This is a genomic window from Acinetobacter sp. WU_MDCI_Abxb74 (assembly GCF_025513915.1).
GTDB lineage: Bacteria > Pseudomonadota > Gammaproteobacteria > Pseudomonadales > Moraxellaceae > Acinetobacter > Acinetobacter calcoaceticus_C.
The window spans coordinates 519,043-575,598 of record NZ_JAHPRP010000001.1 but is presented as its reverse complement, the minus strand read 5'-3'; the positions used below and the strand labels follow the sequence as shown (position 1 = coordinate 575,598).

Genomic DNA, 56,556 nt, shown 5'->3' with positions numbered 1-56,556 from the left:
TAAAATTAATGGCGGATCTAAAGACAGTGAGGAAAAAGAGTTTGCTGTCATCCCTATTTTCCGACCATCTTTACCACGGGTTGTAATCACTGTAACCCCAGTTGCGAACTGCCCAAGTAAATTACGGATTTCTCTTGGGTTTTCAGCATTGATGGTTTGTAAGTCGTGAGTTTCAATTGTGTCCATTTTTAAATCTCCCTTTGATGTTTTGCCCTTAAGCCACTTTTGCGGTGGTTTTTGAAGCCAAGAATGCTTGAGCCTGATCTGCATCAAACCACCACGAGGCAAAAGAACGTGGGTCATCAAAGTTATTGGCCATAATTGAAGCAATGCTCTGGTTTTGGCTTGCAGCTGCTAATAGCTCAACGACATGCGGTTGTGGCGGCACGAGCAAGCTATTGGTCCAAGCCACTACTTTTTCTGCATAAGCCCAATAACGTTCAAAAGTTTGAACCATCCATTGTTCGCTAAAGCCTTGATTATCATTGGCTAAAATGGCATCGAAATAAATCTTGCTACATTTGGCAGCATTGTTTGAGCCTTGACCAGTAATTGGGTCATTGACTACTAAGGCATCTGCCATACCAAAAATTTGCTTGCCAGAGGGTAATGTCAAAATTGGTTTGCGTACGGTCGGTGGAAAACGTCCTGCCAAATATCCGCCAGCATCAGTTAACTCAACATTTGTGCAGCGTTCATATTCCCATGGCACAAATTTCTTGAGTAAGTCCAAACTGCATTGCAGGTGCTGTCCATGTGTTTTGACATCTTGCCAGCAGTCCATTGGTCCATTTGGAATACCTTCAAATACCATAATGTCGCAAGGCCCATTCACGGTAAGCGCGGGAAATGAAAAGTACTCACCGACTTCGGGAATAATATTAAAAGTCACACGTGAATAAGGTGAAATTGGCTTCATACCTTTGACATAAGTCAAAGCTAATGCGCGTTGAGGCTTATCAAAAACACTACGTGCATCATCACGCTCAAACTGTTTAACAACTTCACCTTTACCAGCCGCAAGTAGTACTAATTCATACTCGTTTGCGAGTTGTTCTAACTCTTCAATACCCACATCTTGAATGACCAATTGACCGCCACGGCGTTCAAATTCTTCCATCCAATATGGCATTTTGACGCGTTGATCGACCGATTGAGCGTAGCGCTCAAGACGAGCACTCCATTCAAATGCTTTATCACCATTTTCAGGGTTCACTAAAGCGAGCCCAATGCCTTCCACCGCTGGACATTGTTCTTCCCAAAAATTTAAATCTAAGTCACGTTCAGTTTGTAAAGCGGTATGAAACATACACTGGCTTGACATGACTTTACCTTGACGAATTTCATCGGCAGTTCGGTTGGTGATCATTGTCACGTCGTAGCCTGTATCTAATAAGCCCAAACCAAGCTGTAAACCAGACTGTCCTGCTCCAACAATTGCAATACGGCGCATAATCTTCTCCATAATTTTCTAAATGTGTTAAAACGCTGTGCTATTCAGCTAAACGTGGAATAGCGGGCTGTGATCCTTCAGGGCCCATTACTGAATATCCGCCATCGACCGCATAATCTGCTCCAGTGACGAAACTCGCAGCGGGTGACAATAAAAACAAAACAACATTGGCGACTTCTTCGGGATGACCCAATCGGCCTAGCAAGTGATAATCGGCTGCCACGCTATCGGCCTTTTCACGGTTATTACCACTGACTTCTGCAATGACACGAGACCATGTCCAACCCGGTGAAACGGAGTTGACGCGAATACCATCGGCAGCAAAATCCATTGCCATGCTTTGTGTGAGTTGACGTATCGCGGCTTTAGACACTGGATATAACCAGCGCCCTGTTTGTGCCACTTTGGCCGAGATTGAAGTAAAATTAACGACTGAACCTTGCTGCTTTTTTAGGTCATTGTATAAAGCACGGCTCAGCTCAACTGTAGAGACCAAATTAATATCGAGTGCTTGTAACCAATCCTGACGTGAAGATTTAAAACCATCATCTAAGTAGGTACATGCCAGATTTACCAAGTAACTCACTTCACCTAAATGTTGGTGAATATCTGCCACAGCTTGTTGAATAGCCGCATCGCTGGTTAAATCGGTTTGAATAAACATCACATCATGGTTAAAGCTTTCCGCAATCGCTTTGCCTTTGGCATCAATATCTAAAATAGCGACATGAGCACCTGCACTAACTAAGGCTTGTACAACTGCTTTACCAATGAGTGTTGCTCCACCGCTCACCACAGCGACTTTTCCTTTTAAATTTATATTCATTGCAGATACTCCTTAATTGACTGGCTTGCCTTCACTACTTGCCCAAGACAGCATCAAGGTATTTGAAGGAAGATCTTCATCAAGAAGTTTTCGTGCAGTCTCAACGCCTGCAACGGGCAAGCCTGTTGGGTCTAATAAACCAATTTGAACGAGCACCGATGCTTGGTCCCAGTAAATATGCTCATGGCACAGCTTTGAGCCTCTGAATTGAATTACACCCAACATTGGAATTTCGACATATTTACCAGTCGGTTTTACACCCGGTAATAACCAGTCAATTTCAGCATCGTGGGTAAAGCTCATAATGAACTCGTCTACCACTTGCGTTGAGCCAACAGTACGAGAGATTGAAGTGATCTTCATATCTTTCGGGTTTTGATGAACAAAGTGATATTGATAAAAACGAGCAAGCTGGCTTTGGCCTACACCACCAGTTAAGGTTGGAATATGGTTGACATAAGGTTCTGCAACCATAGTCGCCATGGTTGCCGGTACGTCACGCGTATCAAATTCATGTCGAATATGTTCTTCCCACAAGGCAACTAAGTCATATTTCGGTCCAATCGTGTCATGTAGAGCTGTTACTGTGCGCTCGTGAGCAAAACGTGCTGAAGGTTTGTGATAATGATTGCTTTTTGGGCGTGCAAAAGCATGGTCGACACCTTCGTAAACAAAGGCTTGTACATTTGAATATTGGTTAGCTGCATCGACAATCGCTTGTCTCGCATCTGGCGGTGTAAATTGGTCCAGTTCTGCAATATGTAAGACCAAACGTCCTTTTACGTTGGCTAACTCATCTAACGCTTTTTCAATGCCTACACCATAATAACCTACAGCACATGCCACTTCCGGAAGTCGACAGCCTGCAAGATATGCAAGCTTTCCACCCAAACAGTACCCCACCACACCGAGGCCTGTAGAGGTATCACATTCTGGTAGAGTCTTTAAAAAAGTTAAGCTGTCCTGAATATCTTCAACACCGAGGTTTTCGTCATATTGCTGATAAAGTTCAAAAGCTTTTTGAAAATCTTCTGGTGTATAACTCAGTTCAATATTAGATGCTACACGCCAAAATAGATCAGGAACTAAAACGGTATAGCCTTCTTCTGCAAGAAAATCTGCCTTTTCCCGCATTGCTGCATTCACCCCAAAGATTTCCTGACAAAGCACCACTCCAGGCCCTTTTCCTGTTTCTGGTGTCGCTAGATACGCACTGAACTGTTTTCCATATACAGTTTTAATTTGAACGGTTTGACCAGCCATAGTGTCAACTCCTGACATTGTTATGGCTTTATCTTCTATCCGAATATTTTTTTAGACTGTCCAAAAGCTGCAAACATTATCCAATCTGTGCGCAATTATGAAAAAAGATAGCAATGGATAAAACATATAAAAGAATAAAGTTAATGAATTTCAATATTTTAATATAAAAACAAAAATGATGCTTTTTATCTAATTTGGAAAAAATGGATGAAGATTAGGACTTATTGGATAGTGACTACTGGCTAAAAATAGTTCAATCAAAGTCATGTAATAACTTTGATTACATAAGAAAAGCCCAGCCATTTTCTAAATTAAGGCGTTTTATTTATGCATCGACCATGGCCAATTTATGGACAACAGAAAACGTTAATGCTCATCAATATTTTATGTTGCAGTGCATTTTCTACTCAGGCTTATTCAGCGGATGAAGAATGGAAATTTACATTAAAAAATGCATATATAGATAGAAACTATGACAATCCAGATGTAAAAGACACGGGTAGCTGGTCGCAATCAGTTTCTCTATTTTATAACTCCAATATGCATGACACGCCGTTAGAAATTGGCGGAACCCCGATTCAAATTGGGGCAAATGCTTCAGCACAATATGCGGTTCGCTTAAGCCAAGATAAACATGTTGCAGATACCATATTACCTTTTGATAAAGCAACTCAGTCCCAAGCGCCCGATTATTTAAAATATGGTGCAACATTAAAATTAGGCTATAACAAGACTCTACTAAGCATTGGTGAATTATGGCTGGATTTACCCGTAACCACTGTAGATGCAAGTCGTCAGCTACTGACCTCTTATTGGGGAACCAACCTTAAGTCTCAATTAAACGATAAGCTTTTTGCTGAAATTGGCCGTATTGAAAAAGTATCGCCACGAAATGAAGAAGACTTTCACCGATTTTCTTTTACTTCAAAAGGTGTGACTGGCTACTCCGACGGCCTTAACTACATAGATCTGCGCTATCAAATCACGCCTACGTTGAAGGGCGAATATTACTTTGGAAATATGGAGAATTTATATAATAAACATTATGTCGGTGTTGAACACCTATGGAAAAACTCCAATTTTTCAGTTAATTCAAAATTCAAATATTTCAATACCAAAAATAATGGAAATCTTTTCGACATCGATGCGCAGAATGTAGGTTTATTAGAAACGCTTAAAGTAAAAAATCACAGCTTTGGCTTGGGTTATCAACAAATTATTGGTGAGTCTGCCTACCCGCTACCTGATGGTTTCTTGCCTGAAACTTATTTTATTAACTGGAATACAACTGGTTTCTTCAAAAAGGATGAAAAGTCTTATCACTTCATCTATGGCTATGACTTTAAAGATCAGGTGCCCGGTTTAAATACGACTTTCAAATATGTATATGGCGATCACTTTAAATCAGCAGATGGCTTAAAAAACAAAGAAAATGAAGCAAACGTTATTGTCAATTATGCCCTTCAACAGCCTTTTCTCAAAGGTTTAGCCCTTCAGTACATCTTTATTAATTACGACATTAAGCATGGAAATGATTTCTCTGAAAACCGTTTCTTTGTCAATTACAGCAGAAAATTTTAATGAGTTAAGGAATACATATGAAAACAATAGATGCAAATACGATTATCAACCGCGAAAAACTATCCCCCTTACAATGGACGGTTTTTATATTGGGCTTTTTTGTCTTCTTCTGTGATGGCTTAGACACAGGGATTATTGGTTTTATTGCTCCCGCTTTACTGGATGACTGGGGAATTACCAAGCCTCAACTTGCTCCTGTTTTAAGTGCAGCTTTAGTCGGTATGTCAATCGGGGCAATCATTTCGGGGCCTTTGTCTGATAAGTTTGGGCGTAAAGGCGTCATTGTTTTTACGAGCCTATTATTTTCAATATTTACGATTTTGTGTGGTTTTGCCGACTCGACTCAAGATTTAATGATTTATCGCTTTATTACAGGTATAGGTTTAGGCGCAGCTATGCCAAACATCAGTACCATTGTCTCTGAATATATGCCTGTAAAACGTAAAGCATTCCTTACCGGTCTTGCTGGCTGTGGTTTTATGCTGGGTATTTCTTGTGGCGGTGTGTTATCAGCTTATCTGTTAGAAAGTTATGGTTGGGCTAAGGTCATTATTATTGGTGGAAGTATTCCCCTAATTTTAGTGGTTGCCTTATTACTTAAATTACCTGAATCAACTCAATACTTAATTACGCGCCAACAACAAGATAAAGCACAGCGTATTTTAGAAAATATTCAGGGCCATTCATTTCAAGAACCTGTAAAACTTGTTTTAACTCAAACAGAAAATGCCTCAGATGAAAATCCGGTTAAAATCGTTTTGGGGAAATACCTGTGGGGTTCAAGCATGCTTTGGCTGTGCTGCTTTACCAGTCTATTGGTGTTTTATCTTTTAACAAGTTGGATGCCAACGATTTTAAAAACAGCAGGTTTTAGCACACAACAGTTTAGTTTAATTGCAGCGATTTTCCCTTTTGGTGGCGTGATTGGCGCAACTATTATGGGCTGGTACATGGATAAACTAAACCCAACCACAGTCATTAAATACTCTTATTTAATTGCTTTCGGCTTATTTATTGTTGCTGGTCTGGTAAGCTCAAATATTTTCTTGTTAGGGCTTACTATCTTCTTAATTGGTGCATTACTCGCGGGTGCTCAATCTTCTTTACTACCGCTTGCAGCTATGTTCTACCCAGCAGTGTGCCGTGCGGTTGGCGTTTCGTGGATGCATGGTATTGGTCGTATCGGCGCAATTATAGGTGCTTTTTTTGGATCACTCATTTTCACGTTTAACTTAAGTTTAAGTGGTATTTTCTTCATTCTCGCATTGCCAACGTTCATCTCATTTATTGCCCTTAGTCTTAAAGTCATTCATGAAAAATCAAAAAGTAAACAAGTGTTGAAGCTTGAAGAAAGTATATAAATATTAATCGATAAATAAAAAACTGATTTAGGCAACTAAATCAGTTTTTTATTTGGAAAATTAAATATCAGAAAATTTTGCCTTTAGTTTCACTTGGGTTTTCGCCAAACTCTTCACGATATTCTTGAGAAAAACGACTTAAGTGGTTAAAGCCCCAATCATAAGCAAGCTTTGAAATAGAAATTTTTCTATCTGCTCCTGTGGTGCTCAAAATCTTATAAATTTGTTGGAGACGATATTTTTTCAAATAGGACATTGGACTTGTGCCGTAGCACTGTTGAAATTCGTCATACAACTTTGATTTTGAAACCCCAGCCAGACGTTGCAAATCTTCTGCACGGATTTCTTCATGGGCATGCTCAATAATAAAATTACGAACCTTACGAAGGTAAGCTGGTTCATCCTGATGTGAGAGTAGTTTTAACGCTTCAGAATAATTATTTTCTTGAGATAACAGTAAAGCTTTAATGACAAAATTTTCATAATCTTCAGACAACATCTGCAAACCATAAAAATTGCTATATTGCGATTTTAGCTGTAAAAAATTCTGAATATTTTTCCACCATGCACCAATAAGTTGCTCAGAATCTAGATGCATTTCAGGATTAAAAATGATGGGAGTTTCTATGGGTTTATTCAGTAGATCTGCAAGAACAATTTGCATACTCCGCTCAGGAATAACCACCTGAAATTTTCTGCAATCTTTATCAATCACTAAATCTTGCTGATCGTTATTTGAAACAATCAGACCTCTGTTTTCATCAGATTGATAATGAGCGCCACGAATGTTGAGAACTTGTCGCCCCTGTATCGGCAAACTAATGCTATAAGCTTTTAAATTTGAGATATTAATGGCTACATTTGCACCATAACTGATCGTGCCAATTGCCATTTTTTTATTAGGCAGGCGCATTCCATCATAGTGAAAATCGAGAGTATCTTTGTAAATTGTGTCTAGACGGTGTTCTCCACAAATCGTGGACATCAAATTCTGCGCAAATTCAGCCTTACGCGAATAATGATTGAGTTCCATCTGTTGGCTGAGTGATGTCATATCCTTTTCACCTAGCTAAATAACTTATTGCTAAAAAAGCAACTTATATGCCAATTAATATCCTTTAATTGACGAATTTTCTTGAAAACCATCATATCAAGAAAGAGAGTAAAGATTACTTTCTCATACTCTATTAAATTTTAAAATTGGAAATAAGTTAAATACCTTTAAAGTATAATTTCATACCTTAACAAACTTATTTTATTAGATTTTTATAAGCAACTATAGTTGAGATAAATCATCGTTTTGAACACTAAACTTACATATCTTTTATTTATTAAAAACCGCTTATTAAAGAATAAGCGGCTTTTATAAAACTCTAAATTATTGTGCTGTGTAACCACCATCCATAACCACAGCCTGACCTGTTACCCCGCCCGCTTTGTCACTTGCAAGGAAAATTGCATAATCAGCAATTTCTTCAACCAATAACAAACGCTTTTGAGGAACCATTGCCAAAATTACATCTTCAAGTGCACTGTCTAAACTTACATTACGAGTTTTTGCCAAATCTGCGATTTGACCACGAACCAATGGTGTATCAACATAACCTGGGCAAAGTGCATTTACGGTAATACCATCGCGTGCGCATTCTAATGCCGCAACTTTTGTCAAACCGATTAACCCATGTTTAGCACTGTTATAACCTGCTTTCCCAGCGAAACCAATCAAGCCATTAATTGAAGCCATATTAATAATACGACCCGATTTTTGAGCTTTCATGATTGGGAAAACATGTTTAATGCCAATAAACGAACCAGTGAGCATGACCTGAACTAACTTTTGAAAAACAGCGGTTGGAAATTCTTCAATAGGTGCAACATGTTGAAAACCAGCATTATTAATTAAAATATCAACTGTTCCAAAGGTCTGTTGAGTTAACTCAATTGCTTTTTTATAAGCATCTTCGTCAGTTACATCACATGGTGCAGATAGTGCTTCGAAGCCTTGTTCTGTTAGCAGCTTTGCCATTTCTTGGCACTTTTCAGCATTCATATCAGAAATGACAACTTTTGCACCTTCTTGAGCAAATTTCTTAGCAATCTCTAGACCGATCCCGCTTGCAGAGCCTGTAATAAAGGCTACTTTTCCGTCTAAAAGTTTAGTCATCTATTTACTCCTTAATATTTTTAACTTGTTGGTTTAAACAATACCAGTCACGGTAAAGACCGTAATCACCACAAATACAGCTAATGTTTTAATTACTGTGACTGCAAAAATATCCTTATACGACTGTTTATGGGTTAAACCTGTAACAGCAAGCAATGTAATCACAGCGCCATTGTGAGGAAGCGTATCCATACCACCCGATGCCATTGCAACCACGCGATGCATGACTTCTGGCGGAATACCGGCTACTAAAATCGCAGCGTTATAGTGTTCAGCCATCGCACTTAAAGCGATACTCATACCACCAGAAGCTGAACCGGTAATACCCGCTAAAACCGTTGTGGTCACTGCTCCATTTACAAGTGGATTTGTGAAGGTACTACTCATTGCATGGCTAATCATGGCAAAGCCCGGTAATGAGGCAATAATCGCACCAAAACCATATTCAGAAGCTGTATTCATCACTGCTAGAAGTGAACCGCCAATACTGGCATTAATGCCTTCTTTAAAGTTAGTCACTACACGCTGATAATCAAATAAAATTGCAGAAATAATCCCGACAATAAGCGCTAAACCAACAGCCCAGATGGCACCAGTTTTTGCAACATCTACAGTGTAGTCAGCTAAACCAACGGCAGCAAAATCAAAGCCATTTGGATACCATTCTTTAATCGCTTTAGACAAATATTTGTTCATCACAGCAACGAGAATAAGAGGTACAAATGCTAAAAACTGACGAGCTGCACTACCATTATTTTGCAGAGTCATATCGGCTTCAATTTCTTGAGACGCCGTATTGTTTACTCCAAACCCAGAGAAGCCTTCCCCTGCTTTTACAGCAGCACGACGACGCCACTCTAAATAGCTCAAACCTGCACATAAAACAAAAATGGCACCAATAATCCCTAAAAACGGTGCGGCATAAATATTGGTACCAAAGAATGTAGTTGGAATTACGTTTTGGATTTGCGGCGTACCCGGCAATGCATCCATGGTAAATGTAAATGCACCAAGCGCGATAGTTCCCGGAATTAAACGTTTTGGAATATTAGCTTGTCTAAAAAGTTGGTTAGCAAAAGGATAAATTGCAAATACAGCAACAAATAAGCTGACACCGCTATAGGTTAAAATTGCACCTAATAATACAACCGTTAAAATTGCTTTTTTAGCCCCAATCCATCTCACAATAGTTCGTGCAATAGACTCGGCAATTCCAGACATTTCAACGACTTTACCGAAAATTGCCCCGAGCAAAAATACAAGAAAGTAATCTTTAATAAAGTTCACCATTTTGGGCATAAAAACACCCGAATAAAACGGCAAAACATTGGCTGGGTTAATGAGCAAAACCGCGAGTAAGGCACAAATTGGTGCCATGAGAATGACAGAAAAACCCTTGTAAGCTGTATACATTAACAGCCCAAGTGAAAGTAGAATTACAAATAATTCCCACATATATTCTTTCTCCATAAAGAATAAATATTTTCGAAATTCCATATCTATTTGATTAATTTTAAGTTTATTAGATTTATTCCGATATCCTGCAAAATAAATGCAAAATTCCTGCAAAACAGTTAAATCTAATAATCATTTTACTAACATAAGTGACAACATCTGTTTTGAAGTTTTCTATAAAGATTTCTTTTTTAAGATGTTGTAATTTTCATGTAAATAACCATCTAGACATTACATCTATTGGAGTTATTTTTGTACTGATATTTGAGAGGAATTACAAAAGCATAAAAATATTAATTTTCTAGTTTTTATATGCTCATTACATAAAAAAGCCCTCCGAAGAGAGCTCTTAAAGACGCGGGTTCAACTCCCGCCATATTAGTTTCTATTTAACAAATGATAACGGTCCATTGGTGGTAAATGCCAAGGGTGAGTATCTATACGTTTGTGTAGCTCAGCTCTCTTATCTTTTTCAATGAATGACCAAGCAACAAAGCCACCATCATTGAAATATTCATGGATTGCTGCGGCCATGTGTGGATTGATGCCTTTCACCGCAGGTCCAAACTGTCTCCACTATCCGCTTAACCAAGCTAGATAAATCGCCATGGCTTTAACGTTAGTATCTAATCCTGTATTACCGTTTTTATTGCTCATGACAGCAATTAGATATCAGCAAAAAAGGTGACTCACAATAGTATGAATCACCTTTTTCTTAAAAATTAATCTATATCATTGTTTTAGTGTATTTACTGAAGAAATATGATCATCAATGTAGTCAATTGGCATATAAATAGCATAATCGTCTGGGTTAGTAGAACTATTACCTGCTGTATGTACTCCCACACCATTTACATTGGTTGAAGATCCTGGATATAGGAACCAAGGACCTCCACTATCTCCACCAGCACTAATATTCGCTTGATTACTGTTAGCTACTTGAATCCAACCAGCAACCCCATCGTGAGAGGCGTTACCATTTGTTATTTCACCACAAGTAATTCCAGTGGTCTGTCCAGATTTACAAACGATCATTCCCTTTTTTTGATTTAAGAATGTTGTAATTGCTGTCAGACGGAAAATACCTGTAGCTGGGAACTCAGGAATACCATTTAGATCTTTAAAAGCGATTTGATTATCAAGATTCAGTCCTGTCCCATCCCAAATTTGATAATCATACTTATCACTAATGTTATCTCCACCACCACTAGGATCACTACGATGTTGTTTTTCAATGATAGGACCGCTAAGTAAAACATTATGATCATTGAATTTGACTAACATATCATTTGGACAATGACCCGAAGTGAGGACTCCTTTTTTAGTGACACCGCCAGAGATATAACTTACAGCAAATCCAGCCGTACATCCCGGACTTCCACTTGTAAAAGACAAAGTATTTCCTGCATAAAGCTTATCTCCTGCCTTCACACCACTTGGTGCAGCCTCGATCTTAGGTACATTACCAACTCTAACTGTAACTTCACCGTTTCTGGCTTTAGGTAGAATTTGCTTCACCAAATTAACATCTGACTTCTTTTCGACAGTAATCAAAAACTTTTGTGACTCTAAATCATAAACTGAAGTGTAGATAATATTTAATCGATTAAGTGAAATGTTAATATCATCTAACTCTTTTGAATAAACATTTCTAGATTTTTTTGCTTGTTTTATTTGTACCCATCTTTGCAGTTTTGGATCTAGAGATTTAAGAAAATCTTTTCGATCACTATTATCAGCGAATAAAACTATAATTTTATACACAGGTTGATGTTGAATATACATATCTGCATAGTTAGGATCATTAGCCTGATTTAGCTTTTCAGAAAGTGCGATTACATCATTTTGTAAATCAACTCGCCTATTCGCTTCATCTGAAGAGATATTGTACTTTTTTTGAAGATAATCAACGGTGGCTGCGGCATGAGTCAAAGAAGTAAGGGATATGCCAATTAATATGCTTGCTAACAATTTTCTTTTCAAACTACTTAGTTTTGTCATTTTTTAATGTCTCCTGGTAGTGCCAATTTTGGCTCACAATAACTTGGTATATTTTTAATTGGTTTCATTTTCTCTTTATCTATTGCTAAACCTCCAAATAGCAATGATTCACCTAATTTGTATTGTTCTTTTGACTTACTATTTTTAAGTCCGGCAATATTATTCTGATTATCAAATATGATTTCATAGTTCTTAGGCACAACTAAGGTATGAATAGTTTCTTTATCATCGCTTTTCACTAAAATGGATAAACAGTTGTTGTGCAGGATTAATTTGCCAGGCCATATCGCTTCTAACTGATGTAAATCTTTATCAAACTCTAAATCTTTTGAAAGAAGAAAAAATTGCTTATAAGATTCTTTCGCTTTTGCTTCATGAGTAATGTTACTAACAGAAACCTGATCAGACGTAATAGGTGTTAGGTTGATATTCTTTTCTTCAGCAGAACATCCATGTATGAATGGCATACATAATGGAAAAATAGAAAGCAAAACTCTCTTCACAAATTAAATCCTTGTTAAATAATATAATATTGATTGTAAAAATATTTATTCAGTTTATAGGTAATTAAAAAATTTACCATTTGGTATATTTTTAAACGCCCCTTATCTAAAATACAACTTAATATAATAATAAAAATGTAAATATATATTTTAAACAAATTAATAACTTTACCTATCTCAATGAAAGTTATTGAGAATAAGCTAAATATTAAAGTTTTTTGTATTGCTTTCACACAAATACCAACACTCACATTGTTATTGATCGTATGAGCTGTGCACCCTGAAAGCAGAATGCACGGCAAAACCAGAACATCTTCATAGTGAAACACGGTTAGCGATCCAACGTAAAAGAATTGCTATTGGATAGGATTTCTTTCATAGATTTCAATATAACGTTGGCCTTGCATGATATGCAGCTAATTTCAACGTTTTTGAAGCTAAGTTTTCAATGATACAAAATCATCGATACAGCAAACAATAACTTAGTTAATCTTGGTCCAGTTGGTCCAGTTGGTCCAATGGGCAAAATATTACACATTTGAAGTAGTTAAAAAGTTGTTCTCAATATGAATGGCAAAGCTACCTCCAGTCTCACATGATTGTAAATACAGGTCAAAAGACGGTGTAACACTAGTATCTATAGAAGCTTGTTTCGCAAAAATAGTCTTTAAATGCTCTATATAGTAACTAATGAAATACCCCTCACTTTCAAAGCTATTTAAGCTCCTTAAATTGCGCTGGAAGTCTTGTAATAATGCTAAATCGGAAGGAATATTTAAACAGCATACCTCTATGGTCCATTCTTTAATTTCATTAACTTGGGACCTTAAATGTTCGCGACCACCAAGTTTAAATGTCTCAAAAAATGGCTGTATGGGTATTATATATAATGAGGTTTTACAGCCATTAAATATTGAGAATATAAGCGTATTATTAGAAAGAAGCTCTTTTGAAACCCCTTCAGACAATCTTCTTTCTATTTCCATTTGAATAGCATTCACTTGTTCAAGTTTTTGTTCTTGTTCTGTTAAATTTTCAAAATAATTCATTATACGATTTATAAATAAACTGTCGCCTGTGCCTGTAATAGCACCACGGCACCATAACTTTATTTTCGCCTCATCATCATGAGAAATTCTTAATAATCTGGAATTTAAATCATAAATCATGGCTCTTTTATCAGCTGCGATTAGTATGGAGTCTCCCAAATGAGCCGAAATAATCATTGTCATTGCTGTATTTTTTTGAGTTTTCTGAAGGTATGTTATTCTAGCCTCATAATTTTTAATTAGAGAATAAAAATATGGCGGGTGGTTCACGGTTAGTAATAAACGATAAAGGTATTACTGTAATAACGGGAGGTAAATTTGAGGTTAAAGCTGGTCAGCATATATTTAATTCTGGTGAACAAGTTGTTAGCCATATCCCTACTTTACCTGAAGTAAATAGTGGCTTATTCAATGTTAGCGTTCAACTTATAGATGGTGAAAATATACCTCATCGAAATAAAGCATATTTTGCAGTAACAGAATCTGGCAAATTGATTGAAGGAACAACTAATTCAGAAGGTTATACTTCACCTATTTATACTGAACAACAAGAAAACATTAGTTTTCATTTGGTTGATAAATATACAAACCTTGAAGATGATAATTAATAATGTCAAAAGTCTATGCAAGATTGAGAATCAAAGAAAGTAAAAATATCTTAAATTTTAGTAAGTTTAGTTTTGTAGCTACCTTTGTAATTAGTAAGGGACGAGTTGGAGCAACCAGAAAACTTCCAATGCAACCAAATGGTTTGGGTAGTGAAGCATTTTTTGAGTTAAATGAACATGAAGATGCCGCAAAAACAACGGTTTCTTTTAAGATATTTTTGCCATCGGGTACTGAATATAATCCTCAAGTTAAAATTTATGGTCATACATATACAAAAGAAGCCAATTCAAAACCATTAATAACCGAATATCAACTTAAACTATTTCAAGATAAAACTGAAAAAGAAGATAAGCATAAAGTTCAAAACCGTACTGTACCAACTACTTATCCTGTACCTGAAGGTTTAAGGATGGTTGCTTATTTAAGGAATGAAATTAAAACAGCTGGGGCTAAAAATGGCATAGATCCTCAGATCGTTGCATCAATTGTATTTGAAGAAAAAATGCATGGTGTATGGGCTTATAGAAAAAACCTCTTATCCTTTTATCTTAATCTAGGTGAAGTATATCCTCATAACAGCTATGGCTTTGGAGAGATGCAAGTAGGATTAGCAGCAGAGTTGATGAATATTGATAAAAGGAATCCAGATTGGCTCTATGAAACTTTTGTTGTGATCTGTACAGATGCAACTGTAGCTATGGATTTAGTAGCAAAAAATGTGGTCCGTGGTGGAAACATAATAGGACGGAAATTAACATTGCAAGAGTCAACAGTTTTTTATAATGCTGGTGAAAAGGCTTTAAGAAGTTGGATAAAGGGAGAAATCCCAAAAGAAAGGCTTGAAAAAGCTGTCTATGCTCGATCATGGAAATGGCAAGAAGCTATAAAATTAGCTCTAAACGGTGATGTAATAGCAATTCCAGATGGATGCCAAGGAACTTGCCGAGCAGATCCAGAACTACAAGTTGAAACATGGAAATTTGATCCATCATTAAAATTGAGTTTGTAAATTATGATTAGATATGTAGCCATATTATTTTTATTCTTATCAGGTATAGGCGGATATACGATAGATAAGTTTGGGCAAGATTTATGTATTAATGAATATATTGCTATAGGCACTATTACCTATTTTAAAGAGTTAAATGGGGTTTCAGCTAATGATCCATCAATGTTAGGGATGTGTGGCTTATTATCGATCATCGTTTCAATAATTTTAATTTTTATAAGAAATAAGTATTTTTACACTGTTATTTCTCTAGTTCTATTATTAGCTGAATTAATACTACTAAACATGATGGAAACCGTATCTTATAAGGAGATTATTTATGATTCCATCATCAAGTGTTCTAATTATTCAACACTTGGATGGTTTTTATTCCAAGCTATGTTCTTAATTCTTAGTGGTATTTATATTTTCAAAAGTAAATAAAAAAGAAGTTTAAATAATTAAGGGGCGAAAAGCCCCTTTTTTATTAGTTATCTTAACCTCTGGTTTTGATTAAATTATCAAAAAATTCATTATGTGATGTGATCCACCCTCTAAGTATCCTTCTAAACCGAAATAATATAGCCAATTTCACGCTCTAATTGGGATAGAGGGCAATTATGGTGACCTAAAGGAACCTTTATTTAAGGAAAACTGAGCCCTGAGAAATCTGGTTTTTTTTAAGTGATCTAACGCAAATAAAAGTATTCACATTTGTACTTATCGTATGAGCTGTGCATCCTGAAAACAGAATGCACAGCAAAACCAAAATTTCATAATGAAACGCGGTTAGTGATCCAACCGTAAAAGAATTGTTCTTGACTTGGATTGCGCTCACAAATTTCGATGTAACGTTGGCCTTGCATGATGTTAAGAACTCGAATTAATACCTTCCCTCCTTCTTTCCCACGTTTGGCCAGATAAGTTTTAAGTGCATTCAAAGTTGCAGGACCATAAATTCCATCTACTGATAAATCTAGCCACCCTGCTTTGCCTTGGTTATTGAGCAAGTTCAAAGCACGTTGTAAAAGTGGTTTTGCAAATCCGGTACCACAGTTCACACCAGTATCTAAAAGCTCTTCAGCAACAGCTGAAGAAATAGAATTCACCTGGTCAAACCGTGGAGCTGTCCAGTACTGCTTTTTATAAATGGCTTTGGCCACATCAAGCGGTAAATCTTTCATATTGCCCTTAAAGCCATTGGTTCTGGCCACAGCTTCAGTAATACCGTATTTAGTAGCCCCTCCTCGATCTGCCGGGTTATTCACATAACCACCTTCACGTTTAATTAGCTCATCAAGATATTGTTCAATATTCATTTCGTTTTCCTTTAGATGTAAAAAAACCGCCCAAAGGCGGCATTAACTGTTTTCGATATCTCTTTTGGCTTTCTTAACTTCTTGGATAACTTCAATAATGGTTTTCCCTTCCTGTTTGTCAATAAAGTTAAAGATCCATCGGACTAAAGCCCAACCGGGTAATCCGCAAACAAAGAAGAATCCACCAAGTGCAATCATTCCCCATACATCTGTAACCCACTCATGAAGCCCCCACTTCACGATAATGAATGAGCCACCAGCTAAACTTGATACGACTGTGCAAATGAGCCCTACGGCCCACTCTCTCGGTGAGCGTGGCATACGTGTCATCAAAACAACTGCTGCAACTAATGCAATTGCAAGCGTAATCATAATTGCAGCACCGTAAAATTTTAATAGTGCTGTTAAACCGCTTGTAGAAACTGGTTCCATGCCTTTTACTCCAGAAGTAGGCAAAAAAAAGCACCCGTTTTGGGTGCTAAGTAAATAATTTAAATTAACCTTCAGAAGTACTTTGAGTAATCTGATTTGTATAGTTCCAGACTGTGTTTTCCCATACATCACGTACAGCGACACGAATGTAATATGGGGTTGTTGGTTGTAAGTCTCCAAAAGTAGTTGTTAAATCTGTGCCGGTCCATGTAGGCGCCGTTTGTGTTGGATCAAAATTAGAAGTTGGGCTGAGCCATACTGCATAATCCATCAGATCGGGAACTTCACTCGGTACCCAATTCACTGTAATAGAATCAACCGTAGCAGCTGTATAAACATTTAGAAGTACTGGCGGTACCGGATTGCTAATACTTAATTCAGCATAAGTACTGATCTGGTCACCGTTTTTACTTGCAACACGTATTGTATAAGCACGGCCGATACCATCAGTTTTAGCCTCTTCAATGGAATAGCTATAATCCGTATTTGTTGTATCAACTTGACGAATCATTGCACCGTTCGACCAGACCTGAACACGATAGCCATCTGCACCAGTTGAGCTTTGCCACTGAACTTTGAACGTGGTACCAACAAACGGCGATTGGAGTGACAAGCCTTTCACCCCCGCAGGACGGCCACCAGATAATGTATAGCTGTATGCTGTTACCTCATCTAATGTCTGTTCTTTGCGCTCCAATCCGTTAAAGCTAGTGAACTTTAAGAAGATCTGTTTACCCACTAAGTTTTCATTATATGGATATTCAAAAATAGCCCGATCAAGACGTACAAAAGGCTCACCAGCGTTATGGATTTCAGCATCGTCAAAACGTCCACGTAGAACATCACTTAAGGTATAAAGACCAGATCCGTTTAACGTGGCCACTTGATAATTAAAATACTCATCGCCGACTTTACAAAGCGTTTGATCGGCTTGAGCATCTTCTAATGTGCCGCTGAAGATTCTACTTGCTGTATTTAGCTCAACTTGCAAGGCGGTATCATCTGCATTAATGGCCGTAACCAATTGCCCGTAACGTGCAGATCCATAGATAGTGCCGATCATTTCATAAGTCGTATTATCAAGGCTGGCCCAAACGTTACAGCCGCCCCAATTAATACCCCCTGATACAGCCACCCAGACCTGATTCTTTCCATCGGTAAGATCTAGCGGAGGTTCAAATATAGCCGGAGCATTTACATTACCGGCTTCTTCATTGCCACCCTGATAGCCATTAGAAGCTTGTGAATCGTATTCAATGGCAGATCTTGAACCTACGGCAAGTTCTTCAGCCGTGATGGTTAATTCACCGAACTCATCTTCCTCTATACGGGTAATACGTACAGGGAATTGTTCTAAGCCTAATGCTTCATCGGTAATGGTGACAATATCCATCGGCTCAAGCCGGCAGTACTTCCAACCCAAAGTAAACTCATATTCATTACGCACATAAAGCAATCGTTGTAAGCGAAGCTGTGCAGCATGACGGGCTATTTTGGGCTCACAAAAATAATGGCTTTCTACTGGATCCTCGGTCCTTAAACCAAACATCTCAATATTTGCTTGATCCTTGGCTTCAGTCGTTTCTGTGTTGTACTGGTTATAGCGGTTGATGTATTCAATCTGCACATGATTATAGGCATCAGTATCACGACTACGGCGTACTCGTACCGGCTCATCATCACTAATGAAATCATCATCAGTTAAGTGATAAACAGGTGTGAGATCCGGAGTAAACGTAACGCCGTTACCTGTAATTGCAGAATCACCAAAGGATCTAATTTTTAAACCGTCTGGACTTGGTACCACCGCACAATTTACTGCCTCGACAATCTCATTAATTGTTTCATAGGCTGCTCGCTGCTCTGTAAATGCTGGGCTAATTAAAAGATTTGCTGCACGACAATAAGTACGGAACTCTTCCAAATCTGCCATATTTAGATTTGGTGCTGCGCCGTGCCGAGGATGTGTAATAAAGTCTTCAATTACATCTGCGGGATTTGCATCATCAATAGTTTCTGACAATGTAATAGTGCTAATCACTTCAAAGTTATGATTTGAAAGACTGGCGCTATTTCCCATCTCATAATTGGCGCATGCCACATATCCTAAAAATGGATAATTAATTGCCTGATCCGGATGCTTTGAAACTAACCAACCCCACGGCGGGTTATTATTCCCATCGCATAATTCAAACTTTAACTGATCGATTGGATCCAGCGTAATAGATCCTTCTTGTTTTGGAATGTACTGGTCTTTATCAACCCATATCAAACCAATCTTCTTAATCTGGTTCTCACATAGGCCAAGCATGAGAGAGGCGCTATAACTAAATGTAGTATTGCTGGTTTTAGTGCTCCCACCTTTGCCGCCTGATTTCTCAACCGTAGTATGAGGGGTAGCCAAGAAATCCCCGTACCAAAACATATTTGCAGCTACACGGGTTTTGCCATAAACCAAAGGCTGACAAAGCCCATAAGCTGATTGTTGAATCCGCATAGAGTTAATACGGGTATCAGTAGTACTAATCGTGGTACCGCCAAATAATCCACCCATTATTTCAGCCTCTTCATACGAAAAAAGCCCGCTATACGGCGGGCTAAACTTCCTTTAGTTCCATCTTGGATAATCACTCCCTGATGGATATAACTGTGAATGACCTGCGGCCACTCAATAACAATTGCCCCATGACTGATGCATTTGCCGAAATGATATAAAACAATGTCACCCGCTTGTGGTGGTCCTTCAATCGGATCACATACACCTAGAATGAGTTCTAAATAACGTTGCCCCATCTGGTGCATGTGCCAGTCTGGTGGATATGGCCGTGGATCTAAGTGGTCCATGAGGCCTACTTTTTCGTAAACTTCACAAATAAGAGTTCCACAGTCAACACCCACCCCTTTTACACGGCCTTGATGATGGTAAGGAGTACCCAACCACGTAAGAGCCTCTTGTACTGCTTCTTCGTTTTTCTTCATGATAGTTACACCGTTGACTTCAAGTAAGGTGAAACTACGTCGCTTTCTTGGTAATAACCTGCATTTGAAGAGTGAACACCGTTAGTTTGCTCAGTCACAGTCTTAGGGTTTCTTGCATTAACAGCTACTAGAGATTCAGGGTAATTATTCTCTGTATCTACATTGACACCTGCGCCAAGAACATAAATTCTTGAAGATTCCTTACCACCGTAATATGCGTACAACAACTTATTAAAAAGTCCAATATTGCGCTTTGCACGTTTAGAAGTCTGACCACAAGCATAGTTATAACCAAAAGCGTCCTGACTTGCGTAAGTAGGCGGTGAACACACAGCGACACGAATAGTTGAATTTACTGCAAGGATCGAATTAATAAGCGTGTCCAGTTTCGGGAAACCAGTCGTACAAAAATCAATTACAGCCTGATCCGAAGATAGGCTAAACGTATCATTCACACCAAGAGAAATGAAAACATCATCAGGTGTTTGCAAGTTGTAGGTAGTTAGATAGTTTTGATAATCAACTTTAGAAGCTGATGCATTCCAGAATGGATTTCCTGATTGCGATTGAACATTGCTAAATGCAATAGTGCTATCACCGATCATTGCAGCATCTTTCTTGGTTAAAGTTCCATCCGCACCATTGGTAGGAGCTAAACCAGTAAAGCTACATAAAAGAGTACCTGAGCCATTAGAAAGATTAGTTTCTTGAACAGTAAACTCACCGCCGTTGAGTGTATAAATAGTCGCATTAATAGCTGGCGCTGTAGTAATACCGCTTACAGTGAAAAGATAATAAGTTCGCCCAGCGGTCGTATAGTCATTAATGGTCCAGCCGCCACGACCTTCATGTAAGTTCGGAGCAGTACCACGTGTACCGATAAGAGTGATACCCATTACATCAGTTGAAGCATTATTTAGAATGCCTTGAGTGATAGCACCCGAAGCCATACGCGAATCACCAATCCCTTGAACCTTTTTTGTAATTCCAGAATTAGCGTTTTTGCTGACAATAACAACCTGTGAAGATGCCGCTGCCAAGTGCAATCCCGTGTATTTATCAACAACACCCAAGCTTAATGGATAAGTACCCAAGCCATCATTTGCAACCGGCTTAATGCGCCAACCTCTACGCTTATGCATTCCCTTAGAACAAGTGATATCGAAATCATATAAATTATGATCAACGACCATCGTGTTCTCTAAGAAAATATTACCCTCCAAACCCTCCATAACGTAGATCTTAGGCGGTAAGAAAACTTCAGGAACATATGGCTGAATAGGCGTAGGATTTCCACCACCGCTATTTGCTAATTTAAGTAATAGTTGAAAGCCAGCACTAACAAAGTTGCTTGCTGGTGATGTTACAGCTATTGGCGCCGTACCCCAGTCACCTGTGCCGTCTGAGATGTTGAATCCGCGAGATTCAAGATTACCGCTAGCCGCAGAGAAGTAGCGCGTGCCTATAGATTTTATAGTGTCTGATCTGAACACAATAACAAAAGGAACGTTTGGCGGTAATGAGATAACTTGATCTAGCTGTATTTCTTGTGCTGCTCCCGAGTCAGCAGTGGGGAAAGTCTTACATACACCAGAATAGTCAGGGTTTGTGACGTTTGCTTGTAGTACAGAAGCGCCGCGCGTATCAGTAGCTACTTTAGCTCCGTAATAAACGCGATATTGAATAGGTTCAACAGTCGTACACCACAGATTAGCTTTAATGTAGTTAAAATTAACTCCACCAGCTCCACTGACGTTGTTATATCCCACGTATGGCTGTGACCGAAGCACTAAGCCAGTTAGTTCGTTAGCTGTAAACTGCTTACCGAAATATTTATCTTGAGACAAGTTGTTTAGAGCAGCTGCAACAGATAAGGCTAGTTCTGTCTTACTCGTATACGCTAAGTCAAACTCAGCTTTGTACGTAGCCGAGTCTTTAAAGACAGACCAGCCCGACCATAATGATTCGAATTGTTTATTAACATAAAAGAATTTATCTCTACCATAAGGGGTAAAACGCACTTCTTTATATGCGCTGTTAGCCGTATAGCTGATTTCTAACCTACCGAACTTAAACGGCATGGAAGGCATGTTAAGTAACGAGTCACCGATAGGTATTGTCGGTGTGTAATAACGACCTACAGGCAAGTTTAGTACGTCCTGCCCTGTAGTTAGCGCCGTCATTGAGGAAAATTGAGTTGAGCGCGTTACAAAGCTATCCCACACACTGTCATAGTTGCCAGTGGATTGCAGCACCTTACGAAATATCGGTGGTGTATTATCCAAGAAAGGGTAGAAAGTTTGGGTACAGCCTGAACTTTTAGCTCCAGTAGGGTCAGGGTTGTATAGTACAGTTACACCTTGTACCAGATTATTACCTGAGTACATTGGGCCGTTAAGTACTTGCGTATTGGTTAAGTTAGCGCCCCAATGATAGTAAATACCTTGTTTATAAAAGTTATTAAAATCATCACCAGCTACGATTTTAATGGGCTTAATAAATGGAACCCCATTAAAAGCATCAAGCCCAACCACATTTTCCAAAAATTGTTTTAGTGCAGTCTTAAATCCTTCCTCAGTTACCGAGGCGCCGATAAGCTGATCAATATTAGGTAAAGCCATTTTCTAGCCCCATAAAAAAACCCCGCTCAATGCGGGGTTTTGGTTAAAGATAAATATGTTTAAACAGAAGTTTCAGGAACCGGTACAAATGGTGCTCCACGGAACCGAGCACGGTTGTTAAATCGATTCGTACACGTATCTAGGCGCTTATCACAACCGGGATAAACACGAATGGCTTCACCTATTTCAGGCATGTCTAACAGTGGTAAAGTCAGAAGCAATGCACCTGCTTCATGCAAACGCACAGTACGCTTAATACCAACATTTACACCCTCTAAAAACTCAACCACGCCTTGGGTAAACCATCCTTGAGGCTGACTTAAATTGCAAAGAATCCGGTTAGGCGTACTATTTGACCCAATGACAGTATTAATAGCGAAATCAGAATTTAGTAATCCACATGCGCTATCAAATAAGGTATTTAAACAACCTGGTGTATATAAGTTTCTCGGCATCTGAAGCTTTAAGTTATCAACATCTGAAACCACACTTGCATTAATTTCATATCGATCAAGCTCAGGCTCAACGATACGACCTTCAAATAAAACCAAGGTGCCGGCACTAGTATCAGTTGGCGTATACATATCCATGAATATGCGTTCCAACTTAAACCGTGCTCCATCTAATATGCCATTATGGAAAGCTTGAGCTACAGGAACATCGCCAAATTTAGTGCTTTCATTTGTCTCAATTGTGATAGATAAATTATCTACCTCAATGCCTAAAGATAGGCTAGTACCTTCTCGGCTAATGACAGGACCATCAGCGCGAAACTCTTTACCCTGAACAGTCAAATTAACGTCATAGCTTGTATAGCGATACTCAATTCCCTGAATGGTCGTGATAGTGTACAGATCGGCCATAATGAACTGATCAGCATCTAACAAAGCTATTAGTTGCGGTGATGCTTGTCTCATATCTTAGTTCCCAAGGATCCGATTAACTCGACTTTTCCAGCCTTCCAAAGCTTATGCATAAAGTTAACGTATTGCTGAGTATCATCTTTAAAACGGCATCGGTAGTAATATGTGCCTGTAATATTTAATTCAATCCCAGCCTCTACAGGTTGAGAAAGAACGTATTTACCATCTGCTGTAATTTGTGCTGTAGCAGTATTCCACATACGTTTAGATGTGTTTGCATCCCACATGGATTTAACCGGTGTTTGGTTCCACATGTTAGGATCGACTGCCTGTACTATCTGCTCTTCTGTATTTCCGAGGGGCAAAGGTGTGTCATACATCATCTTGTACAATTGGTATGAGGTAGTTGAGCCATCTCCAGTAAATGTACAATCAAATTGGTTGTCGTCTGGCATCTTATAAAGAAATGAATCAAATGCGCCTCGGCGTTCTAAATAAAAGCCTTTGAGTTGCTGCAATTCTTTTCTCCCTTTACTTTCCCGCAAGAATGCGTAAGACAACGAGATTTCATATTTAGGTGTAGCCTGAAAGCTCGCACGGAGCTCTCGGCCATTAATTGAAGTCATGATCTTGGTATTGAACATGGGGGTAATTGATGTATCCCATTCAAGACCGGGTAACTCTGGAAATAAAACGTTAGACACTTATACCCCCTTATTTACCATTCTTACCGAATCCACGAGCGTAACTATTCAAACCATTAGCAACCGCACGGCCATTTTTCTTTAACAAGCGCTCAATACTTTTTGCATCAATTGCACTGATATTAATGGTCGCTCCAGCTCCACCACCTTCAGCAGCAGCTGCTGCTCCAAAACTTGCACCACTACGCATAGCTTTACCCATTTCACGAATAGTATTCGCATGTTGAGAAGGTAAAACCATTTCGTCTTCATGCAGTTGGGTCACTGGATTCACACCAGATGGAATGTCGTAACCGCCTCGAGCAGATTTGATCTTGCCAGCTAGACCAGCCACTAAACCGAATGCAGCAGCACCGGCACCAACGGCGAGAACTGGACCAATGTAAGGAATAGAAACCATGGCTTTAAATGCGCCCGCCATCGCTTCCCAAGCTGACATCATGATACCTTTGACAGCTTCAGCAGCTTTTAAACCTAAACGAGTTAAACCACCTGCAGCTGTAACACCGGTTCTTGTGGCTTCACCCGCGATTGTTGCTCCCGTTTGAGCCGCTTGGCCTGATGCTTCGGCCGCCGTTTCAGCACCAACGAAACCAAGCTTTCGAGCTAACTTAATCGCTTGGATTCTGAGCCAGCCTTGCAGCTCTTTAGTAGCCGATTGCAAGGCAAATGCACCCATGTCAGCCAACACCGCTTTAGTTGCATTACTCCAAGTCAAGGTACCATTCATAAGTGACTGAATGCCTTGATCCCAAAGGTTTGCAAGCCGAGAAGTAAACCCACCGAACTTAGCCTCAAAGTCTTTCATTTCCGCATCACTGATTAAGCCCATAGACTTAGTGTCAGCAACTTTCTGATCTGTCTCTAAATCAGACATATTGTTTGTGATTTGGTTTTGATTGCCTTGTTTGCCAGTAACGCCTGTTTGCTCGTTCTCAAGTGCCAGACGCTCTAATAGACCTTGCCGCTTAATTTCACGTAATTGATCTTCGAGCTGTTTCTCTAATTGAACTTTGCGAACGTTTGAAATTTTCTTGGCATCATATTCTGCTTGAATCCGCGCAGCCTCAATTTCATATAGGCGCTGTGCTTGCTGTTGATAGTTTTCTATCTGTTCTTCACGAGCTTTTTTATATTCCTCAAACTCTTTTAAACGGATAGCAATGATCTTGTCTGAAGCGTCCTTTTCGGCTTTGACTTTTGCAGCGGCTTTTTCATCGGCAGACATTTTAGATTTTTCAATCTCATCTAATGCCTTTTGAAGATCTAAAGCGACTTTCTTTTCTTCAGATGCATATTTATACCGAATATCAGCAAGTGCTTTCGCTGCCTGCTCAGCCTGACGTTGACGCTCTTTAGCCTCTTGCTCAGCTTTAGATTTTGCCGATGATTTAGATTTTCCTTTATCATCTTTTTCACCGGTGCCAATGCCAAGATTAGTGTTTGGAGGGGCAGAACCTAAGCCAAGTTTCGGTGGTTTCGGTGGCCCAATAGATTTTGTTGGATCCTTAAAAACATAGTTGGTAATCTTTTGATTACCCGCAGTAGTAACATCAAGAATCCGTTTACCTGCTATGACAAGAGAATTGGCCGCCGTGGTTGCCCCTGAATTCCAAGAGTTTTTCAGATCAGCCATTCGACCTTTCATTTGGTTTTTATATCGATCGGTAATACCACCAAGCTGAGACAAGCCACCTTCCCACGCCGCCTTAGCGCCCGAAAAGTTAAAATGTAGAATGTTGTTGACTACACTGCCGAAAGTTTGAAATTTAACTTGCAGTACATCTAAACCATATTGAATAGTGCTGCGGACCATATCAAAGCCAGCCATAAGGCCGTTAAATGCAATAATTAAAGCCTGACAAACTGTAACAACTACGGCGCGAATAATAGCGAATGCTGTTTGAACTCCGACTTGGAAGCCTGTTACTACCACACCCACTGCGCGTAATGCCACAGAAATAGCATCCATAAAGCTAATCTGAGCGTTTGCATCATCCCCAATATTTCCAGTTAAGTCATTCCAGATACCTGCAATAGTATTGAATTGTTCACTTAGAATAGAAAAGAGACTTTCAAAAATTCCAATAATTGATTTAATCGAATCATCAATAGCATCTTTAGACTCAGCAGCAAATGTCAAAAATTGATTAGCCAAATCAGTTAAAGCTGGAGCTGCTTGTGCTGCAATTCGTGTAAGCACACCTTGCAATGTGACCTGTACGATTTCTAAAGAAGCATTAAATTCTTTAGTAGCAGCAATAGCATCTTCACTCATGATTACGCCTAAATCATGAGCTTGGGTTGCATATTTTTTTAATTTTTCACCATTATTATCTAAGAGTGGGGCTAATGCGGTCGCTTCATCCGCAATCGACTCCATATAAAAAGTCATTTCAGCTTGAGAAACATTAGCCTTCTGCAAAGTCTGGTAGTACTTTTCTAGAATCTGCGGACCAGATAAACCTTGAAACTCTTTGGCAGTTACCCCAACTTTAGGCGCGATCTTCTCAAAGAAATCGGCCATCTCACCACCACCAGTTTGCAGGAAATCACCAAACTTATCGTTTACATCTTTCATAATGTCCGATAGCTTGTCCTGCTCAACGTTTACCTTTTTGGCTGCAAATGCCCACTCTTGGAACTCTGTTGTATTTGCATTAGCTAAATGAGATTGAATTTCTAATTCTTTAGATGCCTTACCAACGGCGGACACTAGATCCGGTATTGCTGCCACAGCCTCTGCTGCACTTCTCGCAATTTCTTGACCTATACCAAGAAAGAAACCACCTTTAACTAAAGATAAACCACTGGTAAGAGAGCTTTGAATATCGTTCCCTACTGTTCTAAATCTCTCTGAAAGGCCTGTTGCAAAACCATTTAACTCTGATCTTAAATTCGTAAGATCTAAATTTAAGTTAATATTCCGACCAGTGTCTTCAATTCTTTCAGTAGAATCAGAAACAATCCTTTCGGCGTCCTGCATTCCTTGCCTAAGTTCAGTAGTTCTTGCACCGACATGTACTTCAACACGGTTATTATTTGCCATAACTTCCTCACAGGCATAAAAAAGCCCCATCAAAGGGGCTGTTTAGAAATAAAAAAACCTTGCAACTGCAAGGCTTTAAAAGTTGATTATGACAAATTAATTAACCATATTTTTTTGCAAAATCTTCATCTGAACTACAAAGATAAAGGATACCCTCAATAAAGGCGATAATTGCTGGAATAAAGGTCCAGCAGAAAATGAGATATAAAATACCTTGACCAACTCTACCCAAATAGAATTTATGAGCCCCAAACCCACCTAGAAGCAAAGCAAATACGCCAGCAGCTACCTTACTTTTTCGCCCAGTGATTCTAACATCTTGCTGTCTTACACCACATTTAGGGCAAATTTCTGCACGAACATCAATTTGTTGGCCACAGGCATAACAAAATTTTGTTTGAGTCATAATTTCACCAATTATTTTAAAGTCCGTACAATTTAACAAACTGGTTACTTAATGTCACATTAATATTTATTAGGGCAGCCTTAACCACCCTGTGGGTAACCTTCCAAAACTTCCAGCATATCGTCTTCGTCATCATCTGAGACGGTGATTGCTGGGTCTGTCTCTTCAATTCCTGCAAAAGCTTCCAAGATACGGCAAAGACGCTGTATTCCTATATGTGCGGGAGGGTTACTTTGCTGATATGCACTTAGTGCTCTTAATCTAGGTAAATCCATTTCATTACGTACATAGTCGTAATCTTTACCCATTGTAAGCACTAAATGCGTGTACAGCTCCTCCCAATCTATTCCCCCGAGCCACCCGCGTTGCTGTCATTGTTTCCTTTGAGTCCTGAAACAGACATTACAGCTTCCATAACTTCGGTAAGCTGATCCATATAAATCATGTCAGCAACATCATCACGTGTGATATCAGGATAGTTCCGTTTAAGAGATTTAAAAGCCACATCAATCACGGTACCAACATCATCGGGCTTGAATGCTTGAAGTGCTGGTAGCAACTTTTCAACCGTGCCAAGCGACAATGGAGCAAAAACAAATGGCTGGCCATCAATAATAATTGTTGAGCCGCGCGGGTTTTCAACTTGCTTAAATTGCATTTGGTATTACTCCGATAAATCGATTTTGAAAACACGGTTAAGGTCATCAGCCATAGGCTGGAATTCAAACTCAGGAATATCGTAATCATCCTGCTTTGAACTGAACCCAAGCTTATTACTTGTACAACGGTAGAAATTCATGTGCATGAATTTGCCTTTGTAATCACGCTGAAGATCTAGGGAAAATTCAGGTGTATAACCCATATCTAAATTCGACACGGTAATTGACTTTCCACCGGCGACCGTTGCGGAATATCGGAAGCTAATGAAAACTATCTTCCCGACATCGGCAGTTGCAAATGTATACGCACCTGTTGCGTTATCCACGCTGTATTGCCCTGCCGTTGGTGCTGAAGCTACACGCTTAAGTGGAATAGCCTTCCCATCTGTAACACCTAAATCCTTAACAAAAGTGCCGGCATTAGGAACTACAGGTGTAACCAAGCCGCCTGCTTGGATAGTTTCACCATTAATGGTTTGAGATACTGTCTCTATTCCACCTTCAGCAACAACACCGCCAAAGAAAATAGAATTCAACAACGTTCCATTAATGCGTCCGAACGATGCTTTACCTTTAATTGAACCCTTACCACGTGCAGCATCTACGGCAAACTGTCCACGGCCAAAGAGTTCTTTTAAATCAAAACTAATATCGACACCGACCGACTGTAATACCCCTACCTCTACAGGTGTGGGATTACTAATCGGCTGCCCATAAACATCTTGAATCGGTGTAGCAAAGATTTTGCCGGCACCAAATAAATATTGAGCCATTTATTTTGACCTCTCTAAAATGACAAAACCGCCATCGAGGCGGTCATAAAATGAATATTTTGTTAATTAGTTGTGAGGATCCGGATAGGAATAATGGCAATCGCCTGATCATCCAGCATGTTTTCTACTGCTTCATATACTTCTACTGTGCCCTCGATCCAGCAATGCTCTACCAAACCACCTAAGGTTTGATATTCGCTAAATTCTGGATGGTCTGGCTGAATAGCTTCACGTACACGATCGATGAAAATATTCATCTGTGATGATGGGGGTTTAGCGCTATCGGCCTCATGGATATAGAGATAGACCTCAGCGGCTAATTCAACTTTTGAATCTAAACCATGTACCGGCACTTCTTGTTGATTACCTTGTGTAATAAACATGGCTGGGCGTTGTTCTGCTGTCACATGATTGAAGTGACGTAAACGGCGACTGACCGTAATCAAACCATCTACCCTTGTACTTAACCGATCAAACAATGCTTGATAGATTGCTTCACTATCCACCTGCTATACCTCGCTGAATTGCTGCATCAATATTTTTCGGCACAATCTTGGCCACAATATCCAATGAATCACGCATGAATCGTAATTCTCTAAAACGAACATTCCTTGAATGAGCCTTAATATTGACTTGAACCGGTGATATAGGTCGACCAAAAGCTTGCTTAATGGTTCTTAGATGGGCTTTAACCCCCAAAGAACCATTTAAACCAAACTCATGAGCAAAGGCATAAGGTACCAATGCACCACCCGCTCCCACCGTTCCCTCTATCGAATCTTTATCCTCATCCACTTTAGATGAAACGGATCCACGCAAGCGGCCAGACTGTACATTAAGCCGTTGGCCACTCAACATATCTTCCTGAACAATCCGTTGTAAGCGCAAAGTAAGAGCGTTAATCGTGCGTCTTACTTCAAACCTAATGCGATCATTCATCTCATCAAAGTTGACTCGAGTCTCAACACGATTATCACTCATGGCCTATTACTCTTTAGCAGAGGCCGCCGATTTCTTTGGCTCAACCACTTCAATGTAACGCTCAAAACCTAGAGGCTTTAATATATTAATAATGTCGTCCTCAGATTCTAAAACGCCGTTTTTGATATCAAGGTTTTGACCAGCAACAACGATTTTTGTTGGCTTATAACCTTGGGGTGCCTGATATTTAAAAGGCATGGGGATCTCCTATACGACAAAAGAACCAACACCTAAGCGATTAGGGTTTGTGCCTTCATCATCAATTGGAATTGAATTTTTTAAAGCAAGATAGCGCTGACCATACATACTTAGATCATAGAAAGCTTCTTTCGATGATCTGGAATAACTCACGCTTTGACCCGCAATTGTCATACTCGAGGCGGTACCAAAAGCGGCACCATTGCCGCTTGCGGTACCAACTTTAAGAATATGTGCTGCATATAGACCTACAGCACGTTCCTTTAATGCCCCAAACTCAATTTGAGATACAACCAGATCCGCTTCTTCTAATGCGTCCTGAATTTTTTCATCAGATAAATTGACCAAGGCTGTATCAGTCGAGAACTTTTCACGAAACGTTTGTACGTCCACAGGTCCACCTTATTCCTTAGCCTGAGCTAACTTAGCTTGTAACTGCTCAAGTGTTTCATCTTCACTGAACGTTACTTCAAGCGCTGCAAGTTCAGCTTTCACAGCGGCCAACGCTGCTTCATCTGCTGCCTTAGCGGCGTCACTGGCTGCATCCGTTTGCTTGCCACCTTTACCGCCACGGCCACCCGTTTTACCTGCTGCTTTTGGTTCATCATCGGCGGTTTCCTGAACTTCAAGTTCACCTTTTTCAACGAGTGATTTAAAGGCTTTACCTTTTGAAATACGCGTGAGATCCGCAGCACTAACTTCTACGGTTTGACCCAGACCAACTTGAATCCCATCAAAAGAAAAAGCGGCCTGAGAGCCGCTGTAAGTAATTTTTGGCATGTTTAGTTTTCCTTATTCAACATCGTAGTAGCGGAGAGAATCGACACGTTTTAAATAGACACCTTCATACATATAGTGGCCTGGTGTACGCATCACATAATTGATAGGTTGAGCTGCCAAGAATTCCAGTTCATTACAACGGAAAGTAATGCAGCTTGGATCACGGCGATAAATAATGCTGCGGTCCGTATCACCTTCGCCTTTACCCTCAAGAGTACTTTCAGAAGTAAACGTTAGTGTTTTACCTTGCATTGCAAAGGTGTTCTTTTCCTTAATGTATTCAAGAAAAGTCTTACCTGCAGAATCCGGAACGATACGGCTAGCAAGGATAGTGAACTTATTCTCAGGCATCACGAAAGTATCAGGCTGAACACTGCTATCAAACTTAGATGCATTGGTAGCACCTTTAATCGCCTTGTTAATGTCTGCAAGAACCGCTTCAACTGTAGCTGTTGCATAATCTAATGTTGAAGTAATCACCTCTACACCTGTCTGATTATAGAAACCAAGTAAGCCCGTTTCAGGTTCTCCAAACCATGCAATGTCACTCATATGATTTTCATAAGCCAGACGAGCAGCTGCAACTTTGTCAGTCGTAAGCTGGATACCAGCTTTTAATGCCGCTGCTGCATCAAAAATACTGATTTCATAACCAATAACACCCGGTTGTACGGTGAGTTTTACTTCATCGTAAACAACTTCTGCTAGTGGCACATCGTTGCCTAGACCCGAGAAACGTTTACCACGTCCTACACCTTTCTTGCGCTGTAAGACACTTGCGGATCCCATTACTGCGCCGTCTAATGACTCAATAGGCAAATATTTTGCATAAGCCTGAGCTTCTGCAAGCTGCGGTGTCATTTCATCAATTGATTCAAGCTTTAACAGTAACTTTGCGAAGTTATCTAAATTAAAGGCATCGCCAACGGCGGCTTGTACACCATGGGCTACAGCCGTTAAGCGAATTTTCATTCGTTCTAATTGTTTTGACATTGTTTACGCTCCACGTAATCGAAGAATTGCTAAGCCATCTGGACCCGTAATGGTTTCCCAAGATGCATTAGGTAATTCAGTAGAATCTAATGCTGCAGAAGAAAGAGATCCAAGCGGTGCTTGTGGTGTTGGGTTTGCTGTACGAACATACACCTTTGCATTGATGTCAATTACAGGCGCTGTAGGTTTCACCCAAATAGAACCAATTTGCATGATGGGTGCACAGTCCTTAGCTTGATAGGCTTCTTTACCTAATGCATTTTTCCCTGTTTTACCGACGTGCTGAAAAACTACCACGCCAAACTTTGTATTAGTTGCACCAGTTACCGCGCTAACGGTTTTTCCATCGGCAGCTTGAACCACCACTTCGCCGTCACTTACTACGCCTGTGCCAGCGACTGGTAAAGATAAGATTTCTTCGGGCATATGCAAACGTGCACGCATACCCGGAATTGCTTGAGGTGTTAAAGACATTATCTTTTCTCCAGATACTTAGAAGCTTTGTTTCCAAGCTTCTTTTTTGTTGTTGGTTTTGTTCTCATCTCCTTGAGGCTTACCATCACCAGCATTTACTTGCTGTTGTTGGTTAAGTGCATCACCTACAGGATTTGATGGTTGTGTACCTTTCAAAGCAGATAAGGCGCGGAAAACTGTATCGATCTGATCAGGCTTTGCATCGCCTACAGAAACGCTACCCAACACAGCCCCAACCAAGGCATCACCCGCTTTCGCCGCAATCACGTCACGCTTGATCTGTTCACATGTGCAACCTTCAGTTTTAACCGAGGGTACCAATGCTTTAGCGTCAGCAATCACAGCAGCACGCTCGGTAGCAGCTTGTTCAAGTTTCTCTGGTGTCATCTGGTTCTTTTCCAAATCCCCGACTTTTTGCTCTAGCGTTGTTTTATCGGTATGCAATTGATCAACAACTGCTTGAACTGCATTAAGTTCATCGCCGATAGAAAATTGCTTGTCACCTACTTTAAGCTTTGCGGCTTTTAAGTTATCGATTTGCTCTTGCTGGATCTTTAATGCATCAGCCAAAGGCTTGTTATCGCCAATGTCAAAACGCATACCATTTACAATTACTTCCATTGTTTTCCCCTCTGGTGGAGTTTGCTTTTCGTCACCGATGCGACAATCACCACCACATCGACCATATTTAACGAGTGCTACGTGATTGCCAATAAAATTGATAAATTTGGCTTGGTACACCGTGCCATCTGGCGCCGTGCCCTGCTCTAAAACTAATGTGGCTCCATAACCAAGCGACATTTCCAATCGCTCGTTGTTCTGGATCAAATCAATGCTGTCCTTATCTTTAATGAGCAAATCGCCCAATAGATATTCGCCTTCTTGGCGGACATTCTCACAATAGCCAATGTGATAGTCCTTCCAGTTGGCTGCATTAATTTCATTCTTGGGTGGGTGATAATCCGTAGCATCTGCCCCATCCCAACTTTTGATGGCTTCTGGTTTAAAAAGTTCTTCAGCAGGTGTGTAGACGTTAATAGTCTGATCTGCTGAAAAGCCTTCTAAGTTTGGGAACTCATACGCATAGTACTGACGTACCTGAGGTGCTTTTCCCAAGCGAACATTTACACATTTCAAATAACCTTCTGGGGTAAATAAGCGTGATGATTCACTTGGCGCAAAGTCACCTACCTTAAAGTGGTAAATGGTTTTCATAAATTGCGCTCATAAAAAAACCACCCGAAGGTGGTATAAAATTAATTAGCAAATGATTTAAATATTTAAATCATATTAAAGAAGTCAAAAAGATGAAGTTAAATGCAGAAATCTTTAGTTGAATTTAATTTGATTAAATTAGAAATTTTTTGACATTCGCTACAAAATTTTTTCACATTAAATTCAACTATACATTTAGGATCACTTCCAAATTCATCGGAACCCATAACTAAAATATGCTCACCCTCTTCAATTCGAAAATTAATTTGAGTTATACATCTATGCTTAATTTTATTAAGCAACTTAATTAATTGTATTTGTTTAATCGCTTTTCCTTCATCTATCTTTGCATGTCCAGATTTAGAACGATCAAATATAATCAAATCTTTATAGGAAATATCAAAATCAACTTTTCCAACTTCTGATTTCAGCAATCTTTTAAATTCTCTTGAATAATAATTCTTTGAATCATTAGGTAAGTCATCTCTTAGCCTTAATATTTCATTAACTATAAAATCAAAATTTTTAATTGCTATTTCACTTGTTTCATTACATCCAGTCAGGTAATTTTTTTTCCAATGTAACATAAACTCATTTGAAACTTGAGCTAATAAATCTATTGCTTCATCTAAGTTTTTACCAACCCTATTAACTAAAAAATGAGTGGGATTCCCCATTTATTCACCTATAAAAATATGAAATTAGCTTGATCATATAATTACAATTATCTATTAATCAATCAAAATATCCTCAAAGTAAAGTTAACAACCTTGAAGTGTTAAATTTTTTACTTATATTGCACTCATAAAAAACCCACCGGATGATGGGCTATTAAAAAATATTTTTTACACTTCCACTTCTACAAAAGTCTGTCCTTTATGCTGATAAATATTAAGTTTAAAAGGATGTCTATCGACCTCACACTTCATATGTATAGTTATACCTTGACGCCGCGGACTTGGATTTTTTGTTAAATCTCTATCAACATTAATCCCGTCGTTAAGCACTTGAACGTGGTTTCCTTGTTCATCGTCTTCACCACGTTCAAAAATTTCTACTTTACCTTGATGAGTGTAGTCATAACTACAAATTGGACATTTGATTACCCCTTGAACATGATCAAGATATGCGCTCAATGGTTTTGCCATATGCTTTAACTCTAAAAATATTAGTTAATTACTTATAATATTTAAATGTTGCTCAATCAATCAAAATATCCTCATAGTTAGGCAATGCCGTACAACGACATCGGATAGGCTGACCGGGATGTCCTCCATCTGGAGGTGAATCCCATCTAAATGATTTGCCCTGTTTATGCTGATGGTCTGGCCTCACACGCTCATCTTTAGCCGTTTGCCATGTGTATGTCTCAACACCCATTGAAAGTTGTCTGGCTTTATTGATCTGCCCATTGATCTTACCCATCTGATCACTAGCAATAAGCCGTGCACGAAAATCTGTAGATTGCCCTAATGCTTTAATCTCTTTAGCCAAATCTTCATTGGTTTGACCAGTTTGCAAAGCGTTTGTTACCAATGCCTCTAACTTGTCTGTGTACTGCTGAGGAATAGACTTAATTAAACTAACGTTTGAGGTTATGTTTAGGTCTACTTCGTCCTGAATATCTGCAGCACGATAGAACGGCGTTAGATCCACACCAATAATTGTTTTAGTGTGCTCTGCAATTTGCTTGTCCACTTCCTTTTGGGTGTCAGTTACAACCTTTGTGGCTAACGGCCTAGAAATCTCAACAACATACTTTGTCAGCTTCTCTCGAAACGAAGTCATCATGTCCGAGAACCAAGCATCACCTATGTTTTGGCCTACCGTTGGAATGACTAGATCCTTAGTTTGGTCCTGACAGTATTTTGAAATAGCCAGTAGTTGCCGTGTGTAATACAGCTCTACACGGCGATTTACGTGCACGGCTCTCGGCTTGGAAGCTTTACGCCCTTTTTTACGTTTCTTCGCCTGCTGGAGATGGGGTTTCAGTATCTGTATTATCGTCGTCATCAGGCTTCACCATTGTCTCAAGCTCTTTGATATGTTCTTCATCAATCACTGAATAAACACCATCAATAACAAGCTGTCTTGCTATCTGTGGCTCTGTAATGACACCCATTTGAAGATATTTATCGTCACGTTCTGCGTTAGCTTTCTCAACCTCGGCACGAACCTTAGCGTCTAACTGCCATAGAGGATTGAACACAACGTCCAGAGTTGGAATCTGACGACCAAATGTAGTTTGAACAATCACTCCTAGAAGCCTTAACATGAATGGTTTTAATGACCATGTTTGCTTAGTTGCGATACTGTCATAATAGTTGCGTGTGTCATGTTCGCCTGTTGCATTCATTCCCGCTGGTGATTGACCGAATAAAACCGTATATGGCATTTCGGCAGCTCCAGAAGTTTGTATCGAATATTCACGCATAAGGTCAGGTAAGCCACCAAAGCTATAAGATTTAGAGTCGTACTCCTCCTCTTTATCTAAAACGATCATGCCGTTTAGACCTTTAAGCAACCCAACACTAAGAAAACGTTCTGCTACACCTTTTAGATCCTCTTTGATCTTATCAACCAAATGCGGTGTTCTAATCACATCAATTTTTGATTCATGGACTAGACTAGCAGTGGCCTTCTTCACGGCTGCATGATCTAGCAGATCCTGATAGACTTCCTGCAAAATACTTTGAGGCTCTTCATTCACCACATCAGCATGGGCAAATTTAATTAAGCGAGTGTGGTGGATCCGTTGGTTAGACCTGCCATCGAGCTTAAGCTTGTAAAATTCAGGTTGCTTTAGAAGCCCACCTGCTTCATTTGGAGGTAAGTACTTTGAAGTATCGGCTTCAATCTGCTTTTTCTTCAGCACCGTGAAAAACTCTAAACGACCAACGCCTAACTTGTTTAAATCAAACGGTTGGTCTAAGTCACCGCCGTCCACAGTTCCTAGAAGCACATAGCAAACGCCATATAAGCGAGAAAGGACTAAACTAGATAAGAGCACCCTATCTAAGTTAAAAGCCTTACACGCCTCTTTAAGTTTCAATAACTCGTTATCTTGAATGCCTTCATAGAACCACCCAGCTCGGAGCATGTCACTTGCTGGGCGGTTCACAATACGTTTAGCTAACCAGTGTTGATAGACCGCTTCTAGTTGCTCATCTGGAATTACTTTCTTAACAAAAGAACCGTGTGATGCCTTGTCACGTTCGGTACCAAGATTTGAGACAAAGTTTGTATACGCCCCTGCATCGCCAATTGCATCGGACTTTTTATCTTCAGCCATAATTTCCTCGTTTAATCAAATACAGTTGGCTTACTTGCTAATGAATCGTTAATGGCATCAATGGTCGGATCCCACTGATCGTCATGATCATGTGACCAATCAGCGGAGAGCCCTTCAATTTCTTCAACATAATTCAATAACCATGGTGCTTCTGCTGGCAATAAGACCCGGCCATCTTCAACATAAAGAATGACGTCCATAGTTCTTGATAGCTTGTCATCGTCACGCTGAATAGCCCTAATCGGCAATGTTGTTTCTTTCGCAATGGTTTGAATTAAACCAGTACCACTGGCTTTATCCTCTACTGCCATATATCGAAGCTTGCCGATGTGGGTATTGCCATCTTTGTGTTTTTTAATGAAGTCCTTGGCTACTTTTAATAGCGCTGGCGCTTCCCATTTGCCACGCTTCACATCGATGATGTAAAGATTATTGTCATAGCCAAGGCCAGCACATATGAATGCTGAATAGTCGTTATGCTTCTTAACCTTCTGTGCTGTATCTGCCCATATTCCGCGCCACTTAAGAACAGGCAATTCAAGGTAACGTCCAAACCATTCAGCTTTAACAAGATCACCGCCTAGCTTTTTAGGACTTTGCTGGTATTGGCTCGCAAATGTGTAACGCGATACCGTTGCGCCGTCTTTATCCTCGCCACCTTTCTCCAATTGCAGCAATGAAAGTAAAGATTCCTTTAATGGCCAATAGCTTTGTCTGCCTTTCGCATCACGCTCAACATCACGTGGAATTTTGCTCTGTATTTTTTCGGGTAACTTACTGATGTACTCATCATCGATAAGCGCGGGAATACTGATCTGTTCCCATTCACCCGGCACATTACCAGTCAGTACAAAGTTTGTCGGATCCTCAACATGCAAACGCTGCATGATCAGAATAATGGGGGTGTCAGATTTGGCTTTACGTGAGTTGACCGTGTTTAGAATCTTACGGTTAGCTTTACGTCTAGCGGTCTGGCTAAATGCATCCTCAGGCTTTAACGGGTCATCTAGAATAATCGCACCGGTAAAGCCTTCATTCGCTAATGTACCGGCACGGCGACCAGTGACCTGACCACCCATGGATGCAGAATAAACATGACCAGCATCATAGCCATCGACCGTAGTTTTCCAACTCGATTTAGCATCGGTACTGGTAGAAATCTTTACTGGCCATAAATTCTGAAAGTTCTCCGACTTAACAATGTTCCTTGCTGTTGCAGATACATCTTCTACAAGTGACTGTGAGAATGATAAATACAAAAAGCGCGAACGCGCATTACGTGCTATGCCACGGGCAATAAGGTTTGTTAGTAATTCAGTTTTACCACTTCCGGGTGGAACGTTAATAACTAAGTTTTTAACCTTCCCAGCAATTACCTCGTCAATCTTGTCGGCAATATATTCATGATGCCAATTGACCGAAAACTTAAAGCCCATTCGAGGCAAGAAAAAACGCCGTGTGAAAAATAGATGTTCTTTCTCACATAACTCTCGCTCTAACTGCATTTCTAGCAGATTAGTATTTACCTTGGAGTTCATTTAACACCTGCTTTATTTGTTCAGGCGTTGCAACAATTTGTGTGACATGCTCACTTTGAAGGGGCCCACCACCAGCGCCAGTTACTTCGGTTTTATTGGTGAATTGTCCGCCCATGTCCTTTGCAGCTTGCTCAAGAATTTTTAGCGAAAATAAAGGATTCTTTGCATGAACTGAATATTGTTTTTCAAGCCTCTGTAATCTGACTGCGAGATTAGCAATAGGAATATTTAAAGGCTTTGCTAAAAATTCATTTCGTGTGTGCTCGAATTCTTGCTTTAACTCCTGACTAAGATCTTTTCCAGCCCGCTTGGTTGGGTCATATCTTTCACACTGTTGGCGTGAGATCTTGATCTTAAATTCTTCGTTGACGAGCTCAACTGTCTCTTGTGGTGTGTTAAATACAGCAAGTGACCGTACTATATAGAGTTTGACCTCTTTTCTAAGTGCTGCCATAAACCTCTTCCTGTCAACGTACGTCAACGTAAACAGGCAAAAAAATTAAGCCAGTTTCAGAAGACAAGTACCACATGCATGAGCAATTTTTGCTTTTGAAATTGTCGGACCTGCATTAGCTAAATCCACCATATGTTGTACGGCGTCATTTGCACCGTATCTACCTACAACACCATGAAACTCTTCAACGTCATGGCCACGTAAATAATGTTTTGGCATTCCTGTGATAGGACTCAAGATCAGGTCGCCCTCATCTGTACGCTTAACCCCTATGTGGTAAAGCTCATGCTCAATGAGTGCACAAAAATCGATATCACTACATTCAGAAGAATAACGAGCATCAATAGTGATAACGTACTCAGGGATATGGCCAAACCAATTAATCATTTGTCTTTCTTGGCGCATCTTTTGCCAACCTCCAACACGGAACATGACGCGCTCGGTTTGCCCCAATACGACTTGACCAGCCTTAATAAATGCGGTTGAAGCCCATAACACTTTAAAAAAACAACTACCAAAATAAGTTAAATGATCATGATCCGGATTATGCAATGGGGAGTTTGAATCAATGAATGTATCCCAAATCCAATTCTCAAGTTCTTGTGCTGGCTCAAAGTCAACACTGTCATAATTAGGATCTAGTTTAAGTAAATGCTCTGGTGGCTCTGGTCTCTTCATAAATTCCTCACAATAAAAAAACCCCGACAATTAATATCAGGGTCTAATATTTAATAGCTTATTATCGAGAAATTAACTCTGGAAAGAGTTCTTGCTGCTCTTTTGAACCCATAGCATGATAGCGGGCTGCATTATCATTCCTATCAAAGTCTACAACACTTATAACTTTCAGATTATTGCCGTCTGAACCACTTAAATCGCAAATTAATACTCCTTCCAGCTCAATACACTCTCTATGTTTGTTAGGTAAGAAAGCAACATTAAATTTTTCAGGGGATTGAACTGATCGATATAACCAACCATCTTGATTAGGTAAATTAGCAAAACTATCTGCTACTGCACGAGTTATTGTATATCGGCTCTCTTCACCGGGCTTAACATCTTGAGCAAATTCTTCATCTAAAAAAGAATAGAATAATCTTGTCAAATCATCTTTCGGTAAATTTGACCTTTCATAATCACCTAATGCTGTGACTATTATTTCACGTATAGCCTTATATTTCATAATAGCTACAAAATTATTTTCACTTGCGCGAGCTTCTTTTATAGCTAGATATGGATCATCAGGGCAACAATATAAAATGCTTTGATTAATATTATTTAAACGACCAGGATACTTTACAAATTCACTTGGTGGTTCCCATGCATCCCCAACGTTACTAACTGTATTAAATGGTATAGTAATATCGTTTGAGGGGATTCCTCTTGCACGAAAAAAAGTTGTCCCGTTAGGTATAGACCTGAACTCGCAAGGAGCGACATATCGATTACCGAATATTGAGGTTAATTCGTACAATATATTTTCATTTACAGATCCATTTTTTGCCCTTTCACGAAAAGTAAAAATATTTTTCTTTATTGTTTCGATATCTATATTTGATTTAAACACTTATAAAACCTAATAAATTCATACTAATAAGAATAATATTTTTTTATAGACTCTAAATCAAACATATTTTAAAACAAAAGCCCCGCCAATAATCGATATTCAGCGGGGCTCCAAGTGCCATAATACTTCCGGCAACGATAAAACTAACTTTTAGATGATCGAAGAATCTCTAATACTTTGTTTGTTAGATCATGAAGATCAACGCCGTGAGGATGCCAAAAATTATAAAACACATTGTCGCGGTTATAAATTTGCAAGTAATAAGTTGAAGTGTAGCTTGGGTCAATTTCGGATGCTTTAAATATCTTCACATCTTTTTCAATTTCTTGACCATCTAATTCACCCCCAACACAAAGCGTCATTTTATTTACCAGTTTTATTTCGTACTGGACTATAGCACGAAAGAAAACCTCCCGAAGGAGGTTACTTATCATAGTAAATACTAGAAACTCATTTTTAGTGCATTTGGATTAATTTTTAAAGGCGGTTTTTTCTGCACAATTACTAAAAATTCCTGATCAAAAGTTTTTTCAACTCTCTCACCATCTGAATTTGCATATTCACATGTAACCCAATGCCCTCTTCTGCCAATGACAAGCATCTCAACATCTTTATCTTTGTGTTTTACAATATCACCAGTACCGATTTTCTCTGAACTCATAACCCCACACCTAAAAAATTATTTTAAGATTAAAATCTAACCTAGATTTTTTATTAAAACAATAAATAGAATTTTTTTAAATTATTGAAATAAAAAACAAAAAAAGCTCACCAAATGATGAGCTTTAATACCAGTGAATCATTTACACTTCGAACACTGTAACATAAATATGTCATAATAAGTCTAGACAGTCAATTATTTAAATATTCAAATTTATTTAGTCCCAACAAAACTAATTTTGCTTTTAGAAGAATTAATGATTGTGTAGTTTGATGTGAAAAGTTTAATCTTTTTAAATACAAAGCATAACCTCCTTTAATTTCCAAACAATCAATAAGTCTTAAGTAACTTAATTCTTTGATTTCAATCAAATCATATAGATGCATTTTACCGCGTTCAGAAGTCTCAATTACTATTGTCTGTTTCATATATTCAAATTTTCACTTTAATTCTAGTCTTTTATCATGGCCTGCTAAATAAAATCTAGCGCAACTTACCATAATTGCAGCTTGCGCTTTTGATTGATTTGTTTCTTGCGCCACTTTTCCTAAACCTTTATTTTCAACTTTGTTTTTGATTAAGCAAATCAAAGCAAATTTAGTTGTAAAATCTGTCTTTTCAGAATTCAGTAAATTACGTAAAAGAATTTGTACTTGATCAGCCTCATAATCATCGATCTCACAACGAATATAAGATTTTCCCTTAGGCAGTTCATTACTTGCTTCACGCATTAACCAGTAAATTTGATTGATATGAAGTCCATCTGGTAAATCTCCACCTTTCATTCTAACTGTTTCACACCAAGCACCAAACTGCTCTAACCAACCATCGATACTGTATTTAGACCATTCCATTTGTTGTGTTTTTAAAGCTGCACTCATTTCTCACCCACCAATTGCTCAATTTGTTTAATCACCACGCCTGCTTTAACTTGCTCTGTACTGAACCGTAAAACTGTAAAACCCATCATTGCCGCTGAGTTGTATTTCTCCATATCCCCGATGTAACCTTTACCTCTTGTGTGACGTCCACCGCTCCAGATACCACCTTCCACCTCTACCAAAATCTTTGTTCCCGTAATCAGAAAATCAGCTCTCCATTTGCGTTTAGGGTGGAATTTGTATTCCTGTTCAAAACTGATCTTGCATGCTCTCAAGTGTGTTGCCAGTACCGTCTCGCTTTCACTTGGTTGTCTGGTACCTTGCTTTGCTGAACGGCGCGTCTTTGTCTTCACTGGAAATAATTCACGGTATTCAGCAAGGCTCATTGATGTCATGCTGCCCCCTGCAATGTGCCTTTGAAACCAACTTGCTTGAGATACGGTTCCCATTGTCTCGCCTGATCTGGATCGCTAAGTTTTACGGCGATACGAGCTGCAAGTTGGTCGTAACTTTCCCCTGCAGCTGCAAACTGGCTTGCGAACTCAGGATGTTGTGAAAGTTTCTGTGCGAAGGTATGAACCTGTTTGTCGCTCAACTGGTGCGGTGCGCCCGCCGAGCACCGAACTGACGACCCTGAATTCCGGAAAGCTGCCTGTTCACGTGATTGGTATTTACCACATGCGTTGATTAACCAATCTGCAAAGTGGTAATTCATGAGTTCATCACAAAGACTCTTCTCGGCGTTGTAGAGTTCAAATGCACGTAACTCCCGATCGAACCAAGTCGCATTTTTGATCTGCTCGTAAGTTTCCGGATCAGTTGCCAAACGAATTTCTTCGCCAAGTTTTTTCAAACTCAACCATGTTTTTTTATTTTTAGATTCATCTGATAGATTCTTTGGTAGATTCCGTGTCCCAACGTTGGGACTGTTTAATGGGATTGTTGGTACTCTTTCCTCGGAACAATGGTACTGTTCCGTTGTTGGTACTGTTCCAACAGTGGTACCCTTTAAATCGGTACTTTCCTGAGGTAAGTATCCCGTTGTTGGTACCCTTTTATTTTCGCGTCCCAACACACCAATTAATTTATAGATTTTTACTTGTTTGGTTTTACCCGTGCGTTCACCCGTATCGGCGATAAGACCATCTTCAATTAATTCGGCGATAATCTTCATTACCGTTTTTCGGTCAAGATTGGTGTCATCTTCTAAGCGTTTAACACTCGGATAGCATGTATGTTCTTCACCAGCACGATCTGCTAATGACAATAAGACGAGTCGTTTAAGCGGCTTTAGACTGCCGCCCTTACGATCACTGAACTGGACTTCCCAAGCCCATTTGGTGGCATCTAGACTCATAAGCCCCCTCCAAATAAATCGGTTTGTTGGGCATTTGGAGAAATCCAAAGGCATTCTTGACGACTCACGCCCCCTCTATTCCCTGAGGCCTGTACAGCTTTAGTTTTCTTTACCCAGTGTGTTAAGCGTGAGTTGTAAATCTCATGGTCATAACCCGATAAAATGACTTTGCCTTTGACCTGGTTTAATAGATCTAATAAATCGATATGGTCCTGATCACTCATTTCATATCGGTAAGCCGTCATGTTTGATGTTCGAGTACTTCTTACATACGGTGGGTCCACAAAAAATAATGTGTTCTCATCGTCATATTGGTTAATCACTTTTGCAGCTGGCTGGTTTTCAATAAGAACCTGTTTTAAACGCTCAGCAAACTGCAATAATCGATTTGGGTAACGTTCCCATAATGCAATTTCATAATTCTTTTGTCGGCCTCCCGCCATTCGAAAACCAGTTTTTCCTTTAGTTGCCCCAGCTGAACCAAAACCCATCTGAGCTCGAATGATCATCCTTCTCGCTTTTTCTACAGGGTCTTCAGTTTCATCGTAGGCATCATAGAATTCAGTGCGAGAAAATGGTGTTAAATACAATTTCTCTTCTAAGCATCTTCGTTGATCTGGTTCTCTAAGTACTTTGAATAAATTCACGACTTCATTATCTAAATCGTTATAGATCTCAATAACACTAGGTTCTTTAGTAAATAGAACGGAAGCTCCACCACCAAATGGCTCAACATAAGTTTTGTGGGCAGGAAAATGTGAGATAACCCAATCAGCGATCCGGAACTTGCCACCGTGATAACGGATAAGCGGATGTTTTAAGCTACTCATGACACCTCCGCCCGTGCTAACTCTTCTGCGGTTAATCGACGTTTTAATTGGTTTTCCGCAACAGTGGCATGACGTATATACCTCACACCTGATGTCCAAACTTTTCCGTTGATGTCAGTCATAGAGACATGGTCTCCAAGAAAGTCACTTTTTATTTCTATGATGCAGAAAATACTATCGCTACCAAGTGGGCCCATAATGTGGTTTTGAATAACCACCATGTCACCTACTACAAATTCTTCTGAGTTGAGTTCGGTTGGTTGTTCTGATAAATTATTTGTGTTCATTTGATTCACCTCAATTGAATGCCTAGAAGCCTGATTTCCGAGATCAGGCTTTTTTTATTTCTAAGATTTGTGATTCTGGGTTTACTTCAACTTTCCCGCGTATGCCCAAACGCTCCCTCTTCTGCCTATTTTTATCTGCTCTTTCAAGCATTAAGCTAACTTCATGATATTCCCCCATAAGGGCTTTTTCTAAGAGGACTACAGCTTGATGTGCATACTCATTTCCACGGACATCCGCAATCAATCTCAAACGTTCCATCATGTCTGGAAGCATCTTCAATCGAAGATCTTCTTTTTCAAGGCTCATATTTATGTCCTTAGCCAGCAGCAACTTTATTTTTCAGAGGTTCATTTCCTTCTACCAAATCACGAATTTGGTATTCACGAGCTAATGGGATTTTTTCTTCAGGCCACTGACTAATTGCTTGAGTGCTAATACTTAACTTGTAGGCTAACTCAGTAATACTGCACTCCAGCAAGGCCAATGCTTCTGTTTTGGTCATGCGTTTCACCACTAAAAAGTAACTTTACTTACCTTTATTTAAACACATAAAACTTACCTTATCAAATGGTAAGATTTCTTACGAACGGAACTGGCAAAAAACTATGGAAACTTTAGGTACTCGTTTAAAAAATCTGAGAAAGTCTAAAAAGCTAACTCAACAACAAGTTGCTGATGCAATTGGAGTTTCTAAAACATCAGTAATTTATTGGGAAAAGGATGAGAACTTACCTAAGCACGATAGTTTGATGGCATTAGCCCAAATTTTAGCGGTTACTTCTGATTACCTTTTAAGTGGCAAAAGAAATGATTCTCTAGATAAAAATATCACTGCCCAATTTCCTATAGCTGGTCGCCTAGTACCAGTTATTTCTTGGGTACAAGCAGGTACTTGGACTACTGCAGATTCTGTTCCAATGGGTACTGAATTTAAGGAATGGTTACCACCAAACCCTAAATGTGGAAAAAACGGTTACGGTTTAATTGTAGTTGGGGAATCTATGTCTCCAGACTTTAGACCAAGTGACAAAATTTATGTAAATCCTGACTTTCAAATAAGTGATTTAAAAACAGGTGATTTGGTTATCGTTGCATGCGAGGGGGAAACAGAAGCAACTTTCAAGAAATTGATTGTAGAAAGCAACGGTATGTATTTAGAACCCTTAAACCCTAAATGGCATGAAAAGATCATACCACTACGAGAAGGATGTAAGTTGGTTGGTAAAGTCGTAGGATTATATAGGGATGTTTGATTTAAGATAGAATATTTTATTATTCAAAAATTTAATATTTTTTTTAGAATCAAACATAATAAAATCACTTCTAATATTACTTAATTATTTTATGCCTTAAAATTAAAGGAAGAAAAATGTTTTTAGTTGATATTTCACCAGATATAACAATGTATAACCTTTTAAAAAGTCAAGGTTATGATCCTGCTTATGCACTTTCCGAGTTTATTGATAATGCTTTGCAAGCCCATCTTTCTAATAATAAAACTCAACAGGAAATTGCACCATTAGAAGTTAATTTATACTTCTATTCAAAAGATTATCGTGAGGCTGAACTTAAAAATAGTATTGTTATTGAAGATAACGGCCCAGGTATTACAAAGAAAAAATTTATAAATGCCATGAGACCAGCTAGACCGACGGCAGCTAAAGGTTTAAGTGAATTCGGTATTGGAATGAAAGCATCTGCCGTATGGTTTACAGATAACTGGAAATTAGAAACTAAACCAAGTTCAGAAAAATTTAAATATATCCTTAATTTCAATCTTTTATCATTAATTAATAATCATGAACATAAGATTAATACTAAAGAGATCAGTGATGAAGGAAAAAGTGGAACGAAAATTACACTCTATAATTTGAGAAGGCAAATAAGTAAAGATACTTTTGAATCAATAATTAATGACCTGGAAGAAATTTATCAAAAATTTACTAGAAAAGAAGCCCCCACTCTAAAGTTAAAAGCTTTTTTCGATCTAGAGGAACATGATCTTACTTTTTCCAAAGAATATGAAATATTAAATAAGCCAATTTATAAAAAAATTAAACAAAAGCTATATGCAATAGGTGAGGATAAACAGTGGAAAGTTAATTTATCTTTTAGTTTTGAAGGCGTACCAATTAAAGGTTTTATATGCCTCCGCGATCCAGGAAGTTATACAGATAACCCTGGGTTAGTTATGTTCAGATACGACCGTGTTATACAGGGTTTATCCTCTAAAAAATTTATGCCGTTAAAATTATATAAATCTCATAATAAACATGAAGCACAACGTGTTTATGGTGAATTTATAGCAAATGACCTACCAGTTACATATACTAAAGATAAATTTGAGATTGATGAAGAAGCTTTTGGCACTGAATTAGCAAAGATAAAAGAAGTTCAAGATCTACTAAAACAATCATCAACTTATAGAGTTGATGGCCGCACTAATGAAGAAATAATTAGAATAAAAAATGAGGATGAAATACATTCTGCAACCCCATCTTCTTCTCCAGTTCAGAACCCTACCGATACGAACCCATCTCCAGTTCAGAACCCTACCGGTACAAATCCATCTCAAGTTCAGAATCCTACCGGTACAAATCCATCTCAAGTTCAGAATCCTACCGGTACGAACCCATCTCCAGTTCAGAATCCTACCGGTACGAACCCATCTCCAGTTCAGAACCCTACCGGTACGAACCCATCTCCAGTTCAGAACCCTACCGGTACGAACCCATCTCAAGTTCAAGATCCTAATGAAAAAAACCATTCAGAAGGTCATAATAATGCAGATACGACTAAGCCAGTTCCATTTGATGATGAAGAGATAAAAAAAGAACTTATTCAACCAGAAATGTTAAAAACTTCGTTTCAAACTAATGAGTATTGCAGCTGCCTAATTAACCAAATTAACTGGATTTTTCTTAATAAAAAAACATACAAGACAATAATCTTAATTGCCTTAAGAAATTTGGTTGAAAATTATTTAGATTACACATATAGCCAAGCATTTCCCTCTGGAACTGCAACTAATTTTGAGAATAAACTTAATGAAATGATAAATAGTATTAGCGAAAAAAAAGTTTTTACTAACTATGTTTCCTCAATTCACCCCTACCTAAACCATTCTTCGCATGGATATCAAACCCAAAAAAATATATTTGATTTAAATTTTTCTGAAGAACCCATAAAACGTCTTGTTAGTGCATTGCACCTATCTGCACATAAGGGGAATAATATTGTCAATCCGGACAGTTTCTTCCCTGCATATGTACAGCAGTACAATCTATTACTTGAGTTCCTATATTGTATCGCAATATATCAAAGATCAATTACTCCAACAGCTAAACTTATCTAAACTAAAGCATATGATTTTAAGTTACTTGAAATTAACTCAATAATTTTTGCATTTACAGCATTTCCTAATGCTTTAAATGCAGCTTTTCTATCATTCGGTAGAGCTTTCAACTTATGAAGATGCTGTAATTTTGCAGCCTCATAAGTTGATACATACCTTGCCTGAGATGGTATTACAGGAATCTGGGTTGGTGTCATCGCAATAAGTGAAGGAGCAATATTGGATTTTAAGACTCTAATACCAGAAGCTCTAAATTGTACTAAATGATTAAAAATATTAGGACTATGGCGCAAGCCTCGCCACTCTAAAATTTGCCAACTATTATTATTAAAATTAAAGTCTGATTTCCATTCATCGCATATAATTGTATTAGCTTTATAAAGTTTTCTTGAATAAATAACTGATCTTTCAACCCATAAAGCCACTTTTTTATTTTTTCTTGTGTAACTTGGCATAAGATTTAAAACCTCTTCCCAGGTCTTACAGTGTTTTAATTCTTGACCATAAGCTCCTTTATATTTTTTAATTTCTTTTAAAGTTAAACGACTAAAATCAAATGGATAATTTGCACCAAACTCTGGAGCTACAATAGATACACTAGGTAACTCGTCTAAATTAAGATTAGTTAGTAATTGCTGCCATTTAACCAATAGTTGATTTTTTTGGGGTTCAAGTTTTTTATATTCAAAATTATCATTCAATAATTTCTGGAAGTCATTCTCATAGTTTTGACTGATTTCGGGCCATTTAAAACCTTCTATTAAATCATTCCTCACCCCCACAATAAAAACACGCTTTCTATTTTGTGGGATTCCTACATCGGTTGGTGAAATTATTTTATAATCTATTTTATAACCCAACCCTTCAAAAGAATTTTTAATATATCCCCAAAATTTCCCTTCTTCAATTGTAATTACATTCGGTACATTCTCTAAGAGTACATATTTGGGCTGATGGTATTTCGCTATTCTCAGTACATGGTCTATTAATTTTCCAGACTCAGGACATTTAGCCCCTTTCTTCTTACCAGCAAGAGAAAAAGGTTGGCATGGAAAGCCTGCACACAAAATATCATGCTCTGGAATATTTTCTTCTTTAATTGTACGAATATCATCATGAGGTATAAGATCATGATTAATTTGATAAAGATTTCTTAAATCTGGGTCAATTTCACATGAAAACACACATGAGTGTCCATGCTGCGCCAACCCAACATGGAATCCCCCTAACCCAGAAAATAGATCTATAAATTTCATTTTTCACCTTCTAATATTTGTTGTTAAAAGATCATTTACTTCTGCCAACAAGCTTTTTAGCTTTTGTTCTAAGGATGGATGCTCTAAAGCAATTCTTTCTAAGTTTTGAAATTCAGCAGTCATTGATGTTCTTGATAGAATTTTTTGATTTACTCCTATTTTTAAAAAGTCGCATAAATCTAAGACACGCCTATTCACAACCTTAAAATCGCTGTTTTTAATTCTAAGTAAGAAATCCTTATTCAAAGGCTTTACCAAACCGAGATTAATTTCATTTTTCTTCAAAAGATTAAACTTATTACAAACATCTCTTAATGAAATTCCTTCTCGATCAAGATAACTTTTTACCTCTAAACTTATTTCATAAGGTGTTAAATTACAGCTCATCTCATTACATTAAACTGATAATATTTACGAAATTGTCTTATAAAAATGAGACAACATCAATAAAAAAATTAGATTTTTTTAAATAAATTTTCTCGATGCCATTTTAAATATATTTCAGATCCAACTGTTAAACTTATTTTTTTTTGAGGAATATTTTGAGTAGTAAAAATATCCAGTACTTCGTTACTAGCAAATAATATTTCGCCAGTATCTTCAAAGGAAATTAATCCATTATCAAATAATGCATCAATATGCGCGGCCAATAAGATACCATTAGCTGGATCTAATCTTTCTAAAGAAGAGCTCAACGACCAAGGCTTAATGTGACTAGCTCTTAAAAGTATAGGTAATTGAATGCCAGTAACTGGACAAGTCTGCTTATAAAAGTCTAGTAGTTTCTTTCTAAATAAACTTTGCCCAATACGCTGCATAATCAATACGGTCTTTGACGTTTCCTGAATACTTATTGCTTCTTTAATAGGATAAAAACGCTTATAGTTTGGTTCTACCTGATCTATTAAATACTTTGCAAGCTCAATAGAAATTTCGGCTAAATAACATTTTTGGTTTCCATTTCCAAGTATATTTATAGGTGAATTTTTCAAAGGCAAAAGATTTCTAAACTCTTCAAAACAATCTTTAGCTCTAAACTTTTGGCTGCAGTATGAAAAATTTATATCCACCTTCCAACCTATACCTGACCAATTTGCGGCATTAACATAAGGATTAGAGGCTTCATAACATGAAGAGGTGGCATATCCTACCGCCTGTATTACTCCAAATGCGAAAGAAAAAACAATGTCTCCTGGTTGTACATACGTCAGATTTTCATAAGTCTGATTAAAAGCACCATTCACTTCTCTTTTTGGAGACCAGACATAACTTCCGCTTATCTCATCTTTATAAGATTGCTTATGATTAACCCAAAAGAATTTTTGTGTCACTCTTTTCTACCTTTCTATTAAATAGATTTTCTCTATTCTACAATTATTATTCAAATCAATAACAAGGTCCATTTAAACCAACCAAAAGTAAGTTTAATTACCAATTGTATTGACTAATTAAGTAAGTTAGCTTACCTTTATCTCATGAACAACAAAAAGCCCACTGATCTTCGAACCCCAGTGAGCTTTGCAAACTTTGCGAGATAAGTATGAAACAAAACACTATCCCTAGTCAAACGACTGCACGCTTATATCAACACCCCACTGTTGAAGAACAGCGCCCTTCTCGTTTAGCTGCCATTAAAGCCAACGCAATAGACTTCATTAAGTTTATTACCCTTTCATTCATCCTTTGGGTAATTGCTGTAGCCGCAGCATCTTGGATGATGGGAGGCTGATCATGACTAATTCAACTTTAAACCTATCTGAACGCCAACAAGCAGTTTTGCAAACTGTTATCGAAATTAATAAAGAAGGCCACCAGCCTTATACATGGCAAGTAGTCCGCCGCATGGAATCCAAAGGCCACCAAATTACCGAAAAACAGTGTGCTTATGATCTAGGTGTAATTATTCGCACTAAAGGTACAGGTGTATTTTCTGTCAAGTTTGATAGCAATCCTAAAGTTTGGATCTATGAAGAACCTAAGGGAGCGGCTTAATCATGAATACTCAATTCAAACCACATCCAGACGGTATGAAAGCCTATATGGGCCATGACCGCTTAACGGGTCTCTATTCTGTGCGTATCGGCTGGACTGTTTATGCAGCTAATGCAAACGGTAGTGTGCTGTACACCGTAAAAGGTGAAGTGAAGACTCCTTTAAATGTCGAAGAATTTAAGGCAAAGCGCCCTAAGGTTTATACAGCCTTAATGAATGAGATTAAATTCCAGCGCAAAAAAGCATTAGCAACTGCCCTTCAACTAAACAATATCCCTTCATATGACCGCAAAGCTTATAAGAACAAGCGCGGCTTTACGGGCAGTCGATAGGAGATTTTGAATATGTCAGTTTTCTTTAAAAAAGCAGAACGTAAAAACGCGAAATTACGCTTAGCTATAGCGGGCCCGACTGGTTCAGGTAAAACATACACAGCATTAGTTTTAGCTAAAGGTATTGGTGGTCGTATTGCTGTTGCAGATACTGAAAATAGTAGTGCTGAACTATATGAAGATTTGGTTGAGTTTGAACATGCAAATATTCAACCGCCCTACACACCTGAGAAGTTTATAGACGTCATTAAGGCTGCTGAAAATGCAAACTTCGATACTTTAATTTTAGACAGTATTACACATGAATGGTCTGGTGTAGGTGGTTGTTTAGAAATCGTAGATCAATTAGCGTCAACGTCCTTTAAAGGTAACTCTTGGGGTGCTTGGAGTCAGGTTACTCCGCGTCATCGCAAATTTATTGATGCAATGCTTCGATCTAGTATCAATATCATTGTTACGATGCGTTCAAAAATGGAAACAGTTCAAACCAACGACAACGGCAAAAAGAAAGTTGAAAAAGTTGGAATGAAAGCTGAACAGCGTGATGGTATTGAATATGAATTTACGACTGTCCTTGATCTCACTCATGACAACATAGCTGTAGCAACTAAAGACCGTTCACGTCTATTTTTAGAACCACGCCAGTTAGGTGAACATGATGGTGTTTTACTGAAACAATGGCTGCTTTCTGGATCTGCTAACGCATGTATCACTGGAAATCAGTTTATGGAGCTTGAGCATTTAATGCTGCAAGCTGGCATCGATATTGAAAAGTTCTGCAAAAAGCGCAGTCTCAATAGCCTTCATGATGTGAAACAACAAGTGTTTGAAGAGACATGCGGAGGCATTAAGAAAATCATTCAACAAAATCTACAGGCTCAGCAAGCCAATGAAAAACAACTCATTGAACAGCAAGAAAAGACTTTAGAAAGTGACTATCAAATAGCGCTTAAACACATTGAGGCAGCTCAGTCACCTAATGATCTGGACTACTCTGTGAATTATTTCAAAAGCACTAAATACGAGCAAAACATACTTAATGCCTGCACTGCTAAATCAGATATGGAAGGATGGACAGCATGAATAATTTAATTACTGCAGCTGAAGCATTTACAGCCTTACAAGTTGGAAAAACTGTCTTATGCCGTCCTATCGGAGACATTCTGGATTTCGCGGAATTGGATCAATTCCCTGCCACAATTTTTGCTAAATCAGGTTATGAATTTTGCATCAAAGTTGAAACTGTTCAATTAGCTGGGTTCACCTTTACCAAGCCTTATGCTTTAGATGAGCTTCAGCAAGGCCAAGAAATCTTTGTCGTAAGTAATACTGGAAGTATTGTTAAAGGTGCTTTCATTCCTAATTACGAAGAACTCGTTAGTGCGGTTAAGAATGGTTTTGTTCAACGTGATGCTACGAATGCAGAATTACAAATGAAAGCCTTTCAAAAAGCTTTAGGACTTGAATGTGAAATCGTATTTAAAGAAGCTGATTTCACTTCATTCATGAAAGCAGATGCAAAGTTAAAGAAATCAAATTTAGTACGTATTGTTGAAGCTTTAGAGCAGCAAGAAGCTGAACAGTTGAATAGCCAAAGTTCAACATCAAATGATGTTGGAAAAAAGACATTACCTAAAGCAGAGCAAAGAACTGAAAGTGTCGAAGATGATTATCAAAAAACACTTAAATTCCTACTCCAACAAGTAAGTGAATCAAAAACAGTTGAAGAAGTTAATGCTGTCTATAAAGAAGTGCGACACTGGAATGATGAGCAAAACAAACCTTTGCTAATCGCTACTCATAAACGACTTGAGGAACTCGCTCAAGCTAAACCTGCAGGTAATGAGCCACCATCGTTATTGGTTCAAATCCAGACCGCATCCGACCTTACCACTTTAGATGCTTTGGAGATTGATGTTTCAGGACGAGATCCACTAATTCAACCAAAGCTCATGGGAGCTGTTAAAAAGCGTCGCTTTGAATTAGAAAATGCCGCTTCCAGCGAACCAGATTATTTACTGGAGGACTAACAATGAGCTTCCGTTACTCCTCTTCTGCCCGAACACTGATTGTGTTCGGCAACCTGATGAACCATTACTACGACAATGTGAATCCGTCCCAAATCGACAACTTAGTTGATGAGGCGAAATTTAAAGAAGCGACTTGGAGAAAGTAAGGAAGACCTATGGCTTGTCTAATCAAAGTATCTGAGTTTATTAAACGGGTTTATGGCGGCAAAGATGCAACCCCTCCAGCCCCTCAAACCATTACCCGTAGTTGCCGACGTGGTGAATTACCAGCTGAACAAATCGGCAGGATCTGGTACATAGACTGGGAAATTTACCGAAAACGTACCGGTAATGAACTCGTAGACCGTGTTTTAAGAGGTTGAAATGGCAAGGCCTCGTAATACAAAGAACAAAGACTTACCAGCTAATCTTTATCGCGGTGACGGCAGTGCTTGGCGTTACCGTCACCCTGTAACGGGTAAGTTTCATTCAATGGGTTCAGATAAATCAAAAGCGATTACAGCAGCACGTAAACTTAATGAATTACTCATCCCGTCAGATGACCTGATTGGTAAAGTTATGGGTGGAGTATTTTTTGGTGAATTTGCAGATGACTACTTAGCGAATAAAAGACGTAAAGATGGTAAACCCGTAGCTAGCACAACAATTGAAAGTTATAGATCTTATCTGGAACGATGCAAACTTAAATGGGGTGATTTACGAATAGACCAGATCACTCTCTTTATGGCCAATCAACTTCTAGACGATATGACGGCATCCTCCAGCAACGGATGTCGTGGAGTTTTAATTGATCTGTTTAATGTGGCTGTCAGCAAAGGATTATGTCCAGATAATCCTATTGAAGCCACGATGCCTAAACATTCAAAGCGCCAACGAAGAAGACATACGTTAGAAGGCTTGGAACTTGTTCGTAAGCACTCTCCTGCATGGCTTCAAAATGCGATTGATTTAGCCCTGTTAACAACACAGAGACGAGTCGATATCCTGAAAATGAAGTGGACTGATATTGTTGATGGTTATTTGCACGTTGCTCAGGAGAAAACCACTGATAACCCAGAAGATGAATTTGAGATTTCTGAAGGTGCCGGTTATGTGAGGATTAAAATTGATAATGAACTTCAGCAAGTTTTAAATCGTTGTAAAGATAATGTGGTTAGCCCTTTTATTATTCACCGCGTACCAATTAAACAAGGTAAAAAGAGAAAATATGAGAAAGAACACTGGACCCAAATTGATAATCAGTATTTATCTTCAAACTTTTTAAAAGCAGTTAAGAAGTCAAATGCATATCCAAACTTAACTGGTAGGCAATTACCGACCTTTCATGAAATTAGAGCTCTAGCTATTTTCTTGCATAAAAAAGCGGGTAAATCTGCTCAGGCATTAGCTGGTCACACGAGTAAGAAAATGACTGAACATTATGAAGCTGGACATGAGATTATATGGAATGATGTGGACGTAGGTATTAAATTACCATTTGCCGAAATGACATAAGATTGGGCTGCAAAACCCTTTCTTAAGTTATTGTTTTCTAATAATTCTATATGTTCGAAAAGTTCTATAATAATTAAAATAAAAAATATAATAAAATTCATTAAAATCAATGACTTTAAAATAAATGCTATATATAATTTCTCCCTAAAGAATAGATATTAGGTTCAATAAAATTACCAAAAGATATTTAGGTTATCCCAAACCTATAATGATAAAAATCTCAATATCTATGCTTGGTAATAGGTAAATGAGCTTAAAAATAAAATATCACTAAAATATTTAAAAACAATGTAATTTATTTAAATTTTAAAATAATATATAAAATACAAATACTTATATTATTTAATTGGTAAAATTTAATTATTTAAAGAATTACTATTGTTTTATAAAACTAATTAATTATTGAGTAAATTATATTAATACCTCCATATTATTTAACAAAGACAATTAAATAATATATTTTTTAAAATAATTTAATAAATATTCTTTAATTTTTTCAGAAATATCATATTAGAAGAATTTTCATATAACTTACCCTTCTAGGTGAGTTGAGTAATTTAAAGAAAAGATAGGATGTAACTATGACCAAGTGGGACTCTTACACCATTTTACTTTCTTCCAGAAAATAAAAAACCCACTCATTGAATGGGTTTGGTCAGTTAAAGTTTGAAATTAAATAGCTTCTATAACGATATACTTTCCTTCATAGAAAAGACCTTCGGTACTTGTTTCTTTTAATTTGCAATAAATCGCAATCGGATGGGTCAATTTTCTATTTTCGTCACTCGGAACATGCGTAATCCCAGATAAAAAATTTGAATTATCATTTTCTAAATTCCAAGAAGCACCACTGTCTTTATGCCATTTGCTATTTGGATATTTAGAATCTAACCATTCAATACATTGCTTCATTGTTGAAAATTTTTTTGTTTCCTCTTTTTCAATTTTTGATGCCGCACTTACCGAGGCTCCAAACGTTAAGAATAAAGCTCCAATTAAAGTTTTTCTCATGAAAATACCCTTTATTATTAATAATTAAAATTTAAGAACTTAAGATATAAAAAAACCACCCTTAGGTGGATTAGTTTTTAGGAAGAGTTTTGTTAATTTCACTACTGGCAGTTTCATGAAGTTTTAATAAGTTAAAACTTTCATAGTTAGCTAAAATACAAAAAAGAAGAGCGGCTAGTAAAATTAGGGTTATCTTATTCATTTCATTTTACCTTAGAGATTTTATTTTTTATAATCCCGCAATGGTACATTAAAATATTATCAAAACTTTAATTATTAAGAATCTACCACAATTTATTACAAAATCTGCTTTAAACTTAACCAAATTTTCTAAATCTCTTAATAGCAATGTAACTTGCGAATCAACAACAATGACCAGACGTAATTCTTGTGCCATCTTTACATTCACTCAAGCAATAAAAAACGACTGTTTGTTTATGAAGACGGTTATCTATAATTCTTTAGCGCACTTCAATGAAGCTGCCTTTAAGTCATTATCGGCTTTGTAGACCATGTTTG

General features: G+C 38.3%; 68 protein-coding genes (2 of these 68 cut by a window edge). 15 read left to right on the top strand and 53 right to left on the bottom strand.

Annotation, left to right across the window (positions count from 1 at the left end):
• The 4 genes in view from KTH84_RS02810 to KTH84_RS02795 are tightly spaced (at most 40 nt apart) and all read right to left on the bottom strand, a layout consistent with a single transcriptional unit that may run on beyond the window.
• A protein-coding gene (locus KTH84_RS02810) for a flavin reductase family protein (RefSeq protein WP_262471881.1) crosses the window boundary here: on the bottom strand, positions 1 to 186 show its 5' portion. It extends 345 nt beyond the left edge of the window; only the first 186 of its 531 coding nucleotides appear in the window; its start codon is at positions 184 to 186; its stop codon lies beyond the left edge, outside the window.
• A gap of 28 nt (positions 187 to 214) precedes the next feature.
• The gene (locus tag KTH84_RS02805) at positions 215 to 1,453 is read right to left on the bottom strand and encodes a styrene monooxygenase/indole monooxygenase family protein (RefSeq protein WP_262471880.1); all 1,239 of its coding nucleotides are present in this window, start codon (positions 1,451 to 1,453) and stop codon (positions 215 to 217) included.
• A 40-nt stretch (positions 1,454 to 1,493) separates the two neighbouring features.
• Positions 1,494 to 2,279, bottom strand: coding sequence for an SDR family oxidoreductase (locus KTH84_RS02800; protein ID WP_262471879.1), 786 nt, complete (start codon positions 2,277 to 2,279; stop codon positions 1,494 to 1,496).
• A 12-nt stretch (positions 2,280 to 2,291) separates the two neighbouring features.
• On the bottom strand, positions 2,292 to 3,542 hold the full coding sequence (locus tag KTH84_RS02795) for a dienelactone hydrolase family protein (RefSeq protein ID WP_262471878.1): 1,251 nt from the start codon (positions 3,540 to 3,542) through the stop codon (positions 2,292 to 2,294).
• A gap of 369 nt (positions 3,543 to 3,911) precedes the next feature.
• On the opposite strand from KTH84_RS02795, the gene KTH84_RS02790 reads away from it, so the two are divergent.
• On the top strand, positions 3,912 to 5,123 hold the full coding sequence (locus KTH84_RS02790; protein WP_410374398.1) for an OprD family outer membrane porin: 1,212 nt from the start codon (positions 3,912 to 3,914) through the stop codon (positions 5,121 to 5,123).
• Between the two features lie 17 nt (positions 5,124 to 5,140).
• Complete coding sequence (locus KTH84_RS02785) at positions 5,141 to 6,484, top strand: MFS transporter (protein WP_262471876.1); 1,344 nt, start codon at positions 5,141 to 5,143, stop codon at positions 6,482 to 6,484.
• Between the two features lie 67 nt (positions 6,485 to 6,551).
• Here KTH84_RS02785 and KTH84_RS02780 read toward each other — a convergent pair whose 3' ends face one another.
• From KTH84_RS02780 to KTH84_RS02750, 7 genes are all read right to left on the bottom strand, one after another.
• Complete coding sequence (locus KTH84_RS02780) at positions 6,552 to 7,538, bottom strand: AraC family transcriptional regulator (protein WP_262471875.1); 987 nt, start codon at positions 7,536 to 7,538, stop codon at positions 6,552 to 6,554.
• A 324-nt stretch (positions 7,539 to 7,862) separates the two neighbouring features.
• Positions 7,863 to 8,648, bottom strand: a complete 786-nt coding sequence (locus KTH84_RS02775) for a 3-hydroxybutyrate dehydrogenase (protein ID WP_262471874.1) — start codon at positions 8,646 to 8,648, stop codon at positions 7,863 to 7,865.
• 33 nt (positions 8,649 to 8,681) lie between these two features.
• The gene (locus KTH84_RS02770; protein ID WP_197730896.1) at positions 8,682 to 10,103 is read right to left on the bottom strand and encodes a GntP family permease; all 1,422 of its coding nucleotides are present in this window, start codon (positions 10,101 to 10,103) and stop codon (positions 8,682 to 8,684) included.
• A gap of 378 nt (positions 10,104 to 10,481) precedes the next feature.
• Positions 10,482 to 10,658: a hypothetical protein gene (locus KTH84_RS02765; RefSeq protein ID WP_227574831.1), complete on the bottom strand. Its 177-nt coding sequence runs from the start codon at positions 10,656 to 10,658 to the stop codon at positions 10,482 to 10,484.
• A gap of 177 nt (positions 10,659 to 10,835) precedes the next feature.
• Positions 10,836 to 12,104 carry a S1 family peptidase gene (locus KTH84_RS02760; RefSeq protein ID WP_202742096.1) on the bottom strand — a complete coding sequence of 423 codons (1,269 nt, stop codon included), beginning with the start codon at positions 12,102 to 12,104 and terminating at the stop codon, positions 10,836 to 10,838.
• Positions 12,101 to 12,607, bottom strand: coding sequence for a hypothetical protein (locus KTH84_RS02755; protein WP_202742097.1), 507 nt, complete (start codon positions 12,605 to 12,607; stop codon positions 12,101 to 12,103). Before KTH84_RS02755 ends, KTH84_RS02760 begins: the two co-directional genes overlap by 4 nt.
• 530 nt (positions 12,608 to 13,137) lie before the next feature.
• The gene (locus KTH84_RS02750) at positions 13,138 to 13,833 is read right to left on the bottom strand and encodes a hypothetical protein (protein WP_316249448.1); all 696 of its coding nucleotides are present in this window, start codon (positions 13,831 to 13,833) and stop codon (positions 13,138 to 13,140) included.
• 77 nt (positions 13,834 to 13,910) lie between these two features.
• On the opposite strand from KTH84_RS02750, the gene KTH84_RS02745 reads away from it, so the two are divergent.
• Genes KTH84_RS02745 through KTH84_RS02735 form a run of 3 tightly spaced genes read left to right on the top strand, consistent with a single transcriptional unit; the run spans position 13,911 to position 15,697 of the window.
• Entirely contained in the window at positions 13,911 to 14,264 is a 354-nt protein-coding gene (locus KTH84_RS02745; RefSeq protein WP_202742099.1) for a hypothetical protein, read from the top strand.
• A 2-nt stretch (positions 14,265 to 14,266) separates the two neighbouring features.
• Positions 14,267 to 15,274 carry a hypothetical protein gene (locus tag KTH84_RS02740; protein WP_262471873.1) on the top strand — a complete coding sequence of 336 codons (1,008 nt, stop codon included), beginning with the start codon at positions 14,267 to 14,269 and terminating at the stop codon, positions 15,272 to 15,274.
• Between the two features lie 3 nt (positions 15,275 to 15,277).
• Complete coding sequence (locus KTH84_RS02735; RefSeq protein WP_262471872.1) at positions 15,278 to 15,697, top strand: hypothetical protein; 420 nt, start codon at positions 15,278 to 15,280, stop codon at positions 15,695 to 15,697.
• A gap of 329 nt (positions 15,698 to 16,026) precedes the next feature.
• Here KTH84_RS02735 and KTH84_RS02730 read toward each other — a convergent pair whose 3' ends face one another.
• The 37 genes from KTH84_RS02730 to KTH84_RS02550 form a co-directional block, all read right to left on the bottom strand.
• Entirely contained in the window at positions 16,027 to 16,572 is a 546-nt protein-coding gene (locus tag KTH84_RS02730) for a glycoside hydrolase family 108 protein (protein ID WP_262471871.1), read from the bottom strand.
• A gap of 42 nt (positions 16,573 to 16,614) precedes the next feature.
• A complete protein-coding gene (locus KTH84_RS02725; protein WP_262471870.1) occupies positions 16,615 to 17,004 on the bottom strand; it encodes a hypothetical protein in 390 nt (129 codons plus the stop codon).
• Positions 17,005 to 17,068: 64 nt separating this feature from the next.
• A complete protein-coding gene (locus tag KTH84_RS02720; RefSeq protein WP_262471869.1) occupies positions 17,069 to 19,558 on the bottom strand; it encodes a phage tail protein in 2,490 nt (829 codons plus the stop codon).
• Entirely contained in the window at positions 19,558 to 19,983 is a 426-nt protein-coding gene (locus tag KTH84_RS02715; protein WP_262471868.1) for a C40 family peptidase, read from the bottom strand. Before KTH84_RS02715 ends, KTH84_RS02720 begins: the two co-directional genes overlap by 1 nt.
• Before the next feature lie 5 nt (positions 19,984 to 19,988).
• Entirely contained in the window at positions 19,989 to 22,604 is a 2,616-nt protein-coding gene (locus tag KTH84_RS02710) for a hypothetical protein (protein ID WP_262471867.1), read from the bottom strand.
• A 59-nt stretch (positions 22,605 to 22,663) separates the two neighbouring features.
• Positions 22,664 to 23,521 (bottom strand): DUF2163 domain-containing protein, encoded by an 858-nt coding sequence (locus KTH84_RS02705; RefSeq protein WP_262471866.1) that lies wholly within the window; start codon positions 23,519 to 23,521, stop codon positions 22,664 to 22,666.
• The gene (locus KTH84_RS02700; RefSeq protein ID WP_262471865.1) at positions 23,518 to 24,171 is read right to left on the bottom strand and encodes a DUF2460 domain-containing protein; all 654 of its coding nucleotides are present in this window, start codon (positions 24,169 to 24,171) and stop codon (positions 23,518 to 23,520) included. Before KTH84_RS02700 ends, KTH84_RS02705 begins: the two co-directional genes overlap by 4 nt.
• 10 nt (positions 24,172 to 24,181) lie before the next feature.
• Complete coding sequence (locus KTH84_RS02695) at positions 24,182 to 27,220, bottom strand: phage tail protein (protein WP_262471864.1); 3,039 nt, start codon at positions 27,218 to 27,220, stop codon at positions 24,182 to 24,184.
• Between the two features lie 100 nt (positions 27,221 to 27,320).
• Entirely contained in the window at positions 27,321 to 27,626 is a 306-nt protein-coding gene (locus tag KTH84_RS02690; RefSeq protein ID WP_032034283.1) for a TM2 domain-containing protein, read from the bottom strand.
• A gap of 80 nt (positions 27,627 to 27,706) precedes the next feature.
• Entirely contained in the window at positions 27,707 to 27,934 is a 228-nt protein-coding gene (locus KTH84_RS02685) for a hypothetical protein (RefSeq protein ID WP_262471863.1), read from the bottom strand.
• Between the two features lie 35 nt (positions 27,935 to 27,969).
• Positions 27,970 to 28,284: a hypothetical protein gene (locus tag KTH84_RS02680; protein WP_262471862.1), complete on the bottom strand. Its 315-nt coding sequence runs from the start codon at positions 28,282 to 28,284 to the stop codon at positions 27,970 to 27,972.
• Between the two features lie 6 nt (positions 28,285 to 28,290).
• A complete protein-coding gene (locus KTH84_RS02675; protein ID WP_262471861.1) occupies positions 28,291 to 29,058 on the bottom strand; it encodes a hypothetical protein in 768 nt (255 codons plus the stop codon).
• Positions 29,059 to 29,120: 62 nt separating this feature from the next.
• Positions 29,121 to 29,564 (bottom strand): hypothetical protein, encoded by a 444-nt coding sequence (locus KTH84_RS02670; RefSeq protein ID WP_262471860.1) that lies wholly within the window; start codon positions 29,562 to 29,564, stop codon positions 29,121 to 29,123.
• Entirely contained in the window at positions 29,557 to 30,039 is a 483-nt protein-coding gene (locus KTH84_RS02665; RefSeq protein WP_262471859.1) for a hypothetical protein, read from the bottom strand. Before KTH84_RS02665 ends, KTH84_RS02670 begins: the two co-directional genes overlap by 8 nt.
• A 6-nt stretch (positions 30,040 to 30,045) precedes the next feature.
• The gene (locus KTH84_RS02660; protein ID WP_262471858.1) at positions 30,046 to 30,237 is read right to left on the bottom strand and encodes a hypothetical protein; all 192 of its coding nucleotides are present in this window, start codon (positions 30,235 to 30,237) and stop codon (positions 30,046 to 30,048) included.
• A gap of 9 nt (positions 30,238 to 30,246) precedes the next feature.
• Positions 30,247 to 30,630: a DUF4054 domain-containing protein gene (locus tag KTH84_RS02655; RefSeq protein ID WP_262471857.1), complete on the bottom strand. Its 384-nt coding sequence runs from the start codon at positions 30,628 to 30,630 to the stop codon at positions 30,247 to 30,249.
• A gap of 9 nt (positions 30,631 to 30,639) precedes the next feature.
• On the bottom strand, positions 30,640 to 31,017 hold the full coding sequence (locus KTH84_RS02650) for a hypothetical protein (protein ID WP_262471856.1): 378 nt from the start codon (positions 31,015 to 31,017) through the stop codon (positions 30,640 to 30,642).
• 12 nt (positions 31,018 to 31,029) lie between these two features.
• Positions 31,030 to 32,010: a DUF2184 domain-containing protein gene (locus KTH84_RS02645; protein WP_262471855.1), complete on the bottom strand. Its 981-nt coding sequence runs from the start codon at positions 32,008 to 32,010 to the stop codon at positions 31,030 to 31,032.
• Positions 32,011 to 32,013: 3 nt separating this feature from the next.
• Positions 32,014 to 32,484, bottom strand: a complete 471-nt coding sequence (locus tag KTH84_RS02640; protein ID WP_262471854.1) for a hypothetical protein — start codon at positions 32,482 to 32,484, stop codon at positions 32,014 to 32,016.
• Between the two features lie 18 nt (positions 32,485 to 32,502).
• The gene (locus tag KTH84_RS02635) at positions 32,503 to 33,699 is read right to left on the bottom strand and encodes a DUF2213 domain-containing protein (RefSeq protein WP_262471853.1); all 1,197 of its coding nucleotides are present in this window, start codon (positions 33,697 to 33,699) and stop codon (positions 32,503 to 32,505) included.
• A gap of 98 nt (positions 33,700 to 33,797) precedes the next feature.
• Positions 33,798 to 34,376 carry a hypothetical protein gene (locus KTH84_RS02630; RefSeq protein ID WP_262471852.1) on the bottom strand — a complete coding sequence of 193 codons (579 nt, stop codon included), beginning with the start codon at positions 34,374 to 34,376 and terminating at the stop codon, positions 33,798 to 33,800.
• 168 nt (positions 34,377 to 34,544) lie between these two features.
• Complete coding sequence (locus KTH84_RS02625; protein ID WP_262471851.1) at positions 34,545 to 34,835, bottom strand: hypothetical protein; 291 nt, start codon at positions 34,833 to 34,835, stop codon at positions 34,545 to 34,547.
• A gap of 64 nt (positions 34,836 to 34,899) precedes the next feature.
• Positions 34,900 to 35,712 carry a phage minor head protein gene (locus KTH84_RS02620; protein WP_262471850.1) on the bottom strand — a complete coding sequence of 271 codons (813 nt, stop codon included), beginning with the start codon at positions 35,710 to 35,712 and terminating at the stop codon, positions 34,900 to 34,902.
• Positions 35,657 to 36,991: a DUF1073 domain-containing protein gene (locus KTH84_RS02615; RefSeq protein ID WP_262471849.1), complete on the bottom strand. Its 1,335-nt coding sequence runs from the start codon at positions 36,989 to 36,991 to the stop codon at positions 35,657 to 35,659. The genes KTH84_RS02620 and KTH84_RS02615 overlap by 56 nt, the downstream gene beginning before the upstream one ends.
• An 11-nt stretch (positions 36,992 to 37,002) precedes the next feature.
• Positions 37,003 to 38,529 (bottom strand): phage terminase large subunit, encoded by a 1,527-nt coding sequence (gene terL, locus KTH84_RS02610; RefSeq protein WP_262471848.1) that lies wholly within the window; start codon positions 38,527 to 38,529, stop codon positions 37,003 to 37,005.
• A complete protein-coding gene (locus tag KTH84_RS02605) occupies positions 38,507 to 38,983 on the bottom strand; it encodes a DUF2280 domain-containing protein (RefSeq protein ID WP_262471847.1) in 477 nt (158 codons plus the stop codon). The genes terL and KTH84_RS02605 overlap by 23 nt, the downstream gene beginning before the upstream one ends.
• Before the next feature lie 45 nt (positions 38,984 to 39,028).
• Positions 39,029 to 39,661: a putative metallopeptidase gene (locus tag KTH84_RS02600; RefSeq protein WP_262471846.1), complete on the bottom strand. Its 633-nt coding sequence runs from the start codon at positions 39,659 to 39,661 to the stop codon at positions 39,029 to 39,031.
• 61 nt (positions 39,662 to 39,722) lie between these two features.
• Positions 39,723 to 40,550, bottom strand: coding sequence for an RES family NAD+ phosphorylase (locus KTH84_RS02595; RefSeq protein WP_262471845.1), 828 nt, complete (start codon positions 40,548 to 40,550; stop codon positions 39,723 to 39,725).
• Positions 40,551 to 40,693: 143 nt separating this feature from the next.
• Positions 40,694 to 40,912, bottom strand: a complete 219-nt coding sequence (locus KTH84_RS02590; RefSeq protein ID WP_262471844.1) for a hypothetical protein — start codon at positions 40,910 to 40,912, stop codon at positions 40,694 to 40,696.
• An 80-nt stretch (positions 40,913 to 40,992) separates the two neighbouring features.
• On the bottom strand, positions 40,993 to 41,211 hold the full coding sequence (locus KTH84_RS02585; RefSeq protein ID WP_262471843.1) for a hypothetical protein: 219 nt from the start codon (positions 41,209 to 41,211) through the stop codon (positions 40,993 to 40,995).
• 440 nt (positions 41,212 to 41,651) lie between these two features.
• Entirely contained in the window at positions 41,652 to 42,092 is a 441-nt protein-coding gene (locus KTH84_RS02580; RefSeq protein WP_262471842.1) for a hypothetical protein, read from the bottom strand.
• Complete coding sequence (locus KTH84_RS02575) at positions 42,089 to 42,487, bottom strand: endonuclease domain-containing protein (protein ID WP_262471841.1); 399 nt, start codon at positions 42,485 to 42,487, stop codon at positions 42,089 to 42,091. The genes KTH84_RS02580 and KTH84_RS02575 overlap by 4 nt, the downstream gene beginning before the upstream one ends.
• Positions 42,484 to 43,449, bottom strand: coding sequence for a helix-turn-helix domain-containing protein (locus KTH84_RS02570; RefSeq protein ID WP_262471840.1), 966 nt, complete (start codon positions 43,447 to 43,449; stop codon positions 42,484 to 42,486). The genes KTH84_RS02575 and KTH84_RS02570 overlap by 4 nt, the downstream gene beginning before the upstream one ends.
• Positions 43,446 to 44,279: a DNA adenine methylase gene (locus KTH84_RS02565; RefSeq protein WP_262471839.1), complete on the bottom strand. Its 834-nt coding sequence runs from the start codon at positions 44,277 to 44,279 to the stop codon at positions 43,446 to 43,448. Before KTH84_RS02565 ends, KTH84_RS02570 begins: the two co-directional genes overlap by 4 nt.
• Complete coding sequence (locus KTH84_RS02560) at positions 44,276 to 44,566, bottom strand: hypothetical protein (RefSeq protein WP_262471838.1); 291 nt, start codon at positions 44,564 to 44,566, stop codon at positions 44,276 to 44,278. The genes KTH84_RS02565 and KTH84_RS02560 overlap by 4 nt, the downstream gene beginning before the upstream one ends.
• 43 nt (positions 44,567 to 44,609) lie before the next feature.
• Positions 44,610 to 44,873, bottom strand: a complete 264-nt coding sequence (locus KTH84_RS02555; protein ID WP_262471837.1) for a hypothetical protein — start codon at positions 44,871 to 44,873, stop codon at positions 44,610 to 44,612.
• Positions 44,874 to 44,883: 10 nt separating this feature from the next.
• Entirely contained in the window at positions 44,884 to 45,069 is a 186-nt protein-coding gene (locus KTH84_RS02550; protein ID WP_004642112.1) for a Cro/CI family transcriptional regulator, read from the bottom strand.
• Between the two features lie 103 nt (positions 45,070 to 45,172).
• Here KTH84_RS02550 and KTH84_RS02545 point away from each other — a divergent pair, with 103 nt between their 5' ends.
• Both KTH84_RS02545 and KTH84_RS02540 read left to right on the top strand, forming a co-directional pair.
• Complete coding sequence (locus KTH84_RS02545; protein WP_262471836.1) at positions 45,173 to 45,820, top strand: LexA family protein; 648 nt, start codon at positions 45,173 to 45,175, stop codon at positions 45,818 to 45,820.
• Positions 45,821 to 45,936: 116 nt separating this feature from the next.
• A complete protein-coding gene (locus tag KTH84_RS02540) occupies positions 45,937 to 47,922 on the top strand; it encodes an ATP-binding protein (protein ID WP_262471835.1) in 1,986 nt (661 codons plus the stop codon).
• Here KTH84_RS02540 and KTH84_RS02535 read toward each other — a convergent pair.
• The 3 genes from KTH84_RS02535 to KTH84_RS02525 all read right to left on the bottom strand — a co-directional run bounded on the left by KTH84_RS02535 (position 47,919) and on the right by KTH84_RS02525 (position 50,509).
• Positions 47,919 to 49,178, bottom strand: a complete 1,260-nt coding sequence (locus KTH84_RS02535; protein WP_262471834.1) for a DNA cytosine methyltransferase — start codon at positions 49,176 to 49,178, stop codon at positions 47,919 to 47,921. The two genes, KTH84_RS02540 and KTH84_RS02535, sit on opposite strands and share 4 nt — an antisense overlap.
• Positions 49,179 to 49,181: 3 nt before the next feature.
• Positions 49,182 to 49,565 carry a hypothetical protein gene (locus KTH84_RS02530; protein WP_262471833.1) on the bottom strand — a complete coding sequence of 128 codons (384 nt, stop codon included), beginning with the start codon at positions 49,563 to 49,565 and terminating at the stop codon, positions 49,182 to 49,184.
• A 68-nt stretch (positions 49,566 to 49,633) separates the two neighbouring features.
• Positions 49,634 to 50,509: an HNH endonuclease gene (locus tag KTH84_RS02525; RefSeq protein WP_262471832.1), complete on the bottom strand. Its 876-nt coding sequence runs from the start codon at positions 50,507 to 50,509 to the stop codon at positions 49,634 to 49,636.
• 209 nt (positions 50,510 to 50,718) lie between these two features.
• On the opposite strand from KTH84_RS02525, the gene KTH84_RS02520 reads away from it, so the two are divergent.
• Genes KTH84_RS02520 through KTH84_RS02485 form a run of 8 tightly spaced genes read left to right on the top strand, consistent with a single transcriptional unit; the run spans position 50,719 to position 55,026 of the window.
• Positions 50,719 to 50,907, top strand: a complete 189-nt coding sequence (locus KTH84_RS02520) for a hypothetical protein (protein WP_262471831.1) — start codon at positions 50,719 to 50,721, stop codon at positions 50,905 to 50,907.
• A gap of 2 nt (positions 50,908 to 50,909) precedes the next feature.
• Complete coding sequence (locus KTH84_RS02515) at positions 50,910 to 51,170, top strand: hypothetical protein (protein ID WP_262471830.1); 261 nt, start codon at positions 50,910 to 50,912, stop codon at positions 51,168 to 51,170.
• Between the two features lie 2 nt (positions 51,171 to 51,172).
• Positions 51,173 to 51,502 carry a hypothetical protein gene (locus KTH84_RS02510; RefSeq protein ID WP_262471829.1) on the top strand — a complete coding sequence of 110 codons (330 nt, stop codon included), beginning with the start codon at positions 51,173 to 51,175 and terminating at the stop codon, positions 51,500 to 51,502.
• A 12-nt stretch (positions 51,503 to 51,514) separates the two neighbouring features.
• Complete coding sequence (locus KTH84_RS02505; RefSeq protein ID WP_262471828.1) at positions 51,515 to 52,585, top strand: ATP-binding protein; 1,071 nt, start codon at positions 51,515 to 51,517, stop codon at positions 52,583 to 52,585.
• A complete protein-coding gene (locus KTH84_RS02500; RefSeq protein ID WP_262471827.1) occupies positions 52,582 to 53,532 on the top strand; it encodes a hypothetical protein in 951 nt (316 codons plus the stop codon). Before KTH84_RS02505 ends, KTH84_RS02500 begins: the two co-directional genes overlap by 4 nt.
• Positions 53,533 to 53,534: 2 nt before the next feature.
• On the top strand, positions 53,535 to 53,678 hold the full coding sequence (locus KTH84_RS02495; protein ID WP_002045195.1) for a hypothetical protein: 144 nt from the start codon (positions 53,535 to 53,537) through the stop codon (positions 53,676 to 53,678).
• Positions 53,679 to 53,687: 9 nt separating this feature from the next.
• Positions 53,688 to 53,894: a hypothetical protein gene (locus KTH84_RS02490; protein WP_005047321.1), complete on the top strand. Its 207-nt coding sequence runs from the start codon at positions 53,688 to 53,690 to the stop codon at positions 53,892 to 53,894.
• A 1-nt stretch (position 53,895) separates the two neighbouring features.
• Positions 53,896 to 55,026, top strand: coding sequence for a phage integrase Arm DNA-binding domain-containing protein (locus KTH84_RS02485; protein ID WP_262471826.1), 1,131 nt, complete (start codon positions 53,896 to 53,898; stop codon positions 55,024 to 55,026).
• Positions 55,027 to 55,698: 672 nt separating this feature from the next.
• Here the strand turns inward: KTH84_RS02485 and KTH84_RS02480 are convergent.
• Both KTH84_RS02480 and KTH84_RS02475 read right to left on the bottom strand, forming a co-directional pair.
• The gene (locus tag KTH84_RS02480; RefSeq protein ID WP_262471825.1) at positions 55,699 to 56,037 is read right to left on the bottom strand and encodes a hypothetical protein; all 339 of its coding nucleotides are present in this window, start codon (positions 56,035 to 56,037) and stop codon (positions 55,699 to 55,701) included.
• A gap of 451 nt (positions 56,038 to 56,488) precedes the next feature.
• Positions 56,489 to 56,556 carry the end of a J517_1871 family lipoprotein gene (locus KTH84_RS02475; protein WP_262471824.1) on the bottom strand. Its footprint extends 334 nt past the window's final position, so 68 of the gene's 402 nt are visible here — the last part of the coding sequence; its start codon lies off the right edge, out of view; it ends in the stop codon at positions 56,489 to 56,491.

Bases quoted from the DNA above. Each gene is read 5' to 3' on its own strand.
- KTH84_RS02805 (WP_262471880.1), bottom strand. From the start codon at position 1,453: ATGCGCCGTATTGCAATTGTTGGAGCAGGACAGTCTGGTTTACAGCTT.
- KTH84_RS02800 (WP_262471879.1), bottom strand. From the start codon at position 2,279: ATGAATATAAATTTAAAAGGAAAAGTCGCTGTGGTGAGCGGTGGAGCA.
- KTH84_RS02795 (WP_262471878.1), bottom strand. From the start codon at position 3,542: ATGGCTGGTCAAACCGTTCAAATTAAAACTGTATATGGAAAACAGTTC.
- KTH84_RS02790 (WP_410374398.1), top strand. From the start codon at position 3,912: ATGCTCATCAATATTTTATGTTGCAGTGCATTTTCTACTCAGGCTTAT.
- KTH84_RS02785 (WP_262471876.1), top strand. From the start codon at position 5,141: ATGAAAACAATAGATGCAAATACGATTATCAACCGCGAAAAACTATCC.
- KTH84_RS02780 (WP_262471875.1), bottom strand. From the start codon at position 7,538: ATGACATCACTCAGCCAACAGATGGAACTCAATCATTATTCGCGTAAG.
- KTH84_RS02775 (WP_262471874.1), bottom strand. From the start codon at position 8,648: ATGACTAAACTTTTAGACGGAAAAGTAGCCTTTATTACAGGCTCTGCA.
- KTH84_RS02770 (WP_197730896.1), bottom strand. From the start codon at position 10,103: ATGTGGGAATTATTTGTAATTCTACTTTCACTTGGGCTGTTAATGTAT.
- KTH84_RS02760 (WP_202742096.1), bottom strand. From the start codon at position 12,104: ATGACAAAACTAAGTAGTTTGAAAAGAAAATTGTTAGCAAGCATATTA.
- KTH84_RS02750 (WP_316249448.1), bottom strand. From the start codon at position 13,833: ATGATTATTTCGGCTCATTTGGGAGACTCCATACTAATCGCAGCTGAT.
- KTH84_RS02745 (WP_202742099.1), top strand. From the start codon at position 13,911: ATGGCGGGTGGTTCACGGTTAGTAATAAACGATAAAGGTATTACTGTA.
- KTH84_RS02740 (WP_262471873.1), top strand. From the start codon at position 14,267: ATGTCAAAAGTCTATGCAAGATTGAGAATCAAAGAAAGTAAAAATATC.
- KTH84_RS02735 (WP_262471872.1), top strand. From the start codon at position 15,278: ATGATTAGATATGTAGCCATATTATTTTTATTCTTATCAGGTATAGGC.
- KTH84_RS02730 (WP_262471871.1), bottom strand. From the start codon at position 16,572: ATGAATATTGAACAATATCTTGATGAGCTAATTAAACGTGAAGGTGGT.
- KTH84_RS02725 (WP_262471870.1), bottom strand. From the start codon at position 17,004: ATGGAACCAGTTTCTACAAGCGGTTTAACAGCACTATTAAAATTTTAC.
- KTH84_RS02720 (WP_262471869.1), bottom strand. From the start codon at position 19,558: ATGGGTGGATTATTTGGCGGTACCACGATTAGTACTACTGATACCCGT.
- KTH84_RS02715 (WP_262471868.1), bottom strand. From the start codon at position 19,983: ATGAAGAAAAACGAAGAAGCAGTACAAGAGGCTCTTACGTGGTTGGGT.
- KTH84_RS02710 (WP_262471867.1), bottom strand. From the start codon at position 22,604: ATGGCTTTACCTAATATTGATCAGCTTATCGGCGCCTCGGTAACTGAG.
- KTH84_RS02705 (WP_262471866.1), bottom strand. From the start codon at position 23,521: ATGAGACAAGCATCACCGCAACTAATAGCTTTGTTAGATGCTGATCAG.
- KTH84_RS02695 (WP_262471864.1), bottom strand. From the start codon at position 27,220: ATGGCAAATAATAACCGTGTTGAAGTACATGTCGGTGCAAGAACTACT.
- KTH84_RS02690 (WP_032034283.1), bottom strand. From the start codon at position 27,626: ATGACTCAAACAAAATTTTGTTATGCCTGTGGCCAACAAATTGATGTT.
- KTH84_RS02685 (WP_262471863.1), bottom strand. From the start codon at position 27,934: ATGGGTAAAGATTACGACTATGTACGTAATGAAATGGATTTACCTAGA.
- KTH84_RS02680 (WP_262471862.1), bottom strand. From the start codon at position 28,284: ATGCAATTTAAGCAAGTTGAAAACCCGCGCGGCTCAACAATTATTATT.
- KTH84_RS02675 (WP_262471861.1), bottom strand. From the start codon at position 29,058: ATGGCTCAATATTTATTTGGTGCCGGCAAAATCTTTGCTACACCGATT.
- KTH84_RS02665 (WP_262471859.1), bottom strand. From the start codon at position 30,039: ATGAGTGATAATCGTGTTGAGACTCGAGTCAACTTTGATGAGATGAAT.
- KTH84_RS02660 (WP_262471858.1), bottom strand. From the start codon at position 30,237: ATGCCTTTTAAATATCAGGCACCCCAAGGTTATAAGCCAACAAAAATC.
- KTH84_RS02650 (WP_262471856.1), bottom strand. From the start codon at position 31,017: ATGCCAAAAATTACTTACAGCGGCTCTCAGGCCGCTTTTTCTTTTGAT.
- KTH84_RS02645 (WP_262471855.1), bottom strand. From the start codon at position 32,010: ATGTCAAAACAATTAGAACGAATGAAAATTCGCTTAACGGCTGTAGCC.
- KTH84_RS02640 (WP_262471854.1), bottom strand. From the start codon at position 32,484: ATGTCTTTAACACCTCAAGCAATTCCGGGTATGCGTGCACGTTTGCAT.
- KTH84_RS02635 (WP_262471853.1), bottom strand. From the start codon at position 33,699: ATGAAAACCATTTACCACTTTAAGGTAGGTGACTTTGCGCCAAGTGAA.
- KTH84_RS02630 (WP_262471852.1), bottom strand. From the start codon at position 34,376: ATGGGGAATCCCACTCATTTTTTAGTTAATAGGGTTGGTAAAAACTTA.
- KTH84_RS02620 (WP_262471850.1), bottom strand. From the start codon at position 35,712: ATGACGACGATAATACAGATACTGAAACCCCATCTCCAGCAGGCGAAG.
- KTH84_RS02615 (WP_262471849.1), bottom strand. From the start codon at position 36,991: ATGGCTGAAGATAAAAAGTCCGATGCAATTGGCGATGCAGGGGCGTAT.
- terL (WP_262471848.1), bottom strand. From the start codon at position 38,529: ATGAACTCCAAGGTAAATACTAATCTGCTAGAAATGCAGTTAGAGCGA.
- KTH84_RS02605 (WP_262471847.1), bottom strand. From the start codon at position 38,983: ATGGCAGCACTTAGAAAAGAGGTCAAACTCTATATAGTACGGTCACTT.
- KTH84_RS02600 (WP_262471846.1), bottom strand. From the start codon at position 39,661: ATGAAGAGACCAGAGCCACCAGAGCATTTACTTAAACTAGATCCTAAT.
- KTH84_RS02590 (WP_262471844.1), bottom strand. From the start codon at position 40,912: ATGACGCTTTGTGTTGGGGGTGAATTAGATGGTCAAGAAATTGAAAAA.
- KTH84_RS02585 (WP_262471843.1), bottom strand. From the start codon at position 41,211: ATGAGTTCAGAGAAAATCGGTACTGGTGATATTGTAAAACACAAAGAT.
- KTH84_RS02580 (WP_262471842.1), bottom strand. From the start codon at position 42,092: ATGAGTGCAGCTTTAAAAACACAACAAATGGAATGGTCTAAATACAGT.
- KTH84_RS02575 (WP_262471841.1), bottom strand. From the start codon at position 42,487: ATGACATCAATGAGCCTTGCTGAATACCGTGAATTATTTCCAGTGAAG.
- KTH84_RS02570 (WP_262471840.1), bottom strand. From the start codon at position 43,449: ATGAGTCTAGATGCCACCAAATGGGCTTGGGAAGTCCAGTTCAGTGAT.
- KTH84_RS02565 (WP_262471839.1), bottom strand. From the start codon at position 44,279: ATGAGTAGCTTAAAACATCCGCTTATCCGTTATCACGGTGGCAAGTTC.
- KTH84_RS02560 (WP_262471838.1), bottom strand. From the start codon at position 44,566: ATGAACACAAATAATTTATCAGAACAACCAACCGAACTCAACTCAGAA.
- KTH84_RS02555 (WP_262471837.1), bottom strand. From the start codon at position 44,873: ATGAGCCTTGAAAAAGAAGATCTTCGATTGAAGATGCTTCCAGACATG.
- KTH84_RS02550 (WP_004642112.1), bottom strand. From the start codon at position 45,069: ATGACCAAAACAGAAGCATTGGCCTTGCTGGAGTGCAGTATTACTGAG.
- KTH84_RS02545 (WP_262471836.1), top strand. From the start codon at position 45,173: ATGGAAACTTTAGGTACTCGTTTAAAAAATCTGAGAAAGTCTAAAAAG.
- KTH84_RS02540 (WP_262471835.1), top strand. From the start codon at position 45,937: ATGTTTTTAGTTGATATTTCACCAGATATAACAATGTATAACCTTTTA.
- KTH84_RS02535 (WP_262471834.1), bottom strand. From the start codon at position 49,178: ATGAAATTTATAGATCTATTTTCTGGGTTAGGGGGATTCCATGTTGGG.
- KTH84_RS02530 (WP_262471833.1), bottom strand. From the start codon at position 49,565: ATGAGCTGTAATTTAACACCTTATGAAATAAGTTTAGAGGTAAAAAGT.
- KTH84_RS02520 (WP_262471831.1), top strand. From the start codon at position 50,719: ATGAAACAAAACACTATCCCTAGTCAAACGACTGCACGCTTATATCAA.
- KTH84_RS02515 (WP_262471830.1), top strand. From the start codon at position 50,910: ATGACTAATTCAACTTTAAACCTATCTGAACGCCAACAAGCAGTTTTG.
- KTH84_RS02510 (WP_262471829.1), top strand. From the start codon at position 51,173: ATGAATACTCAATTCAAACCACATCCAGACGGTATGAAAGCCTATATG.
- KTH84_RS02505 (WP_262471828.1), top strand. From the start codon at position 51,515: ATGTCAGTTTTCTTTAAAAAAGCAGAACGTAAAAACGCGAAATTACGC.
- KTH84_RS02500 (WP_262471827.1), top strand. From the start codon at position 52,582: ATGAATAATTTAATTACTGCAGCTGAAGCATTTACAGCCTTACAAGTT.
- KTH84_RS02495 (WP_002045195.1), top strand. From the start codon at position 53,535: ATGAGCTTCCGTTACTCCTCTTCTGCCCGAACACTGATTGTGTTCGGC.
- KTH84_RS02490 (WP_005047321.1), top strand. From the start codon at position 53,688: ATGGCTTGTCTAATCAAAGTATCTGAGTTTATTAAACGGGTTTATGGC.
- KTH84_RS02485 (WP_262471826.1), top strand. From the start codon at position 53,896: ATGGCAAGGCCTCGTAATACAAAGAACAAAGACTTACCAGCTAATCTT.
- KTH84_RS02480 (WP_262471825.1), bottom strand. From the start codon at position 56,037: ATGAGAAAAACTTTAATTGGAGCTTTATTCTTAACGTTTGGAGCCTCG.